The following is a 49721-nucleotide window of genomic DNA, read 5'->3' as shown; positions in this document are numbered from 1 at the left end:
CCAGGGTGCAGGCCCCGGCCCCAGGGCCCCAACACCCACAGCCCCACCAACACCCCTGACCTCCGCCAGCCAAAACCATTCCCCAACAGGCTCTATAGGCCGCTAGCCATCGAACGACCCGCCAGTGGACCCCGAAAGGAGCCACGAGCGGCCGAACAACCCGCCAGCTGGCTGACAACCCGCCAGTGGTCGAACAACCCGCCAGTGGTCGAACAACCCGCCGGCGCCAGCCCCGAATCGGCGCAACCACCACCTACCAGGGCGAAACCCAGCTCCGGAAGCCCCTGTGTACCGACCGACAGTCCGTCAGGTGGGCCCGCGCCGCCTGATTGGCGTCGGTGGTCACAATGGGGTGTGACCCACTTTGACCTGGTAGTGGTCGGGACCGGCTCCGGCAACACGATCGTGACGAAGCAGTTCGCCGACTGGAAGGTGGCGATCGTCGAGCGCGGCACGTTCGGCGGGACCTGCCTGAACGTCGGTTGCATCCCGACCAAGATGTTCGTGCACACCGCCGACCTGGCCGCCGTACCGTCCGCGAGTTCCCGGTTCGGGGTGGACGAGCAGCTGACCGGGGTGCACTGGCCGGAGATCCGCGATCGCATCTTCCACCGGATCGACCCGATCTCCGCGAGCGGAGCGGAGTACCGGCTGCACCACGCGAACAACGTGAACGTCACCCTGTACCACGGCACCGGGCGGTTCACCGCCGACGGCGAGCTGACCGTGACGTCGGCGGAGGGCGGGCAGACCGAGGTGCTGACGGCGAACAAGTTCGTGCTCGCCGCCGGGAGCCGGCCGATCGTGCCGTTCATCCCGGGGCTCGAGGAGGTCGGGTTCCACACCTCCGAGACGATCATGCGGATGGAGCAGCTGCCCCGCCGGCTCGGGATCATCGGCAGCGGGTTCGTCGCGGCCGAGCTGGCGCACGTCTTCTCCTCACTCGGCGTCGAGGTGACGGTGATCGGGCGCTCCGACCTGATGCTGCGGCACCAGGACCGGGAGATCGCGGTCCGCTACACGGAGATCGCCCAGGAGCGGTACAACGTCCGGCTCGATCACGACACCGTCCGGGTGAAGGGGCGCGACGACGGGATCGCGCTGGAGATGCTCAGCCCGCAGGGGCCCGACGAACTCGTGGTCGACGAGTTGCTGGTCGCGGTCGGGCGGACGCCGAACTCGGACGTGCTGAATCTCGGAGCCACCGGCGTCGAGCTGGAGGAGGACGGCCGGGTCATCGTCGACGAGTTCCAGGAGACGGCGGCCGAGGGGATCTACGCGCTCGGCGACCTCTGTTCGCCGTACCAGCTCAAGCACGTCGCCAACCACGAGGCACGGGTGGTCCAGCACAACCTGCTGCACCCGGAGAACCGGATCAAGTCCGACCACCGGTACGTCCCGCACGCCGTCTTCGGCTCGCCGCAGGTTGCGTCCGTCGGGCTGACCGAGGAGGAGGCGATCGAGCAGGGCGTCCGGTACGTCGTCGGCCGCGAGGCGTACGCCGACATCGCCTACGGCTGGGCGATGGAGGACACCACCGGTTTCGCGAAGATCCTCGCGGATCCCGACACCGGCCTGCTGCTCGGCTGCCATGTGATCGGCCCGCAGGCGGCGACCGTGATCCAGCCCGTCATCCAGGCGATGAGCTTCGGCCTCGACGCGCACAGGATGGCCCGCGGCCAGTACTGGATCCACCCGGCGATGCCCGAGCTGATCGAGAACGCCCTGCTGAACCTGAAGCTCAAGGGGTAGCGAGAATCCAGGGCGGCGAAGGTGAACGGCTAGCGGAACGCGGTGATGACCTCGGCCATCGTGTCGATCGGGGTGAGGTCGTCGTCGAGGTCGGGGAGGCTCAGCATCACCTCGGCCGCGCCGGCTTCGGCCAGTTCGCGGAACCGCCCGATCTGGTCGGCGATCGTGCCGGCGTTGACGGTCGCGGCGTACCGGGCCGGGTCCTGGTTGCGCGGTCGCAGCCGGTCGACCAGTGCGTTGACCCGCTGGTGGTCCTTGCCGACGAGCGTGGTCGACAGATGGGTGAGCGTCGGTGGTTGCTTGCCCGCTGCCGTGTGCGCCTTCAGGTACTCCGCTTTCTGCCGCACCTTGGCGGCATCCCCGAAGACGTTCGCGGCGTCGGCGTACCGGGCCGCCAGCCGGAGGGTGCGGTCGCCGCTGCCGCCGAGCAGGATCGGCAACGGGTCTTGCAGCGGGCGTGGATAACAGGCCGTCTCCGGTACGTCGAGAACCTTGCCGCGCCAGGGTTTGTTGCCCGGGCCCCAGAGCACCGGGAGCAGCTGGAGCGCGTCTTCGAGCAGGGCGTACCGATCGCTGACTGACGGGAAGTCCCAGCCGTACGCGTCGTGCTCGGCCTTGAACCAGGCGAGCCCGAGCCCGCAGATCGCGCGGCCGCCGCTCAGTACGTCGAGGGTCGCCGCGATCTTCCCGAGGTGGGCGACGTTGCGGTAGGTGATCCCGGTGACGAGGGTGCCGAGCTTCACGCGCTCGGTGCAGGCCGCGAGATAGGCGAGCGTGGTCCAGCTCTCCAGGAAGTCCTCCCAGGCGCGCCCGACCTGCGGGATCTGCCGGAAGTGATCCATCACGTAGATCCCATCGAAGCCCGCGGCCTCGGCCCTGGTGGCGACCTGCCGGATCCACTCGCCCGTGGTCTTGCGTCCCGCTTTGTGGGTGTAGCTGCTCAGCTGCAGCCCGAACTGGAGTCTTGCCGGCGCAGCCTGCTGCCGCTGCACCGCTTGCTCTGCTTGGACGAACGCCTCCGGTACTACGCGAACCGCCCGCGGCACGAGGATCTCGTCGTACCCCTCCTCAGGCAGTTCCTTCTTCACCCGGGCCCAGGTCTTCAGCTGCGCGGTGAGCACGTCGGCCGGGATTCGCTTGGTCCGCTCGCGATTCCTGCGCCGGCACTCGGCAGCGGGGGTGTCGAAAGCCACCGCCACACACGGAATCCCATGCTCCCTTGCCAACGACAACCAATTGAGCCGCCGCTCCCGATCCAGCCCCAACGTGTCGATCACGGTGGTCAACCGCCGCACGATCCGTTGCCTCACCACCTCTTCCAGCAACGCGAACGCATCAACACTGGCCGCCAGATCGTCCTCCCCGGCGCCCACCAACGCCCGCAGCCGATCACTCGACACCACCAGCTCAGGCGCGAACGCCTCGCCCGCCCACGTCGACTTCCCCGCCGCCCCCGGCCCCACCAACACCACCACACACGGCGAAGGCAGATTCCGCCCACCAACATCACCCATACCTCAGTCTCCCCCGATCTCCAGCACATACCAGTCCCGCGGATCCTCGAACTGCAGCCACAGGCGGTTGTCCCGGCACACCCGGTGGCGCGCCCAGCCGGGAGGAGGCGAAACGTCGGGCAACCTTGGTCGGCTCTGCGTTGACCAGCGCAACCACCCGGCCCCACGCATCCACCGTCGAGGCAACAACCTCACCGGCCGGATACCGCAGCCGATCGCCTCAAGCCTCCAACCGCGCGACCCGACCCATCCGCCGATCATCACCTGCCCCGTCGACGGCGTAAAGCAGGTTGCCGGGGGAATTAGGGTTGGTGGATGCGATTGTTTGTGGCGGTGGTGCCGCCGGTGGAGGTTGTCGAGCATCTGAGTGAGTTCGTGGAGCCGCGGCGGGCTCATCGCGATGACGACATCCGGTGGGCGGCGGACGAGAACTGGCACATCACGCTGGCGTTCCTGGGGGACGTTCCGGAGTACAAGACGGACGAGCTGGCCGAGCGGCTGGAGGTGGCGGCCAAGCGGCAGAAGCCGTTCGACCTGCAGTTGGCCGGGGCCGGCGCGTTCCCGTCGGTGGCGGACGCGCGGGTGGTGTGGTCCGGGGTGCGGGACGAGAGCGAGGCGCTGCCGCATCTGGCGATGACGACACGGTCGGCGGCGAACAAGGCCGGGGTCACCGTGGACGGGCGGAAGTTCACCCCGCACGTGACGCTGGCCAGGACGCGGCAGCCGATCGACGTGGTGAAGTGGGTCCGGGTGCTGGACGAGTACCGCGGCCCGGCATGGACTGCGGAAAGTATCGAGTTGATCTCATCGCGTCTCGGTGAAGGCCCGAGCCACGGTGCGGCCTACGACACAGTGGGCGAATGGGAGTTCTTAGGTTAACCTTCGGAAGGTTAGCCGTACCTAACGCCCAGGAGTTCCGCCATGCTCGCCAACTACCTGATCGGTCTCCGAGAAGGCCTCGAGGCATCGCTGGTGGTCAGCATCCTCGCCACCTTCCTGGTCAAGTCGGGCCACCGTGACCGGCTCAAACTGGTCTGGATCGGTGTCGGCGCGGCCGTCGGCGTCGCGGTGGCAGGCTGGGCCCTGCTGCAGTTCATCACCTCGCTCACGGCCAATTCGTTCACCACCCAGGAGACAATCGGCGGGGTGATGTCGATCATCGCGGTCGGCTTCGTCACCTGGATGATCTTCTGGATGCGCAAGGCCTCCCGCGGCATCGCGCGGGAGTTGCGCGACCGGATGGGCCTCGCGCTCGAGATCGGCTCCCGCGCGGTGGTCGTGCTGGCCTTCCTCGCGGTCTTCCGGGAAGGCATCGAGACGGCGTTCATCGTCTACGCCTCGGCGGCGACCGCGACCACCGCGACCCCGTTCATCGGCGTGCTGCTCGGCCTGGCCACCTCGGTGGTGCTCGGTTTCCTGATCTACCGCGGCGCGGTGAGGATCAACCTCGCGGTCTTCTTCAAGTGGACTGGCGCGATCCTGATCCTGGTCGCCGCCGGCATCTTCGCCTACGGCTTCCACGACCTGCAGGAGGCGAACATCCTGCCCGGCCTGGACAGCCTGGCCTTCGACATCTCGCACGTGATCCCGCCGGACAGCTGGTACGGCGTCCTGCTGAAGGGGATCTTCAACTTCAACCCGGCCCCGACCGTCGTCGAGGCGGTCGCCTGGCTGGCGTACCTCGTGCCGGTGCTCGTGCTCTACTTCCGGCCGCTCAAGCCCACCACGCCGCCGTCCGCGGTAGCCGCCGAAGCCCGAACCAATGCGGCCTGAACCACCCCCTCACCCGTCCAGGAGACACCTCGCATGATCACCATCACGGCCCGCCGGGCCACTGCCGCCGGCGCAGTACTGCTGCTGGCCGGTCTGACCGGTTGTGCTGACGACACCCCGGCCGCCGAACCGGGTGACACCACCGGCCCGGTCGCGGTCAAGGCGACCGACTCCGAGTGCTCGCTGAGCCGCACGGACGTCAAGTCCGGCACCAGCACGTTCTCCGTCTCCAACGGCGGCAGCAAGGTCACCGAGTTCTACGTGTACGCCGAAGGCGACCGGGTGATGGGCGAGGTCGAGAACATCGGGCCCGGCCTGAAGCGCGACCTGATCGTGGAACTGCCGACCGGCAAGTACCAGGCGGTCTGCAAGCCGGGCATGGTCGGCGACGGCATCCGCGGCGACCTGAACGTCACCGGTGGCGCCCCCGCGCAGGTGGACGCGGACACCGCGCTGAAGGAGGCCACCGTGAGCTACCAGCGCTACGTGAACTCCCAGGCGGTCGCGCTGGAGCAGAAGACCACCGAGTTCGTCACCGCGGTCAAGGCCGGCGACGTCGCCAAGGCCAAGGAGCTGTTCCCCGTCTCCCGCACCTACTGGGAGCGGATCGAGCCGGTCGCGGAGTCGTTCGGCGACCTCGACCCGAAGATCGACGCGCGCGTCAACGACGTCGAGCCGGGCACCGAGTGGACCGGCTACCACCGGATCGAGCAGGCGCTGTGGGAGAAGAACACCACCGCGGGCATGCAGAAGTACGCCGACCAGTTGCTGGTGGACGTGAAGACGGTGGTCGCCAAGGCCAAGGTCGTGAAGCTCAACCCGCTGCAGCTCGCCAACGGAGCGAAGGAACTGCTGGACGAGGTCGCGACCGGCAAGATCACCGGCGAGGAGGACCGATACTCGCACACCGACCTGTGGGACTTCCAGGCCAACGTCGAGGGCTCGCAGGCCGCGATCCAGGCGCTCCGCCCGGCGCTGCAGCAGCGTGACGCGGCCCTGGTCACCACGCTGGACACGAACTTCAAGGCAGTCTTCGCGGCGGTCGACAAGTACCGCGTCGGCGACGGCTTCAAGCCCTACCAGCCGACCGATGCCGAGCGCAAGGAACTCGGCACGGTGGTGGACGCGCTGGCCGAGCCGGTCAGCAAGGTCGCCGGAGTGATCGCGCAGAAATGACCGAACGCAAAGGAATCTCCCGTCGCGGCCTGCTGGGCGCCGCGGGAGCCGCCGTGGCCACCGGAGTGGCCGGGTACGCCGCGCACTCCGCGGTCGCCGGCGAGGAGTCGCAGGCGGCCGACAACACCGGACCGGTCGAGTTCCACGGCAAGCACCAGGCCGGCATCGTCACGCCTGCCCAGGACCGGCTGCACTTCGCCACCTTCGACGTCACCACGAACAAGCGGGACGCGGTCGTCTCCCTGCTGAAGGAGTGGACCGCCGCGGCCGCGCTGATGACCGCGGGCCGCGACATCGGCCAGTACGGTGCGGTGAACGGCCCGGCCGAGGCGCCTCCGGAGGACACCGGCGAGGCTGTCGGTCTGCCGCCGGCCCGGCTGACTCTCACGATCGGGTTCGGGCCGAGCTTCTTCATCGATGCCAAGGGCAACGACCGGTTCGGGATCAAGGCGAGGCGGCCGGCCGCGCTGGTCGACCTGCCGCACTTCATCGGCGACAACCTCGATCCGAACCGCAGTGGCGGTGACATCGCGATCCAGGCCTGTTCGGACGACCCGCAGGTCGCGGTGCACGCGATCCGCAACCTGGCCCGGATCGGCTTCGGCACCACCTCCGTGCGCTACTCCCAGCTCGGCTTCGGCCGGACGTCGTCCACCTCGCGGGCGCAGAGCACGCCGCGCAACCTGTTCGGCTTCAAGGACGGCACGAACAACCTCAAGCTCGAGGACACCGACAAGCTCGAGCAGCAGTTGTGGGTGCAGCCGGAGGACGGCCCGGACTGGATGGTCGGCGGCTCGTACTTGGTCTCCCGGCGGATCCGGATGACCATCGAGACCTGGGACCGTACGTCGCTCAGCGAGCAGGAGGCGATCGTCGGCCGCGGCAAGGGCACCGGCGCCCCGCTCGGCAAGGCGGACGAGTTCGACCTGATCGACTTCGAGGCGAAGAACTCCGAGGGTGAGCTCAAGGTCGCCAAGGAGGCCCACATCCGGCTGGCGCACCCGCAGTTCAACAGCGGCGCCGAACTGCTCCGCCGGGGCTACAACTTCGTCGACGGCTCGGACGGACTCGGCCGCCTCGACGCCGGGCTGTTCTTCCTCGCCTACCAGCGGGACCCGCGCAAGCAGTTCATCCCGATCCAGCAGCAACTGGCCCGCTCGGACGTGATGAACGAGTACATCCGCCACGTCGGCTCCGGCATCTTCGCCTGCCCCGGCGGCGTCCCGGCCGGCTCCTTCTGGGGCGAGAAGCTCTTCGCCTAGCCGCACCAACCCGTACTACGCGCCGCGCCCGCCCGGGAATCCCGGGCGGGCGCGAGTTGCGTAGTACGGGTGGTTACTTGACGGCTCCGGCGGTGACGCCGGCGACGAAGTGGCGCTGGGCCAGCAGGAAGCCGATGACGACGGGGACGCTGACGACCAGGGCGGCGGCCATGATCTGGTTCCAGTAGACGTTGGTCTGGGTGGAGTACTGCCTCAGGCCCACGGACAACGTCCGGTTGGCCTCCGTGGTCATCACCGAGGCGAACAGGACCTCACCCCAGGCCGTCATGAACGAGTAGATCGCCACCGCGATGACGCCCGGGCGCGCGGCCGGGAGAACGACCCGCCACAGTGCGCCCATCGGCCCGCAGCCGTCGACCAGGGCGGCCTCGTCCAGCTCGCGCGGGATGCTGTCGAAGTACCCGGCCAGCATCCAGATCGAGAACGGCAGGCTGAACGTCAGGTAGGTGATAATCAGCCCGAGCCGGGTGCCGACCAGTTGCACCCCGATGGAGTTGTTGATGTTCACGAAGATCAGGAACAGCGGCAGCAGGAACAGCACGCCCGGGAACATCTGCGTCGACAGCACCGTGGTGCTGAACACGGTCCGGCCGCGGAACCGGAACCGGGAGACCGCGAAGGCCGCCAGGATCGCGATCGCCACGGAGAAGACCGTCGCGACCACCGAGACGATCGTGCTGTTGACGAAGTAGCGGGCCAGCGGCACCGTCTGCCACATGTCCACGAACGGGTCCAGCGTGAGGTTCGACGGCCACCAGGTGAAGGCGCCCTGCACGTCGCTCAGCGGCTTCAGCGACGAGGTCGCCATCACGTAGAGCGGGACGAGCACGAACAGGCCGAGCACGGTCAGCACGACGGCCCGGTAGATCTTGAAGCCCTTGGTGTCACGCACGACGAGACCTCCGGCCGGTGATGAGCAGATAGGCGCCGGTGACGATCATCAGGAAGATCAGCAGCAGCACGGACATCGCGGCGCCGGACCCGAAGTTCCAGGTCAGGAAGGACGCGTTGTAGATGTGGAAGGTGATCAGGTCACCCGCGGGCGGTTGCGCCGTACCGAACAGCACGTACGGCGTGTTGAAGTCGCTGAAGGTCCACAGGAACAGCACCAGCACGAGCACCAGGTTGACCGGGCGCAGCGACGGTAGGGTGATGTTGCGCCACTGCCGGATCGCGCCGGCGCCGTCCACCGAGGCCGCCTCGTACACGTCGCGCGGGATGCTCTGCAGGCCGGCCATCAAGGTCAGGAAGGCGAACGGCCACAGCTTCCACAACGCGACGGTGATCAGGGAGACCAGCGCGTTGCCGCCGATCAGCCAGAACGGCCGGTCCGAGACCAGGCCGAGGTTGTCGACCAGCAGGTGGTTCACCGCGCCGGTGTCGCGCTGGAGCATGAAGTTCCAGGTCAGGATGCCGGCGTACGCGGGCAGCGCGTAGGGGACCAGGAAGAGCGTCCGGACCAGGGCGCGTCCCTTGAACGGCGGCTGCAGCGCGACGGCCGCGGCCATCCCGAGACCCCAGGCCAGCGCGAGCGTGATCAGGGAGAAGGCGACGGTGACGCCGAACGACTTCAGCAGGCCCTCGCCGACGGCGTTGTCGAAGTCGAGGGCGACCCGGTAGTTGTCGAAGCCTGCCCACGGGGCGGCGGACCAGTTCGCGATGAAGAACTTGGTCAGTTTCACGAAGCTCATCCAGATCCCGACGAGCATCGGGATGATGTGGATCAGCAGTTCCAGCAGTACCGCGGGGGCGAGCAGCAGATACGGCAGTTTCCGGCTCAGCCCGGGCCGGTGGTCCGGCCCTCGCTTCTTCTTCGTCGCCCGTGGCTCGGGCGCCGCGGCGGCGGGGGCCTTTTCTGTGGCGACGGACATCCGGTCGCCTCCTGTCTTGTGGATCGCTGGGTAGACGGCTACGAGGGTGGCCCGGGCTGGACACCCGGGCCACCGTTCGCGTGTCAGCTACTCGCCGCCACCTGATCCTCAGCGGTCTTCAGCGCCGTCTTCACGTCGTCGGCGGTGACCGTGCCGCCGGTCGCGATCTTGGCGAACAGGCCGTTCATCGCCTTGCCGACGGTGCTCTCGAACTGGTCCTCGGCCGGCACCAGCGGCAGCGGCTTGGACTTGGTGTTGTAGACGTCGGCGAAGGTCGCCGCCTCGGCCGCGTCCGTGGTGAACACCGGCTTGGCGTCCTTCAGTACCGGCAGCGAGGCGAACGGCTTGCCCAGCGTGGTCTGGGTGGTCGCGTCCGTCATGTACTTGACGAACTTCAGCGCCGCGTCCTTGTTCTTGGTGTTCTTGAAGATCGACAGGTTGATGCCGGCCACGTGGCTGGCCACCGGCTCGCCACCGGACGGAGCCGGGAACGGCACGACGCCGTACTCGCCGGCCTTCATGCCGTTGGCAACGATCGAGGAGTCGGCGTTGTTCTGGTTGATCACCATCGCGACCTTCTTGGTGGCGAAGTCGTTCACCGACTTGGTGCCGTTGTCGTACTGCGCGTTCGACGGGTTGGCGACCTTGTCCTTCTGCATCAGGTCCAGGTACCGCAGCACACCCTGCACGTTGCCGTCACCGGTGAAGGTCGGCTTGCCGTCGGCGTCGAACCAGTCGGCCTTGTTCTGCGCGGCGTTGATGAACGCGAAGTGCACGTTCTCGGTGTAGCTGCCGGCCGCCAGCGCCATGCCCCACTGCTTCTTCGCGGGGTTGGTCAGCTTCTGCGCGGCGGTGACCATCTCTTCCCAGGTCTTCGGCGGCTGCAGGCCGGCCGCGGCGAACATCGCCTTGTTGTAGTACAGGCCGTAGGCCAGACCGTAGAGCGGGACGGACGTCGGGTCGGTGCCCTCCTTGCCGCCGGTCGCCAGAGCCGTCGGCACGAACTTGTCCTTGCCCCCGATCGCGTTCATCGCGTCGCCGTCGAACGGCAGGAACGCGTCGGTCGCCTGAAGCGACGCGGCCCAGGTGTTGCCGATGTTGACCACGTCCGGCGCCTGGCCGGAGGTGATCGCGGTCTGGATGCGGGTCTGCAGGTCGTTCCAGCCGATCACTTCCAGGTTGACCTTGACGCCGGTCTCCTGGGTGAACTTCTCCAGCACCGGGGTCAGGACCTGCTTGTCGTTGTCCAGGCTGGTGCCCTGGTTGCTGGCCCAGTAGGTCAGCGTCGCGTCTCCTCCACCACCGCCGTTTGAGCTGTCGCCGGAGTCGCTGCCGCCACACGCGGCCAGGCTGACTCCCAGGGCGGACACCGCTACCGCGGCTACAAGCGAACGCAGTCTCACGTCGGACTCCCTCGTCCTGTCGAGCCTCCGGCAGGGAGCGGAGGCGGATCGGGCCCATAGTGGCCTAACCGGTTAAGTATGGGAACCCGAACCGGTTCAGTTGGGTCTGGTTCGTTACTGCTCCGTGACCTCGTATCGCGCCGAATGCAGGTTATCCGCGCATTGTGGACTGGCCCGCGCACGTTCGCGCACGGTTGCTTTGCGACTCCATGTCAGGAATTGCTGACGCAGGGTCAGCGCGTACTGCGGTGCGCGGCGGCCGAGGAGTCCCGGACCCGCAATACGCCGGGAGGTGTCTCCCAGTGCAGCGCGGCCTGGCCCGCGGCGATCCGGAACAGCAGGTCCGCCGCCATCCGGCCGCGCTCCATCGTCTGCTGGTCGACCGCCGTGATGCCCGGGTTGGCCAGCTCGCACAGGGGTGAGTCGTCCCAGGCCACGATGGTCAGCTCGGCCGGTACCGCCGTGCCCAGCTCCGTCGCCACCCGCACCGCGGCGACCGCCATCAGGTCGTTGCCGAGGACGAGCGCCGTCGGCCGGTTCTTCCCGCTGAGCACCCGGCGGGTCATCTCCGCGCCGTCCTCGTACCGGTAGCTGCCCTCGTAGTGCGTCACCCGGATCCCGCGCTGTCGGCCGCGTTCGGCGAACAGCTGGACCCGGAGTTGCTCGTGCACGAAGGTGAACGGCCCGCTGACGTGCGCGACCTCCTGGTGGCCGAGCTCGGCCAGGTGATCCAGCAGCAGCGTCACGGTCTGCTCGGGCGAACTGATCAGCCGGCCGACGCCGTCGTCCGGCGCGTTCGAGCTCACCACGACGCACGGGACGCCCAGCTCCTTGAGGGCCGGGATGCGGGGGTCGTCGTTGTGCTCGTCGAACAGGATGAACCCGTCCACCCGGCCCTGCCGGCTCCAGCGCCGCAGTACGGCCAGGTCCTCGCCGTGCTCGCCGGTCAGCCGGAGCAGCAGCGACGAGTCGACCTCGTTCAGGTACTGCTCGATGCCGACCAGGGTGCGCATGTAGAACGCCTCGGTGGAGATCAGCGCGGGGTCGCGGGCGATCACGATGCCGATCGTTCGGGTCCGGCTCGCGGACAGCGCGACGGCCGCCGAGTTCGGGTGGAAGCCGAGCTCCTCGGCAAGCTGGAGGACGCGTTGCCGGGTCTCCTCGCTGACCCCGGACCGGCCGTTCAGCGCGTACGAGACGGAGGCCTTCGAGATGTCGAGACGGCGCGCGAGATCGCTGATCGTGACTCGCTGCGTCCGGCGTGCACCAGTGCTCGCCGAACCGTCGGAGACGGTCTCGCCGCCGTCCAAGGATCCGGGTGTTGTCATCTGTCGCTCCCACCCCGCATGGGCCGAACGTTAGCAGCGCGATTCCGCGACAGGCCGCCACGTGCGCCCGGCCCCGAGTCTTGGATAGCGTTATCCAATGATCTCACCAGACCCGGACGACGCCGTACGCCGACTCGATTTCCTGCCCTGGGAGTACACCCGGCGCGGTACCGCCGCCGACCGCGAGAGGCAGGCCGAGCGGCACCGGCAACTGGCGGCGAGCGGCAAGGTCGACCTCGCCGCGGACGTGTACGTCGCGGAGACGGCGGCGGTGTTCTGCGACGGGCTCCGGATGGGGGAGCGGTCGTACATCGCCGCCCACGCCTACGTCACCGGCGAGATCAGCCTGGGGTCCGACTCGACGATCAACCCGTTCTCGGTGGTCCGCGGCCGGATCACCATCGGCGACGGGGTCCGGATCGGCGCGCACACCTCGATGCTGGCGTTCAACCACGGCACGGAGGTGACCGAGGAGCCGATGTTCCGCCAGCCGCACACCTCGCGCGGGATCACCGTCGGCGACGACGTCTGGATCGGCTCGAACGCGCTGGTGCTGGACGGCGTCACGATCGGCGCCCACAGCATCGTCGGCGCCGGCGCGGTGGTCACCAAGGACGTCGCCGAGTGGTCCGTCGTGGCCGGCAACCCGGCCCGCAAACTCCGCGACCGCCGCGCCCCTCGCCCGACCGTCGACTCCGTCCAGGGCCGCGATCTGCAGGAGCGGGCAGCCGCGTTTGCCTCCAAGGCTCGTGAGCAGGTCGATGCGCTGCTGCGGCGGAGCTGGGACGGGGAGCGGTTCGTCGACCGGCCGGGGCTCGAGCAGGAGCCCGCGATCCGCCCGTGGTGCGACGCGATCGAGATCGCCGACCTGCTGCTCCGCCGTGCCCCCGAGGGCCACACCCGCGACGACCTGGTACGCCGTCTCCGCGCGCGCCAGGATCCGCGGACCGGGTTGGTGGCCCCTGGCGACCTGTCCGACCGGGGCCTGGAGCAACCGTTCGACGCGAGCGGGCTGTCGGTCCTGGAAGGCCCGGCCAGCTACCACGTCCTCTGCGCCGGCTACGCCCTCCAGGTGCTCGGTAGTTGCTTCGAGCATCCGATTCTCCTCGACCTGCCGCCGGCCGAGCTCGAGCGCCGGCTGGACGGATTGCCGTGGGCAAGGAACGCCTGGAGCGCTGGTTCCGGAATAGATGCCCTCGGCACCGCAGTGGCGCGAAACCTCAACGATCACAGGGATACCGGCTCCGGTCCGCTCTTCACCCTGATGGGCTGGCTGACGGCCAGGGTCGATCCGGCGAGCGGCATGTGGGGTCAACCGGATCCTGACCAAGGCTGGCTCCAGGTGGTCAACGGGTTCTACCGGCTGACCCGTGGAACCTACGCGCAGTTCGGCCTCCCGCTGCCCTACCCGGAGGCGGCTGTCCGGACGCTGCTGGCCCATGCGGAGGATCGCCGGGTGTTCAGCGGTGGCGGGTTCAACGCCTGCAACGTGCTCGATGTGATTCACCCTCTCTGGCTCGCGGGGAAGCAGACGGACTTCGGCCGGCCCGAGGGCCGTCGCTGGGCCGAGGCGCAGCTCGCGGAGATCCTCGGCCGCTGGGTGGACGGTGCGGGCTTCGCGTTCGCTCCCGACGGTGATGACGACCGGGCGATCCCCGGGCTGCAGGGGACGGAGATGTGGCTGGCGATCATCTGGCTGCTGACCGACTACCTCGGCTTCTCCGACGTGCTCGCCTACCGCCCCCGCGGCGTCCACCGCCCCGAACCCCTGGTCGCCCTCCCCGGCCTCAGCTGAACCGGCCTCAGCTGAACCGGCCTGGGCTGAACCGTCCGGCCGGGGGTCCACTAGCCTGGGTCAGTGGACCCCCGGACCCGACGGCTCGTCACCTCGCTCGTACTAGCGGCTCTCGTCGCCATCGTCGTGATCGCCGCCATCGTGCGCTGATCAGCTCCCGGTCGACCTGATCGTGACGTAGGGCTGGTTCGACAGATCCGCCGCGAGCCCCGGATACAGCGCCTGGCCACCACCGCTGTGCCGCACGGAGAAGAAGTACATCAGCGGGTACGCCGAGGCCGTGTAATCCCCGTCGATGGTGCCCGAGAACACCCCGCCGACCTCCTCCAGCGGCACCGTCTGCCAGGCCTCGGACTGATCCACCTCCGGCCAGTAGCCGTTGTTCGATCCGCCGACGCCGTGCACCACCGTCACCAGGGGCAGGATCCGGCTGAGCGAGCTGAGCGAGCGTTCCACCTCGCCCGAGGCAGCGCCGTACGTCGATCGCAGTTGGCGGCGCCACGTCTCGGGCTCGGTGTCCGGGTTGTAGAGCAGGCGTCCCCAGAGCAGGTAGCTGTACCCGTACTTCGTCCACTCGCGATTGCCGGGCAGCCGGAGATCCTCGCGGATGTACGGGTCGCGATGGCCGGGTTCGCCGCTGCCCTGGCGTCCCTTGAAGAACAACGGCTCACACAGGTCGACCCCGCGGGACCCGCCGAAGGTGGACAGTCGCCCGTACCCCGCGGCGATGGCGGGATCGCCCCAGAGCAACAGCTTCTGGGTGCCCGGCCAGACCCGGAACATCAGGTCCACGTTGCGATCCTCGCGGAGGAAGTCGCCGTAGCCGTAGCGGGTGAAGCGCCGGGAGAACTCGGTGATGCCCTTCATCTCGTGCCCCGGCGGGATCGGCTTGGCGGTCTCCTTGGCCCGGATCGAGGCCTGGTGGGTAGGGCAGCCCGACGTGCTCCGCCCAGTACTTCGCGGACAGCACCGGCGACAGGTTCGGCAGGTCCACCGCATCGAGCAGCGCCTGGTCGACGCCCTTCGCGTGCATGTCGATCTCGAGCGGGCGGCCGGCCGAGTTCGCTCCCTCGAAGACCGACCGCCAGAAGATCTCATGCTTGTCGTCGGGGATCCCGCCCTCGTAGTGCACCCGGAAGGTGAGCCCGTCGATGTCCGGGCACTCCGTCAGCAGCTTGGCGATCCCGGCCCCGCAGTACGCCGCGTGGTTGTCGGGACCGACCCCGGTGATCGGGAACCGGTGAACCTATTCGAGAAGTCGAGGGCGGCACCCTCGAGCGCTAACGTTGCGCGTCATGGATACCTCGGGCACGCGGTCGCCGTACCTGCTGCGGGCCGGTCTGGTGCGCAACGTGCGCATCGGCGAGCACCTGACCACGTTCGTGGTGTCGGGCGTCTCGACGGTCCTGATCACCCGGCTGATCCTCGGGTTGAGCGGCTACCCGCAGATCGGCGGCAAGGGTCTGCACATCGCGCACGTGCTGCCCGGCGGCCTGCTGATGCTGCTGTCGATCTACCTGCTGCTCGCGTACGTCGGGCCGGTGGTGCGGCCGGCCGCGGCACTGGTGGGTGGCGTCGGGTTCGGGCTGTTCATCGACGAGGTCGGCAAGTTCGTCACCTCGGACAACAACTACTTCTACCAACCCACCGCGGCGATCGTGTACGTCGTGTTCGTGCTGATCGTGCTCGGCTCCCGGTACGTCACCAACCGGCGGCCGATCGACCAGCGGGAGATCCTGTCGAACGTGGTCGACATCGCGGTCGAGGGTGTCGCCGGCGGGTTGTCCCGGCGTCGCCTGGCGGCAGCGTCGGAGCAACTCCGGCTGGTCGGGCCGGACGTGCTGGCGCGGATGGAGACCCGGGGCCTGCTGGCCGCCTGTCCTGCGGACGAGGTGGAACTGGCCGCTCCGGTCGACACCGCCTGGCGTGCCGTCCAGCGTGGGTTCGACCGGCTCGCCACTCATCCGCTCGCGCCGCGCATCGCCGTCGGAGTACTGGTGGTGCAGGCGATCGGGGCGCCCTTGATCGCGGCCGGGATCCGGCTGGACGAGGGGCGACTGCTGAACGACATCCCTGTGCTCGGAGTGGTCGCGGGGAGCTTGTTGTCGGCAACTTTCACCTTGCGGGGTTGGCTGCGGCTGCGACGGGGCGACCGGGCTCGGGCTGTGCGGCTGTTCGAATTGGCCGTACTGGTGTCGCTGCTGGTCACGCAGGTCTTCCAGTTCGCGGGGACGCAGTTCGCGGCCGTCGGCGGGATGACGCTGGACCTGGTGCTGCTCGGGTTGCTGGGGGCCGAGCGCGAGCGCCTGCGTCGCGAGGCGACTCCGGTGACTACGAAGCCGAAGATGTGGGGACTGCCACCAGATCCTGACAGTCCGCCTTTTCCTGAGGACCCGGGAGATCCTGCTTAGGGGCTGTGCTCGCGCGGCCACCCCAATGCTCGGACCGGCCCATCAGGACGGGGGAGAGGGTGGCGACGAAGTACAGAGCGCCTGCGATCACCAGGGCAGGGGCGAGTCCGATGCCCGCGACGGTTGCGCCGGCCAGCACGCCTCCCAGCGGGATGCCGGCCCAGCCGAGTGCGCCGGCGAGCGAGTCGACCCGGCCGAGCATGTGCCGGGGGATCCGCTCGATGAAGAGCGCGCCGAGGATCGGGTTGATGAAGCCGGCGCCGACACCGCTGGTCGCGAAGGCCAGCAGGATCACCCACACCGGCAGGTCCAGGGCGAGCACGATGAACCGGGGCGCGCCGCAGACCAGGAAGCTGAGGGTGAACGCGAGCCGCCGCGGGATCCGCTCACCGATCGAGGCCGCCAGCAGGGCGAACAAGGTCGCCGTGACCGAGAACACCGTCAGCACCAACGTGGTCTGCGCCGGCCCGTGGCCATGCTCGTGCACCCAGAGCGGCAGCAGTACGGCGAAGCTGGCCGCGTCGAGCAGGTTCGTCACCGAGATCATCAGCACCAACGGCCGGAGCAGCTTGTCCCGGGACAGGAAGAGCCAGCCCGTCCGCAACTGCTGTAGGTAGGTGCCCTGATCCTCCTGGTCGGCCGGTGCCGCGGCGACCGCAGTACTGCGGCGCGGTACCCACCAGGCGATCAGCACAGCGCAGATGGCGAACGAGGCGGCATCGATCCAGAGCGCGTTCGCCGCGCCGACCAGCGAGATCAGCCCGCCGGCCAGCAGGAAGGCGATGAAGCCGGCAAAGCGTTCCGTGGTGCTCTCCAGGCCGGTCACACGTTCCAGCGGCGCGTTGGCGGCATCGGCGATGTCCGGGATCAGCGTGCCTTTGGCGGCGTCGCCCGGTCCGCGCAGAGCGCCGGCGATGGCCACCAGGATGAGCAGCGTGCTGAAGGGCAACGCGCCGAGCAGGTGCAGCAGGGGGATCAGTCCGACGACCACCGCGCTGCAGATGTCGGCTCCTACGCTGACCAGCCGTCCGCCGAGGCGGTCGATCAACGGGCCGCCGAATGCCTTGGAGATCACCAGCGGCAACGTCTCGGCCGCCGCGACCAGGCCCATCTTCACCGGCGATCCGGTGGAGACGAGCACGAACCAGGGGATCGCGATCGCGCTCACCCGGGTCCCGCAGATCGACACCACGTTCGCCACCAGGAACGCGACCAGCGGCACCCGGTACGGCGTACCGGTGGTTGCTGTGATCTGTGCCGCTGAGCTGTTCGGGCTCATCGGGTCTCCCGGGGGTAGGCCTGGATCTGGACGGAGACCTGCTCGGCGCCATCGGGCAGCGGCGCGGTCAGGTCGGTGCTGTACTTCTCCAGCACGGCCTTGATCTCGGTCGTCATCGCCGTCAGCTCGTCGGGCCTGAGCTGGAACAGGTAGTCCGAGATGAGGCTCGCCTCGCGCCACTCCGGCGTCATGGTCTGCAGGTTGTCGATGGCGCGGAACATGTTCTCCGCGTATATCTGCCCGATCCCGTGCAGGAACCCGAGCGCGAGCTCGGGCTCCTCCGCCAGCAACTCGCTCGTGTCGAAGTCCGTGCCCTGGTGGGCCGACTTCCACCAGCGGTCACGAGCGTTGCCGCGGCTGTCGTCCTCGACGACCAGCCCGGCCTCGGCGAGCTGCCGTAGGTGGTAGCTGGTCGCACCCGTGTTCACTGCCAACCGGTCGGCCAAGGTGGTCGCCGTCGCGGGGCCGTAGAGCCGGAGCAGGCCGAGGATCCGGTTCCGCATCGGATGAGCCAACGCGCGCAACAGCTGTGCGTCCAGGCGAACGGACTTGTTCGGCCCTTCCGACGTGCTCGACGCGGGACTCGGGTCTGCCGGCTTCGGCTGGTGCTCCTGGTCGCTCATGACAGCGAGACTACAACTGCAAAATCCGTTTGCAAAGACTCTTTGCAAACGGATCTTGCAATCTGCGGGCGAGTCGCCGGGTTATCCACAGCGAGTCAGATCAGTCCGAGTTGCGGCGGCGAACTCGGCATCTTGTGTGGTGAGAAGGGATCAGGACGCGGTCGGAGTGGCCGTGGCGGCCCGTCAACGAAGTGGAGACAGACATGGTCCGGGTGATGCTCGAGGACGCCGACTACTGCGACGTCCCGGCCGATCTGATGACGTTCGACGAAGGCGTCGTCGTCTTCTGGCGCGAGGGTGAGGAGGTGGGTCGCCACCGCCAGACCCGCATTCGCTCGCTGGAGCTGCTGTCCAACCGCTCCTTCGGCCGCCGCATCGAGGAAGCTCGCAAGACGCACCCCAACGCGTACCGCGCCTGGACCAACGATCAGGAGGAGCTACTCACGCGCCTGTTCAACGAGAGCGCCACCAAGGACGAGCTGGTAGCCGCCCTGGGCCGCCAGCCTGGTGGCATCGAGACGCGCCTCAGGGCCCTCAACCTCCTGGCCGACGACGAGAAACTCCAGTGAGCCGGCGCCGACCAAGTCCTCCGTCGCCGGCCGGTGCGGGTGGTGACTGTGCGTGGGAGAGCGAGACAGTTTTGTGATGCGGTGGAGCGGTCGGCGACAATGGCGCGATGCAGGCAGAGCAGGACCTTGAGGAGCAGACAAGCCCAGTGGACGACGAGTCCGGGGCGTGGTCTGCGATTCGCGCCGCTCTGCTCGAGCCGGGCTCGCTGGTCCGGGCGATCGGATCTGGGCGCCGCCGAGGCGCGGAAGCCCCGCAGTACCAGCGAGTTGAGCTCCGCTACGTCGACCTCAAGGGCACCCGCCACCTCCAACTGACCGAGTACGACGACCGCCAGGCGCACATCCGCAACGTCGCTGTCGGGGACGCGGCCGAGCAGGTGGTGGATGAGTTGCTGCGGGTGCCGTACGGGAACTGGCATGTGGAGACGACTCAGGAGACTTTGCGGCTGCGGTTCACGAAGAAGGGGAAGGTGCTGCTGAGCCGCGAGGGGGCTCAGCGGGAGCAGCGGACCGGGCATGACAGGGTCAAGCAGCGCGCGCTGGATCCGGCGGCTCCGTTCCTGATCGAGCTGGGGATCAGCGATCACAACGGGCGGGTGAAGCCGTCCCGGCAGTCGAAGTACAAGCAGATCGACGAGTTCTGCAAGTTGCTGGCGCCGGCGTTGGAGGAGGCACTGGCGGCTGGCCGGATTCCGGCCGGGCGGCCGTTGCAGGTGGTCGATCTCGGCTGCGGGAACGCCTACCTGACGCTGGCGGCGTACCACCTGCTGACGGCGGCGGGGCACGACATCCGGATGACGGGAATCGATCGCACCCCGGCAGCGCGCGAGCGGAACAGCAAGCGGGTGGCGGCGCTCGGTTGGCAGGACCACCTGCGTTTCGTCGACGCGACCATCGAGGATGCCCAGCTCGACACCCCGCCGGACGTGGTTCTGGCGCTGCACGCGTGCGACACGGCGACCGACGACGCACTGGCCCGGGCGGTCGGCTGGGAGGCGCCGCTGATCCTCGCGGCCCCCTGCTGCCACCATGACATCCAGAAACAGCTCAAGAGCGTCGAACCACCGCCGCCTTACGCGCTTCTCACCAGGTATGGCATCGTTCGGGAGCGATTCGCCGACGTGCTCACGGATTCGTTGAGGGCCGCGGTGCTCCGTCAAGTCGGTTACCGGGTAGAGGTGGTGCAGTTCGTGGACAGTGAGCACACGCCGCGCAACCTCCTGCTCCGAGCCGCCCGGACCGGCGCGAAGGCCGGGCCTGAGGTCCGCGCGGAGTACGAGGCGCTCGTCGGCGAGTGGCAGGTCAAGCCACGGTTGGCGGCGCTGGTCCTCGACCCTGACCGCGAGGCGGTGTTCTGACCTTGCTCCGCAAAGTCCTGGCCGTGACCGCGGTCACCCTCCTCAGCCTGGCCGGGGTCACCCTCCCCATCGCCGCGGCCTCCGCTGACTCCGCAGTGACCCAGACGTGGCCGCAGGCGGACCCGACGCCGGCGCCGAAGAAGTTGTTCACGATCGATGACGAGCGGGTCGACGAGTCCTCGGGGCTGGCGAAGAGCGCGAAGTACGACGGCATCTGGTGGACGGTGAACGACTCCGGTGACAGCGCCCGGGTGTTCGGCATCGACCGGACCGGCGAGGTCAAGGCGGAGTTACGGCTGAACGCGGACGTCACGGACGTCGAGGCGATCGCGGTCGACACCGACGGCACGATCTACATCGCCGACATCGGCGACAACAAGGCCACCCGCGACATGATCGAGGTCTACACGATCCCGGAACCGGCGTCGTTGGAGGACCAGGCCAGCGTCAAGTTCCACCGGTACGACTTCGAGTACCCCGACGGCGCGCACGACGCCGAGACGCTGCTGATCCAGCCGTCCACCAAGCGGCTGTACTTCGTGACGAAGTCCTCGAGCAAGGCCGCCTTCTACGCCGCGCCGGAGAGCGCGTCACGCGAGGGGACGAACGAACTGACCAAGGTGGCAGCCGCGCCGGCCGGAGTCACCGACGGAACGTTCATGCCGGACGGCAAGAGCGTCGTCCTACGCACCTACCTGGAAGTCCTGAACGTGGCGTGGGCCAAAACTCCCACCGTCGTCGCCAAGGCCACGGTGCTAGCCAAACAGAGCGAGTCGATCGCAGTAGGCCCAGCCGGCAACGACATCATCGTCGGCAGCGAGGGCCCGAGCTCAGCCGTCTACCAGCTCCAGGTCCCGGTGAAGAAGACCGCGGCATCCTCCCCGGCCACCCCAACCCCCAAAGCCGCCGGCAACAGCACGGAGCCGAAGAAGAACCACAACCTTCGCTGGATAGTCGTCGGCGCCGCTCTCCTAGCCATCATCATCACCTTTGTGACCTTCCCCGCCGGCCGCCGCGAACGCCTCGACCGAATGGCCGAAAACGCCCGCCTGACCGGCCAAACCCCACCCAACCCCCACGGCCGCCGCCGCTCCAACGCCTAACCCCCGCCGCTCCGACGCCTAACCCTCCGCCGCTCCAACCCCTACGGCAGGTGGCTAAGTCTGTCCGCGGGCTGCCGGGCTGGCCCGGGCGCGCAACAGCCGCCGGCCTTCCGGGGCGGCGGCTGTTGGGTTGGGGGGTGGGTCAGCGGAGGGCGTCGACGGTGAAGTCGATGGCTTGGGTGAGCTTCTCCACGTCGTCCGGGTCGACCGCGGGGAACATGGCGACGCGGAGTTGGTTGCGGCCGAGTTTGCGGTAGGGCTCGGTGTCGACGATGCCGTTGGCGCGGAGCACCTTGGCGACCGCGGCCGCGTCGATGGAGTCGTCCAGGTCGATGGTGCCGATGACGAGGGACCGGGCGTCGGCGTCTTCGACGTACGGGGTCGCGTAGTCGGACTTCTCGGCCCAGGTGTAGAGCCGGTTGCTGGAGTCGGTGGTGCGCGCGACGCTCCACTCCAGGCCGCCCTGGCTGTTGATCCAGTCGGTCTGCTCCGCCATCAGGAACAGCGTGGCCAGCGACGGCGTGTTGTACGTCTGGTGCTTGCTGGAGTTGTCGATCGCGGTCGCCAGATCCAGGAACGCCGGGATCCAGCGGCCGGAGGCGGTGATCTCCTCGACCCGGGCCAACGCGGCCGGCGACATCAGGGCGATCCACAGGCCGCCGTCGGAGGCGAAGCACTTCTGCGGCGCGAAGTAGTAGACGTCGACCTCGTTGATGTCGACCGGCAGACCGCCCGCACCCGAGGTGGCGTCGATCGCGACCAGGGCGCCCTCGTCAGCACCCTCAACCCGCTTGACCGGTGCCATCACGCCGGTGGAGGTCTCGTTGTGCGGCCACGCGTACAGGTCCACGCCTGCCTCGGCGACCGCGACCGGGCGAGTGCCCGGGTCGGACTTGATCACGCTCGGCTCACCGAGGTGCGGGGCGAGCTGGGAGGCCTTGGCGAACTTCGAGGAGAACTCGCCGAAGCTCAGGTGCTGGCTCTTCTCCCGGATCAGCCCAAAGGTCGCGATGTCCCAGAACGCGGTCGAGCCGCCGTTGCCGAGCACGACCTGGTACCCGTCGGGCAGCTGGAACAGGTCGGAGACACCCTGCTGGACCCGGGCCACCAGGTTCTTCACCGGGGCCTGGCGGTGCGAGGTGCCGAGCAGCTTCGCGCCCTCGGTCGCCAGGGCCGCCACGGCCTCGGGGCGCACCTTGGAGGGACCGGCACCGAAACGTCCGTCGGCAGGCTTGAACTCTGCGGGGATCTGAATGTCGCTGGTCACCAGCGGTTCCCTTCGTCGTCTGGCGGAAATCCTTGCCGACGACGCTGTCAGCACCACCCAGTGTTCCATATCCCCGCAGACCCCGGCCGACGGGTCTCAACCGGGCTACTCGTGCTTGCGGGTGATCGTCTCCTGGCCGGTCATCACCGCGACCGGGCCGTCCTCGGTGGTCACCCACTCGCCGCACGCGCCGCCGCCCTCGGCCACGCCGAGTTCCAGCACGCTGCCGTCCATCCGGATGACCGGGTGGTAGTACTCCGCGACCTGCTCGGCCTCACCTTCGATGTAGTGGCCGATCAGCGCCCGCCGGAACCGGTCGGCCGTCACGTTCGGCGCACTGCCGTGCACGAGCGCTCCGTGGAAGAACAGGACGTCTCCCGGCTCCATCTCCACCGGTATTGCGGCGTCGGGTTCCGGCAGCGGCACCGTCACGTCGGTGAAGCTGACCTTGGTGTCGGCCTTCTCCGTGCACAGGATCGGCCAGCGGTGGCTGCCGGGCACGACCTCGAGGCAGCCGTTCGCCCGGTCCACCTTGTCGAGCGCCATCCAGGCCGCCACGCACGTCCCCGGCTCCGCCTTCAGGTAGAAGTTGTCCTGGTGCAGCGCCTGACCCCGCGAGCCAGGAGGCTTGAAGTAGATCATCGTCTGGACCGCGTACGGCGACCTGCCGAGCAAGGCGGTCATCACCTCGTCCAGGCGGTCGTCGATCATCCACCACAGGGACAGCTCATCCCAGCGGTGCATCTGCGCCATCCGCGGGTACCGGCGCAGCGGATCCCGGCTGTCGGCCTGCACGCCGACCACGTCGCCCGGGTAGGAACTCCGCCGGCGCAGCACCATGTAGTGCTCCCGGAGCCGCTCGACCTCGTCCGCCGCGAACAGTCCACGGACCAGCGTGTACCCCGAGGTGTCGAACTCCTGCTTGAACGAAACGCTCACCGATGTCTCCCCTGGTCGGCCCGGCACGATCCGGCGACAACGCATACTGAGAACCCTGACAAGGAGATTCTCCGATCCGTAGCCATCCCGGAGCCACGGATGATCGACGCAAGGACTTGAGCTTTTGACGCATCGACCAGTGCTCGCTGATCCGCTGGACCTGCACCTGCTCTCGCCGCCCACCTTCTGGCGGTGCGAGCCGAGCTGGTCCTGGGTGTCGCGGCCGCTCCCGGATCACCTGTTGTGGTGCGTCCTCGACGGCATCGGCCGCCTGGAGCTCAACGGCGCCACCCGGGAGCTGGGCCCGGGCACCTGCGCCGTCTTCGCTCCCGGCGACGCCCCTACCGCCGGCCACGATCCACGTCGCCGCCTGCTGGTCTTCGGCATGCACTTCATCGTCACCCCGGCGGGCGTAGTACCGGAGCAGCGGTGGGCCGACCTGCCGGACCGAGTACTGCTCGGCGCACTCGCCCAGCGCTCCGATACGGCGTACAGGCGCGGTGATGCGTTGGGGATGCGGCAGGCCGCGCTCTGCCTCGAACAGCTGCTCTGCTTGATCTGGGAGGCGGCGCACAGTTCACCGCAGAGCGCGACGGACACGGCCGTGCTGGAGGTCGCACAGGTGATCCGGCAGGACCCCGGCCGTGACTGGAGTGTCGCGGAGATGGCTGCGCGGGCCGCACTGTCCCGAGCCCAGTTCACCCGCCGGTTCGTCGCCCAGAACGGCATGGCGCCCGCGCAGTACCTGATCCAGGCCAGGATCGACAGAGCCCACCAGCTCCTGACCGAGACCGGCATGTCCGTCACCCAGGTCGCCGCCGCCCTCGGCTACACCGACGCCCCGTACTTCAGCCGCCAGTACAAACAACGCACCGGCCGCCCACCCAGCGAGAGCCGCCGTTGACGTCTCCTACCCACGCCAGCCGTCGAGTACTTCGTCGACCTCGGAGCGGATCTGATTGCGTGCTTCGGCTCGCGGGATGCCCGCCATCAGCAGGTTGTCGTACCGCGTGTCCTGATGCCGGACGGAGGCGACGACAGCGAGCGTGACTGCGTTCTCCTCCAACGCCCGGCCGGCAGCTGACCGGCCGACGCGCCCGCTGCTGCGCGTCCCGGCATGCTTGGCGATCGCCTCGGCGCGGTCGGCAGGGCAGCGGGGGAACAGCCGAGCAATCTCCACAGCCATTCGCTGCTGGAAGTCGACATCCTCGAGCGCTCGCTTCTCGCGTGCCCGCTCCCGCTGCCGCGCGCGGACGTCCTCGTCGGCAAGACACTGCACTTCGGCGAGTTCGAGGGCGGGTTGCTCAACCAGCACCCCTTGCCGCTCGTACCGTTTGCGAGCCCGGCTCCAGCGGATCACCACAGCCGACAGCGTGCTCGCCTTGCGCGCCCGCCGGGTCAGGGCGGTGTTGCCGGACGGCAGAAAGACCAGGTGGTCCAGGTCAACGCACTCGAGGCAGTGCGGAGCATCATCCTCGAGCCGCATCAGGTCGGCCTCGGTACTGCCGCAGTCCGCACAGGTGAACGCCTTCACCGGCGAGATCACCAGCAGATCCTCGGACTTCTGCTTCGCGTCAGGACTCACTCAGAAACCTTACGTCCGAATGCCATGGGTCAGGACCCTCACTTCTTCGGACGTAGGGCAGACCTCAGGCCCATGAGGGGTTCCAGCCTTCGACGGAGTCGGCGGGGCGGGTGGTCGGGCCGGAGTAGATCGCTGACGGGCGGATCAGGCGGCCGGTGCGCTTCTGCTCGAGCACGTGGGCGCTCCAGCCCGCAGTACGGGCGCAGGTGAACATCGAGGTGAACATCGGCGGCGGGACCTCGGCGAAGTCGAGCACGATCGCGGCCCAGAACTCGACGTTCGTCTCCAGCACCCGGTCCGGCCGGCGTTCGCGCAGCTCGGCCAGCGCGGCCTTCTCCAGCGCCTCGGCGACCTCGTACCGCGGGGCGTCCAGCTCGCGGGCCGTACGGCGAAGGACGCGGGCGCGCGGGTCCTCCGCGCGGTACACGCGATGCCCGAATCCCATCAGGCGTTCGCCGCCGTCCAGCAGTCCCTTCACGAAGGCCCGGGCGTCACCGCTCTTCTCGACGCCCTCGATCATCGTCAGGACGCGGGCCGGCGCGCCACCGTGCAGCGGTCCGGACATCGCGCCGACCGCGCCGGACAGCGCGGCGGCCACGTCTGCGCCGGTGGAGGCGATCACCCGGGCGGTGAAGGTGGAGGCGTTCATGCCGTGCTCGGCCGCGGACGTCCAGTACGCGTCGACCGCCTTGACGTGCTTGGGGTCCGGCTCGCCGCGCCAGCGGATCATGAACCGCTCGGTGATCGTGGTCGCCTTGTCCACCTCACGCTGCGGCACCATTGGTTGCCCGATGCCACGAGCCGCCTGGGCGACGTACGACAGCGCCATCACCGCGGCGCGGGACAGGTCGTCACGGGCCTGGACGTCGTCGATGTCGTAGAGCGGCCGCAGCCCCCAGGCCGGGGCGAGCATCGCCAGCGCGGACTGCACGTCGACCCGGACATCACCAGTGTGAACGGGCAGCGGGAACGGCTCGGCCGGTGGCAGACCGGGCGTGAAGGCTCCGTCGACGAGCAGACCCCAGACGTTCTCGAACGGCACCCGGCCGACCAGATCCTCGATGTCGACGCCGCGGTAGCGCAGCGCCGAACCTTCCCTGTCCGGCTCAGCGATCTGGGTGTCGAACGCGACCACACCCTCGAGACCGTGCTGAACCTCGGTTTTCGGATCTGACATACGTCTGCGACTCCCTTGTCCGGACCTTAGGCGCTCAGGCAGCATAGTTCTCCGCCTTGCCGCGCGGACAGATCTGTGACCGGTTCGGCGTCCTCGGCGTACGCCGCTGGTCCGCCGATCCAGCTGCTGCGCCGACGATTCCGAAGGGGGCAGCAGTACGGCGGCGCAGGAAGTGGCGCTCCGGCAGTTCCTCTGGCGAGCGGTCTTCGAGGCACCTCACCGAGGTCAATCAGCACATCAGCGTACCCGCCCCTGCACCCGTCACGCGGACCGCGACCGTGCCGCCGGCCCGCGTGAACCCGTTCAGGCAACGCCTGCGGCGGCAGGCCGTAGTACGGAAGCTGGCGCGGGGACAGGTCTGGCGCCTCTTCCGGGCCAGCCGATTCGGTCGCTCGTGGGGTGGTGGGCGCCGCTGAAAGCGGGCGGACCTCGTAGGCTCGCTGTCGTGGATCTAGGAGAGATGCGGCAGACCTACGGCCTCGGCGAACTGCTCGAGAGTCAGGTGGACGCCGACCCGATCGCGCAGTTCGGCCTGTGGCTCGCGCAGGCGACCGAGGCCGGGTTGCCCGAGCCGAACGCGATGGTGCTTGCCACCGCGGACCCGGACGGGAAGCCCTCGGCCCGGACCGTCCTGCTGAAGGGACTCGACGAGCGCGGCCTCGTCTTCTTCACCAACCAGCAGTCCCGCAAGGCCGACGACCTCGCCGCGAACCCGTACTGCGCACTCGTCTTCCCGTGGCACGCGATGGAGCGGCAGGTCCGCATCGAGGGCACCGTGAGCATGGTCGCTGCCGACGAGGTCGAGGCGTACTTCGCATCCCGTCCGCGCGGTTCGCAGCTCGGCGCCTGGGCGTCCCAGCAGAGCCAGCCGGTGGAGTCCCGGGAGGAGCTGGACCTGCAGTACGCGTCGTACGAGCGGCAGTGGCCGGAGGGTACCGAGATCTCGGCGCCGTACTTCTGGGGTGGCTACCGGGTCCGGCCCGAGGCGTTCGAGTTCTGGCAGGGCCGCACCGGCCGGCTCCACGACCGCCTCGCCTACTACCGCGCGGACGACGCGTGGCGCCTGGTGCGACTCCAGCCCTAAACCTGGGTGAGCTCGTGCTCCGGTTGCTGCTCCTGGACCGGCCCGGACTCCCGGAACCCGTGGCGCTGCCACCACCGCGCGAGCGGAGCGGGCGCCCACCAGTTGGCGCGACCGAGCAACCGCATCGTTGCCGGGACCAGTAACGCGCGGACCACGGTGGCGTCGATGGCGATCGCGATCACCAGGCCGATGCCGATCATCTTCACGAACACGATGCCCGAGGTGGCGAACGCGCCCACCACGATGATCAGCAGCAGCGCCGCGCTGGTGATGATGCCGCCGGTGCGTTGCAGGCCGAGCGCGACGGCCCGGGTGTTGTCGCCGGTCCGGTCGTACTCCTCGCGGATCCGGCTGAGCAGGAAGACCTCGTAGTCCATCGACAACCCGAACAGGACGGCGAACAGCAGCACCGGGTTGGTCGCGTCGAGGAAGCCGGCCGGAGTGAAGTCGAGCAGGCCGGACAGGTTGCCGTCCTGGAAGATCCACACCATCGCGCCGAACGACGCCGACAGCGACAGCACGTTCATCAGCAGCGCCTTGGCCGGCAGCACGATGGAGCCGAAGGCAACGAACAGCAGGGCGAACGTCACCAGCACGATGAACCCGGCCATCCACGGCACCCGCTGACCGAGCACGTGCAGCAGATCCACCAGCGCCGCCGTGTCGCCACCCGCCTCGACCGATGTGCCGGCCGGAGGAGTCACGGCCCGAACGCCCTTGACCACCTCGCGAGCCGGCAACTCCTGCGAGGTGTAGTGCGTGTGCACGACCACCGAGGCCACGCCGTCCTCGTAGCCGCCCAGCCGCACACTCTCGACGCCGGGCACCCGCTCCAGCTCAGCGATGTACGGCGCGAGCGTGGCCGCGGGATCCGCCGCGGACAACCGAGCAGCCACCAGTACGTCGGAACCGCCCGCACCGGCGAAGGCGCTCTGCAAGGTCTCGGTGACCGTACGGCTGTCGGCCCCGGCTGGTAGCGCCCGGTGGTCCACTCCACCCAGTTGCGCCTGCAGGAAGGGGATTCCGAGCACGAGCAGCAGCGGGACCAGGACCACGACGTACCGGATCGGGCGCTTCATCACGCTCTGCGCGAGCTTGTACCAAGCCCCGTGCTCGGTGGAACCGAGGCCGCCGCCACGTTTGAGGAAGGGCAGCCTGAGGTTGTTCACCCGATGTCCCAGCACCGCCAGCAACGCGGGCAACGCCGTCAGCGCCGCGATCATGGCGACCAGCACCGCCGCGGCCCCGCCGTACGCCATCGAGCGCAGGAACATCACCGGGAACAGCACCAGGCTGGCGATCGCGACGCCCACGGTGACGCCGGAGAAGGCGACCGTGCGGCCGGCCGTGCCCATCGTCACCGTCAGGGCCGTCTCGACATCATTGCCGAGGGCAAGTTGTTCGCGGAACCGGGTGACGATGAACAACGCGTAGTCGATCGCCAGCCCGAGTCCGATCATCGTCACGATGTTGATCGAGAACACCGACACGTCGGTGAACGTGGTCAGCACCCGCAGGACGACGAAGGCGCCGAGGATCGCCAGACCGCCGACGAACAAGGGCAGACTCGCCGCGACCAGACCACCGAAGACCACCACGAGCAGCACCAGTACGATCGGCAGCGAGATGGTCTCCGCCTGCACGATGTCGTGCTCGGTCTGCGTGTTCACCTCGTCGAACACCGCCACCTCGCCGCCCACCTTGACGTCGAGCCCGGCCGGCGCCTGGCGGACCTGGTCGGCGATCTTGTGGAAGGTGGCCAGTCGCTCCTCGGGATCAGCCCCGGCCAGCGTCAGTACGGCGTACGTCGAGTGCTGGTCCTTCGACACGAAGGCGGGGGAGCGGGTACTCCAGAAGGTCGTGGTGCGCAGTACCTCGTCGGTCGGCAGGCCGGACAGGTGGCTCTCGACGGTCTGCCGGACGGCAGGGTCAGCCACGGTTCGGGAGTCGCTGCGGTAGAGCACGATCACGTCGGTGCCGGTCCGCCCGACGGTCTGCTCGATCGTGCGGACGGCGCGGTACGCCTCGGTGTCGGGCGCCTCGAAGCCGCCGTTGGCGAGCGAGCCGAAGACGCCGGTGCCCCAGGCGATCGCGGCGACCACGAAAACGCCCGTCAGCGCGAGGACCAGGCGGCGGCGCCGGTAGTTGAACCGGCCGAGTGTCTCGAACACGAAGTCTCCCCAGGGGCGTACATTGAACAGTGGTCGCTTTGGTGAACACCGTTAACAGTTAACGGTGTAAACTCTAAACGGCCCTAGGCTCTGCCTGTCAAGTGGCTTTGGTGCGGATCACGGACGACCGGTCCGAGGGAAGGTGCGAGTGGACCTCAGTACGACGGGGACCCGGCGGGACCGGCAGCGGGCCGCGACGGTCGCCGAGATCAAGGCGGCGGCGCGCAAGCTCCTGGTAGAGGGCGGCGCGTCCGCGGTCGGCCTGCGCGCGGTCGCCCGCGAGCTCGGCCTCAGCGCCCCCGCGCTGTACCGGTACTTCGCCAGCCATGAGGACCTGATCTCCGCCGTCATCGCCGACCTGTACGACGAGCTCACCGCAGTACTGGTGGCTCTGCGGGACGAGGATGCGGAGGCGGATCTGGGCACTCGGCTGTTCCTGGTGGCCGGGGGACTGCGGGACTGGGCGCTGGCGCATCCGGCCGAGTTCGGGTTGCTGTTCGGCGCTCCGGTGCCGAATCCGCTGGCCGACGGGCACGAGCTGACCCCGAACCACCAGGCGGCGATGCGGTTCGGCGCGGTCTTCAAGGACCTCGTCGCGCAGGTGTGGCACCAGCAGCCGTTCCCGAGCCCGTCCGACGAGTCGCTCGGGCCGGAACTGGTCGCGCAGTTGCAGCAGAAGTCGGAGTACTTCGACGGGATGCCGGCCGGCGCGGTCTACCTGGCGCTGAACTGCTGGACCCGGCTCTACGGCCTGATCTGCATGGAGGTCTTCGGCCAGCTGCACTGGGCGCTCGAGGATGCCGGCGCCTACTTCCAGGCGCAGCTCTACGAGATCGGCGAGGCGCTGGGCCTGGACTGCCCACCGCCGGGTTGAGACAAAAAAGAGACCCGCGGGCGCTTCCGGAGACACGGCCGGGTGGCCGAACTCTGGGTCAGGCGGACTTTCCTGACTACCCGCGGGCCCGGTGGCTGGCGTCGGAATGACTAGCCACTTGCCCACTGAATAAGTGGTTGGCGGTTAGCCCGCCGCCACCTCACGAGTCCGATAGCACATCATGCCTTGGACCACCTCCCTTCACGTGTACTCAGAACCTACGTCGGGGCCTGGCCACGTTCAACCGGTTTTCGCCGACAGATGAACGCCGTCCCGTGGTCCCATGGAGCCATGGTGCTCAGGCTCGGACTTCCCGTCATCGTGCTGCTGGTAGGAACCGCCTGGTTCTCATGGTCGTGGTACCGCCGGGCCGTCCTCGCCGAGCAGGCCGTGGCCGACCTGAACAGTGAGACGAAGGCGCTGCTGCGGGAGGTCCGGTCGCTCGAGAAGGCGGTCGCGGCTGCCGAGCAGGGGCTCCGTACGCTCAGCTCGCATCCGTCGGTACCGCGTGACGTCGCGGTCACCGCCGATCTGACCCTCGCCGACATCCGGCGACTCACCGAAGGCAAGGAGCTCGACCACTGATGGCAAAGCCGGGGATCTCGCAGAATGGGAACGTGAGCATCCCGGTCCCGACCCCGACCCAGACGCCCCGCTGATCCCGTGTCCGCGCTGCCGTCACACCTGGAGCTGGTGCAGGGCGTCGTGCTGCCCAAGCCGGTCGGCGCGGACCCGGTCCTGGACTTCCTGAACACCCGCTCCGACTTCGCCGGACGAGGACCCGCACGGAGCGAGTGGCTCACGTCGTACGAGGCGTTCGTGATCTGGAACGGGTACGTCGGTCTGCTCTCCGACGCCAGCGTCTTCCGGTTGATCGAGCAGGCCGCGGTCAAGCCGAAGGACGCCGCGCACCGGTTCGACGCGACGCTGGAGTTCCGCGCCGACCTGTACGACGTACTGACGGACGCCGGCGCGGGTGGTTCGTTCGACGCCGTCGCGCGCGCGGTGGAACGAGCCACCGCGCGCCGCCGCCTCACCGCAGTACCGGCTGTCGGCCTAGGTCTTGGGGCTGGTTGGGATCTCCCGGAGGACCTGGGGTTGCCCTTGGACCAGCTGGCTCTTTTGGCCGCGGGCCTGCTCACCGGCGCCTCCCGCGACCACGTCCGCCTCTGCCCGGGCGACGCCTGTGGCTGGCTCTTCCTGGACCCCCGAGGCCGCCGCCGCTGGTGCTCCATGTCCACCTGCGGCAACCGCTCCAAAGTCCGAGCCCACGCCGCCCGCACCCGCTGACACCTGGTACTCCGACCCACTCACACCCCAGGTCAGGAAGCCGGTTCGTTCACTGTGGACGTCGCGCGGCGGCGCGGCAGGCAGAGCTGGGCGGCCAGCAGCCCGGCCGCGGCGACCAGGGTCCACAGTGCCCATGGGCCGATCGCGTACATGGCGCCGCCGATGAGCGGTCCGGCGCCCGTACCGACTGTGTACGCGGCGCCGTACAACCCCTGGTAGCGCCCGGCCATCCGTGGCGGAGTCAGACTTCCCAGATAGGCCATGGCGACAGAGCTGGACATCATCTCGCCGAGCGTCCAGATCAGCACCGTCGCCGACAGCAGGACCATGCCGTTCATCAACCCGGTCAGCGCGAGACCTGCCCCGATGAGCAGGTTGCCGACGGCCAGTACGTACTCCGGCCGGTACCGCGAGACCGCGCCGGTGGTGGGCAGCTCCAGCACCAACACCACCAGACCGTTGAGCCCGATGAGGAGACCGAAGTCGCGCGCGCTCAGCCCCACGTCGCTGACGTGCAGGGGCAGGCCGACGGTGCACTGGATGTAGACGAACTCGCCGACCAGAGTCATCAGCAGGAATCGCACCAGGGTGCGGTCAGCGAGCGCCTGCCGGTACCCCACCGCCCGGTCCGCCTGTGTGTCTGCGTCGTGCTGGTCGGACCGCGGCTGGGGCGCATCCCGCAGCAGCACCGCCACGACCACGCCGAACAGCAGGCACGCGGCGGCATTGCCCAGGAAGAGCCCCACATAGGAAGTGCTGGCCAGCACACCGCCGATGACGCCGCCCAGGGCAGCGCCGATGTTCAACGCGAACCTGAACACCGCGAAGGCGGCGAGCCGTTGCTGGTTGGTCGTCACGGAGTCGAGCAGCACCGCGGCCGCGGCCGGCCGGTAGATCTGCGACGTCACGCCGATGAGACCGACCACCGTGACGATGATCGGGAACGATCCGAGGGACGGCACGATCGCCGTCAGCCCGGCGGTGGGCACGGCGGACACCACGATGGTCCATCGCCGGCCGATCTTGTCGGCGAGGTAGCCACCGACGGTGTTGCCGAGCACGTTGCCCAGACCGGACACGCCCAGCACCAACCCCGCGGCACCGGCGGAATAGCCGCGTCCGATCAGATAGAGCACGATGAACACGGGCAGGAAGTTGCCGACCCGGTTGACCAGGATGCCGAGACTGACGATCCACACCCGGCCGGGCAGGCTGCGCAGCGCGTCGCGGAATCGCGGCTCGTCGACGCCCGACCGGCCCGGCGTCGCGGTGCTCACGCGACGGGCTCGGTGCGCACGTGGATCGCCGCGGCGAGCCGCCTGCCGTGGGCGATCGCTTCGGTGGCGGTGGCGCCGCGGGCGATCACGTGACCGACCTTGTCCTCGTTCCAGGTCAGCGGTGGTACCTCGTCGCCCGGCTCCACCTCCAACTGGAGGTCGACGAAGGCCGGGTCCGCGCGCACGGCGTCGATGCCGGTCACCTCCACGACCCGTCCGGGCTCCGGCGTGAGGAACCGGACGGCCGCTCCGCCCCGAGGCTCGGGCGACGTGGTCAGCGGCTCCACGACGCCGAAACCGGCGCCCAGCGCGTAGCGCTCCATGTCGACGCCGTAGGCGATCTCGGCCAGTTCGTTGATCCGGTCACCGCCGATGCGGTTGTGCGACTCGACGATCCGCGGACCGCGCGAGGTCAGCTTGACCTCGGTGTGCCCCGGCCCGTTGCGCAGCCCCACCGCGTCGAGGAAGTCCGTCACCAACCGTGTCACCTCGCGCAGCGTCTCGGCCGAGCAGCCGCTGGGCTGCGAGTGTCCGATCTCGACGAAACCGGAGCCGCCCGTCTCCTTGTCGGTCACCGCGACGACCACATGCCGGCCGTCGAAGGTCAGGGTCTCCACGCTGATCTCCGGGCCGTCCAGGAACTCCTCCATGAGGAACTCGTCGAAGGATCCGGCATCGGACAGGTCCCCGACGGCCCAATGCCCGTCGTCGAGGGATCGGTACCGCTCGGCGACGGCGTCCACGTCGGCTCGGTCGCGGATGCGGAACACCCCCAGGCTGCCCGATTCGCGGATCGGCTTGACGATGATCGGGAGCCCGTGCGCCTGCACGAACTCCCGAACGTCCTGCGCGGAACGGCCGACCGCGGCGGCCACCGGACTCATGCCCTCCGCGGCCAGGTGCCGGCGCATCCGCCACTTGTCCAGCAGCAGTTCCACGGTGGCGACGGACTCGCCCGGGAGGCCGAGCATCTCGTTGATCCGCGCCGTCGGCAGCAGCCCGAGCTCGGACAGCGACACGGCCGCCTGGAACGGGTACGCCTCGTGCAACGCCCGGACCAGCGGCAGGAGCCGGTCGATGTCGCCGTAGTCGAGAAGCAGCGCCTGATCGACGTACGGCCAGTGGCCGCGGTCATACGCGTCCGGGAACTGGGCGTGAACCACGTCCAGGCCGAGCTCCCGGGCCTTGCGTACATGCTTGAGCCTGCCGCCGATGACCAGAACGCGAGGCCGCCCGGTGGCGACCGCCGGGACCTCTGCCTTGACCGAGTCGGTCGTGAACATCTGCTGCTCCTCGTGTCAGCCGGCTCCCTGCCGAGACCCCGAATCTGCTCGTCTGAGGTGCACCCGCACATCGGAATTCCTCCCTATCCCCGGCCCTGAGGGGGTCCTAGGGAGTCAGCGGATCGTTGCTATCAGCCCCAGTCACCGTCACAGACAGCCGACCAGCCGAGAGACTGCCTTGGCGATCGAGCAGTGTGGGCCGACCGGCACGCTGCTGCTCGGCATCGACAAGGACACCAAGGCGGGCTACCTGTACGCCGTCGGTCACGCCAAGGGAACTGCCACCGTGATCCAGGGCCTCGGCAAAGTCCCGACCACCTTCGACGCCCCGATCTACTTCCGGCGAGGCGGCGAGCCCGATGACGGCCCGGTCTATCTGTTCGGCGAATAGCTGGATGCCTGGCCCGGCACCATCGGTCGTGCGGTGCCGGGCGGTTCAGCTGAAGAGCGCGGGGTCGACCAGGATCCAGGTGTGCTGGGCTCGGGCCAGGACTCGGCCGTCGGAGTCGTAGAGCGTGCTGGCGGTGCGGGTTTTGCGGCCGTCTTCGCTGAGGATTCGGCCCATCACCACGCAGGCCTCGCCCGCGGGTGGTCTGGCGTCGATGCAGGCGCTCATCTGGCCCAGCACCGACGGGCGTCCCTCGAGGTCGATCGCCCAGCCACCGGGGCAGTCCAGTGCCGCCCAGAGGAACACCGGATCGACCAGTCCGTCCTCGGCGGCCAGGTCGGTCGACGGGTGCCACGTGCACGCCGTGCGCCCGTCACCGAGCGGGCCGGGCCGCAGTCGAAGCCCCTCCGCGTTCGCGGGACCGCAGACGAAGCATCCCGGGAAGGGGTGCTTCACGAGCCCCTTGTACTGCGCTTCCGCCGTGCGCGCCTCGTCCGGTCCGACCGGGTCGACCGTGGCGTGGTCCAAGGTGGCCGCGGCGACGGCGATCGCTTTGGCAACCACCCCTGAGGCCGCCGGCGACTCGGCGCCGGCCAGCTGGGCGGAGTCCGAGGAGACCAGCAGGTCGAGGTCGACCTCCATCGGCGGCGGCACCATCAGCCGCACCCGGGGGACCGTTCCGTCGTCGGCGACCGCCGCCAGCGCAGTACCGACGTGGCCCGCGACGTAGCCCCCGTTGCCTGAATGTGCGGGCCCCCTGAAGCGCGGTGCGATCCGCAGTACCTCTCGCGTGGTCATGGCCAACGACCCTAACCCCCGCCGCCGTTGCGGCCGGTTCCGGGCCGGAAAGACCCGATGACCTGCGGAAACGCCGGGATTCCCGTGTTTTCTCAGCTTCTTTGCAGATTTGCGGCCGCCAGCACTCTCATTCAAACGTCCGTTTGAACTATGCTGACTGCAGGCTACGGCGCGTGAGCAGGTGGGGTGCCTGAGCGAGCGGTGGCTGGGGGGAGGAGAACTCTGTGGAAACACCCGTGGAATCAACCCGGGAAAGGCTGCTCAACATCGCCGAGCAGAGATTCGGCGAGGGTGGTTACGAAGGAACGTCGCTGCGGGCGATCACGGTCGCGGCCGCGGCGAACATCGCGGCGGTGAACTACCACTTCGGTTCGAAGGAGGCTCTGCTCCGGGCGGCGGTGGCGCGCGCGATGGCGCCGGTCAACACCGAGCGCCGACGGCGACTGGACCAACTGGAGGCGAAGGGGCAGCCGACCGCCGAGCAACTGATCCGGGCGTTCATCGAGCCGGGTCTCGATCTCGTACTGCGCCGCGGCGAGCGCGGGCCGGTGGTCGCGAGGTTCATCGGCCGGGTCGCGTTCGACCCGAGCCAGCGGATCCGGGAGTTGTACGCGGCGGAGTCGGATCCGGTCGAGGCGCGGTACCTCGCGGCGCTGCAGGCGGCATTGCCGAGAGCGGCGGCGGAGTCGGTGGCTTTCGGGTACGTGAACATGCTGGGGCTGCTCGCTCTGCACCAGTCGCAGGCGCTGACGCGGGCGCCCGGCACCGAGGACGTGGAGGATCCGGGCAAACTGGCGGAGAACCTGATCGCCTTCCTGGTGGCCGCTTTCGACCGGGGGTTGCGCGCCTGAACATCGCCTTGCACGCAGTGGTCCAGGGGGCACACTGGTCTTGTGGGAGCTGTCCGGAAAATGCTCACGGATGTTCGAACTGCCGGGTAACGCTGCATAATGGCGCTCCGTGGACCCCTGTGAAGTCGTGGTTGCCGTCGATCTCGGTGGAACCCGGATGAAGTGCGGCCTGGTCGCCGCCGACGGTGCCGTGCTGCACCGGGAGACCAGGCCGACACCCCGGGAGGCCGGGGGCCGCGCCGTGCTCGACGCGCTGCTCGAAACCGTCGTCGAACTGGGCCAGAAGGCCGCCGCCGACGGACACCGCGTGCGCGCGGTCGGCGTCGTCGTACCGGGCATCATCGACGCGGCGACCGGGACCGTCGGCGCGGAGAATCTGGCCTGGGTCGGTACGCCGGTCCTCGCCGAACTGAAGGAGTCCCTCGGCGAGGATCAGCAGGTCGTCCTCGCCCACGACGTGCGCGCGGGTGGTTACGCGGAGCTGCGCCAGGGAGCCTTGAACGGCACCACGAACTCCCTCTTCCTCCCGCTCGGCACCGGCATCGCCGCGGCCATGGTGGTCGACGGCTCGCTGGTCAGCGGCGACGGGTACGCGGGGGAGCTCGGGCACACCCGCTTCGTCCACGGGGACACCGCCGAGCTCTGCGCCTGTGGCCAATGGGGCTGCCTCGAGACCGTGGCCTCCGCCGCCGCCCTGGCCCGACGGTACGGCGCACGCACGGGCCGCACGGTGGACGGCGCCCGCGAGGTGCTCGAACTGCTGGCGCAAGGCGACCCGGACGCGGCCGCCGTGTGGAGCGACGCGCTGGAGGCCCTGGTCGACGCGCTGGTCCTCTACACCACGCTGGTCGCGCCCACCCGCATCGCGATCGGCGGTGGGCTGGTCGGGGCCGGTGAGACCCTGCTGGCGCCCCTGCGCGAAGGTGTTGCCGCGCGGCTGACGTTCCAGCGCAGGCCGGAGATCGTGGCCGCCGTACTGGGCGAGGAGGCCGGGTGCCTCGGCGCGGCGCTGATGGCCTGGGATCGCGTGACTGCTGACGAGAGCGGAGAACAGACGGTATGACGACGTATCGGATGGCGCGGCTGGTCACGCCGGACGACGTGCTCGAGAACGCGTGGCTCCAGGTCTCGGACGGCGACATCCTCGCGTACGGCCGGCGGTCCGAGGGGATGCCGGCCGACGGACTGCGGCCGGAGGACCTCGGCGAGGTCACCGTGGTGCCCGGGTTCGTCGACATCCACACCCACGGCGGCGGCGGTGCGACGTACTCGACGACCGATCCGGAGGAGGCGCGCAAGGTCGCGGCGTTCCACGCCAAGCACGGCACCACCACGACGATGGCGAGCCTGGTCACCAGCCCGCTCGACGACCTCGTCTCGCAGACCGCCTGTCTGGCCGACCTGATCACCGACGGCGTGATCGCCGGGGTGCACCTGGAAGGGCCGTTCCTGTCCGAGGCGCGCTGCGGTGCGCACGAGCCGACGCTGCTGCGCGACCCGGTCGAGGGTGACGTGGCGAAGGTGCTCAGCGACGCGGTGAAGATGGTGACGATCGCACCCGAACTGCCGAGCGGCCTGGACGCGATCCGCCAGGTGGTCGACGCAGGCGTGGTCGCGGCGCTCGGGCACACGGACGCGACGTACGACCAGATGATCGCCGGGGCGGACGCCGGCGCGACGGTGGCGACGCACCTGTTCAACGGGATGCGGCCGTTCCACCACCGCGACCCGGGCCCGGTCGGTGCCGCGCTGAACGACCCGCGGCTGCTGCTCGAGGTGATCAACGACGGCATGCATCTGGACCCGCAGGTGGTCCGCGTCGCCCTGGCTGCCGCCGGCGTCAACCGGATCGCGCTGATCACCGACGCGATGGTTGCCACCGGCATGCCCAATGGGCGGTACATGCTCGGCAGTCTGGAAGTGGACGTCACCGACGGGCTCGCGACGCTGGCCCACGGCAGCCACTCGATCGCCGGCAGCACCTTGACGATGGACGTCGCCTACGCCAACGCGGTCAAGGCCGGTGTCTCCCTGGTGGACGCGTCGCGGATGGCGTCGACCACGCCGGCCGAGACCTTCGGCTGGTACAACGTCGGCGGGATCGAGACCGGCAAGCGGGCCGACCTGGTCGTGCTGGACGAGGAGTACGGCGTCCGCAAGGTGATGCGGGCCGGCTCGTGGCTGGACTGATCGCGACCGTCACGCTGAACCTGGCGCTGGACGTCACGTACGGCGTCGACGAACTGGTGGTCGGTGGGAGTCACCGGGTCACCGACATCCGGCAGCGCGCGGGCGGCAAAGGCGTGAACGTCGCGCGGGTCGCGACCACCCTCGGGCACCAGGTGCTGGCACTCGGATTCGTCGGCGGGGTGACCGGCGAGATCGTCGCGGAGGAGTTGTTCGACGCCGGTCTGACCGCTCTGCTGACGCCGATCGCGGCGGAGACCCGGCGAACCGTTGCCATCGTCAACGGCGCGGACGGCGACGCCACCATCTTCAACGAGGCTGGCCCAGTCGTTTCCGCCGACGAGTGGCGGGCCTTCCACGATCGAATGCCTTGGGCAAGGATCGGCGTGCTTGCCTGCTCGGGAAGTCTGCCTCCTGGCCTGCCGGCCGATGCCTATGCGGAACTGGCCGTGCGAGCCCGTCATCACGACGTGTTGTCCGTGATCGACGCCGGCGGCGATGCGCTCGTGGCAGCCGCCAAGGCCGGTGCAGTGGTCCGCTCCAACGCCGCGGAGCTCCGCGATGCCCTCGGCGACGTGGACGTCGAGGAGGGCGCACGGCAACTGGTCGAGCTGGGAGCCACCGCGGCCGTCATCACCGACGGCGCTCGCGGGATGGTTGCCGCCAGCAAGCATGGTGCCTGGCGCGCGTTGCCGGTCGAGCAGGTCGCCGGCAATCCGACCGGCGCCGGAGATGCCTGTACTGCGGTAGTCGCCGCGGCTGTCGCGGAGTCGCCCGAGCCCGATTGGGCCGTAGTACTGAAGTCGGCTGTGGCGGCGTCGGCCGCGGCCGTGCTGACACCGGTTGCCGGGGACATCGATCTCGCGGCGTACCGGCGCTGGCAGCCGCAGGTCGAAGTACAGAGCCTCTAGATCCTTGTGAATTAAGGGAGTTCGTCATGCCGTTGGTATCCGGAGCCGAGGTCGTGCTTGGTGCGGCCAAGGACGGTCGTGGGGTCGGCGCGTTCAACGTGATCCAGCTGGAGCACGCGACCGCGCTGATCGCCGGTGCCGAGCAGGCCGGCGCGCCCGTCATCCTGCAGATCAGCGAGAACGCGGTGAAGTACCACGGCGCGCTCAAGCCGATCGGTGTGGCCACCCTGGCCGCCGCCTCGGCCGCGACCGTCCCGGTCGTCGTGCACCTGGACCACGCGATGGACCGCGACCTGGTGACGGAGGCGGTGTCGCTCGGCTTCACCTCGGTGATGTTCGACGCGTCGAAGCTCGACTACGAGGACAACGTCCGGGCGACCACCGAGGTGACGGCGTTCTGCCACGAGCACGGGGTGTTCGTCGAGGCGGAGATCGGCGAGGTGGGTGGCAAGGACGGCGTCCACGCGCCCGGTGCCCGCACCCGACCGGACGAGGCCCTGGCCTTCGTCGAGGCGACTGGTGTGGACGCACTCGCCGTCGCGGTCGGCTCCTCGCACGCCATGACCGAGCGGACGGCCGAGCTCGACTTCGAGCTGATCACCGCGCTGCGCTCCGCAGTACCGGTTCCCCTGGTCCTGCACGGTTCTTCGGGTGTCGCGGACGCGGATCTGACCCGCGCGGTCGAGGCCGGGATGACGAAGGTCAACATCGCCACCCACCTCAACAACGTCTTCACCGCCACCGTCCGCGAGGTGCTGGCCGACCAGCCCAGCCTGGTGGACACCCGCAAGTACCTCGGCCCCGCCCGTACTGCGGTCGCGGCCGAGGTAGCTCGCCTGCTGACGGTGTTGAAGGCCGTCTAGCCGGGTTCGACACTAGGTCAGGTCGCGGCGGATCCGCCAGAAGCAGAAGCCGCTCAGCGCGAGGGCCAGTACGAAGAACAGCCCGGCCTCGCGCCACTGCAGGCCCCAGAACCGGTCGGCCGGCTGGTAGGTGATCTGCTGCCGGTAGCCCTCGTCCGCCAGTCGCTGGAAGCAGGTGGACAGCGGGGGTCGTGACTGCGCCTCGCCAACCGTCGCGTTGGGCGGAGGCGGGCCGCACTCGGCCATCCAGGACGGCAGGGTCTTCTGCACCTGGCCGGCCGCGTTGACCGTGTTCTCGGACAGTTTCCAGTTGCCGCCGCCCGGCAGTTCCGCCTCGATCCGCATGACTTGCGAATTCTCGCCGGGGCCGGACAGTTCGATCCCGCGCATGTTGTCCATCGTCACGATCACGTTGGTCTTCACCGGCGTCATCAGGTGCGGCCGGAGCAGCACCGGCGAGAGGATCTGGATCGCGATCACGGCCGCCAGCGTGACGGCGATCGCGACGACGCTGCGCCGGATCACCAGCCCGAGCGCGACGCCCAGGGCGAACGCGAACGCGGCATAGCCGATCGGCACCACGCCACGGGCGCCGAAGACGGGCGGGAGCAGTCGTGGCACGTTGAACACGCCGGCCGCCTGCCCGGCGCCGATCGCGTCGTCGATCGGGTCGGACCACCAGGTCACCGCGAGGCTGAGCAACCCGGTCAGGGCGATCGCCGACAGCCCTGTGAAGGCGAGCTTGATGCCGAGCCAGCGGGTCCGGCTGATGCTCTGGTTCCAGACCAGCCGGTGGGTGCCCGCCTCCAGTTCGCGCGCGATCAACGGCGCGCCCCAGAAGGCGCCGATCACCGGCGGAGCGGCGTACACGAGGGCCTGGCCGACGATGTACAGGTACTGGTTGATCCGGTCGAACTGGATCTGCCTCAGAAAGTCGTTCGGGTAGGTCTTGTAGTCGTCGAGCAGGCCGGGGCCGGTGACCGCCAGGACGATGGCGAGCGCGGCGACCGCGCCGGCGACCACCAGCGCCTGCAGGCGGAACTGCCGCCAGGTGAGCCAGATCATCGCTGTACCTCCAGCACGGGGCGGTCGTTCTGCTTGGTCTGGCTGGAGCGGCCCATATAGGCCAGCACCAGGTCTTCGAGGGTGAGCTGGGTGACCGTCCAGGCCGGGTCGAGGATCGGCTCGTCGGTGCGGATCAGCAAGGTGGACTGGCGATCGGTGTGGCTGGCGGAGATCACGCGCTGGTTGTGCGGCAGCGACTTCTCGTCGCGGCGCGGACCGACCAGCCGGTAGTGCGTGGCCAGCAGGGTGTCGATGTCACCGCTGACCTGGACGCGCGAGTCGACCAGCACGACCAGGTAGTCGCAGGACCGCTCGACGTCGGAGACGAGATGCGATGACAGGACGACGCTGAGCTCCTGCTCGGCGACCGCCTCCATCAGGTCCTGCAGGAACTCCCTGCGGGCCAGCGGATCCAGGGCGGCGACCGGCTCGTCGAGGATCAGCAACTCGGGGCGTTTGGCGATGCCCAGAGTGAGGGCGAGCTGGGCGCGCTGGCCGCCGGAGAGCCGGCCGGCGCGTTGCTTGGGGTCGAGCCCGAGGCGCTGGATCCGGCCGTTGGCGAGCGTCTCGTCCCAGCCGGGGTTGAGGTGGGCGCCGAGCTTGAGGTGGTCCGCGATGCTCAGCCGCGCGTAGGTGGGAGTGTCCTGGGCGACGAAGCCGATCCGGGCGAGCTGGCTGGTGCCTGCGGCGGAGCCCAGTACGTCGATCGAGCCCGCGGTCGGCGTGAGCATGCCGACGGCCAGGTTGAGCAGGGTGCTCTTACCGGCGCCGTTCGGACCGACCAGCCCGACCACGCGGCCGGCCGGGAGGTCCAGCGTGCAGTCCGTCAGCGCCCAGCGGCGGCCGTATCTCTTGCCCAGTCCCTGGGCCTGCAAGGCGGCGGTCATGCTATGTCCTCCTGAGCGGCGGTCCGAAAGGTTGTCATGAACAACGCCTCGATGCTCTCGTCGTCGAGGCCGGCCTTGCGCGCCTTCGTCAGCCAGCGCTGCAGGTCCTGCCGTAGCGGTCCGTGCGCGGCCAGGCTGTGGTCGGTCAGCGTCCGCGTCACGAATGTCCCGACCCCGGGCCGTGCCGACACCAGCCCCTCGTGCTCCAGCTCGCGGTACGCCTTCAGCACCGTGTTCGGGTTGATCGCCAGCTGCCCGACCACGTCCTTCACCGTCGGCAGCTGGTCCCCCTGTCGCAACAACCCCAGCCGTAACGCGTTCCGCACCTGCTGAACGATCTGCTGGTAAGGCGAAACCCCCGACCGCCCATCCAGATGGAACTCGATCATCTTCAACCCCATTCATCTAGTTAACTAGCACAATACGCCTAGGGGGGAGCGTCCGGTCAAGAGCCTGATCGGTTGGATGGCTGTGTAGCGGCGGAGGGTTTGCGCCCGGGCGACGACCGAGGCGCACCTGGACAGGGATTGGGTGAGGCTTGCCTACATAGGTGAGAATGGTTGTCGTGAGCGAGCTGATCGATACCACCGAGATGTACCTGCGGACCGTCTACGAGCTGGAAGAAGAAGGCATCCTGCCGCTGCGCGCGCGGATCGCCGAACGGCTCCACCAATCCGGCCCGACGGTCAGCCAGACGGTGGCCCGGATGGAGCGCGACGGGCTCGTCACCGTCGAGGGCGATCGGCATCTGGAGCTCACCCAGGTCGGCCGGATGCAGGCGGTCCGGGTGATGCGCAAGCACCGGCTGGCCGAGCGGCTGCTGGTCGACGTGATCGGGCTGGAGTGGGAGGACGTGCACACAGAGGCCTGCCGCTGGGAGCACGTGATGAGCGACGCGGTCGAGCTGCGGCTGCTGAAGATCCTCGACAACCCCACCGAGTCGCCGTACGGCAACCCGATCCCGGGCCTGGAAGAGTTGCAGAAGGACAGCCAGGCGACCGCGATCGGCGAGTTCCGGCTGGGCGTCGAGCCGCTCGACAAGGTGCTCGACAGCGCGACCGGGGAGAGCGTGCGGGTGCTGGTCCGGCGGATCGCCGAGCCGGTGCAGACCGACGACGACGCGATGTCCGTACTGCGGCGCGCGGGCGCGCTGCCGGGCCGCGAGGTGGATTCGACGCTGGACGCCGAGGGCGTGCTGATGGGCAGCCGCGAGGCGGGTGGCGTGATCAGCGACGAGACGGCCGGCCACATCTTCGTGAGTCTGGTCTGAGGATCTCGGTCTGCAGCAGGTCCTGGTTGAAGAGTCCATTAAGAACGGCCACCAAGAGCGCTCGATGCGGTACTGACAGTGGTCAGGCAGTAACGTCTGTCCGCGATGACTGAGAACGAGATCGACTGGCCGGGATATCTGCGGGAGTTCCACTCCGCAGCCCCTGGCAGCACCGAAGCCCTGCTGTCACGAGCTGTGGCCGGGGACCACACGCCCTACCGCTGGCTCGTCCGAGCCGTGTCCGGAGAGGCCCGGCGGGTCCTCGACCTGGCCTGCGGCAACGGGCCGGTGGCCCGCGAGCTGTACGGCCGGTGCGTGGTCGGCGTGGACAACAACGCCGCCCAGCTGGCCGGCGCGCCCGGCCCCAAGGTGCAGGCCGACGCGTTGCACCTGCCGTTCGCGAACGAGGCGTTCGACGTCGTCACCTGCTCGATGGGCCTGGCGGTGCTGCAGCCGCTGCCCGACATCCTCGCCGAGGCAGCCCGGGTACTGCGCCGCGGAGGTGTGCTGGCGGCGACCGTGCCGGCGCTCAGGCCGTTGCGTCGTGGCGACATCCGGACCCTCACCAGCCTGACCACCCGCTTGCGGTCCACCCCGCAGTTCCCGGCGAGTGGCGAGATCAAGGACCTCAAGGATCAGCTTCGCGCGGCCGGTTTCCACGTGATGGAGAGTCAGCGCGAGCGCTACGCCTACTCGGTGCGCTCGATCGAGGACGCCCGCCGGCTGGTCGGCGCGCTCTACCTCCCCGGCACCTCCGACGCTCGCCGCGAGGCCGCTGCCGCCTGGCTGGCCGAACGCGCCGAGGCTCGCGACGGCCTCGACGTGGCTGTCCCGATCCGCCGGATCACCGCCATGCGGACCAAGGTCGCGCTCGCCTGATGAGTCTGTACCGTTCGTGCTGTGCCTGCTCTGACCTGGTCCGTCCGTTCGGTCGACCACGCGCTGGACGGCGAGGGGATCTACCGCTTCCTGCTCGCTGACGAGCCCGCTGCGTTCTGGCTGGACGGCAGCCTCACCGACCGTGGTGTCCGCCGCGTCTCCGTCCTCGGTACGACGACCGGCGCCGACGCAGAGGTCGTCGTACGGGATGTGGCTGACGGTGATGTCTTCGCCGAGCTGCAGGAACTCCTCGGCGCCCGGCGGGACCAGCTGGGCGCAGTACCGGCTGAGCTGCGGGAGGTCTTCAGCGGCGGCTATGTCGGGTATTTCGGGTATGAGCTGAAGGCGTTGACCGGGGGAGCCGCGGCGTACGAGGCGACGACTCCGGATGCCCTGTGGATCTGGGCGAACCGCTTCGTCGTCATCGATCACGACGAGGACCGATCGCTGCTCGTCGCGATCCACCCGCCGGGTGATGCCGCCGCGCCGCGGTGGCTGGATCGGGCGGAGGCCTCCACCAGCAGCTGGGTGATGAGCGGGCCGGCCGAGCCTGAGATCGCGATGCTGGACCTGGAGGCGTATCTCGAGCAGGATCGCGCCACCTACCTGGCCGGGATCGACGCCTGCATGGCAGCGTTGGAGGCCGGCGAGACGTACGAGGCGTGCCTGACGAATCGGGTCCGGTTGCCGACCGTCGCCGACCCTTTCGAGTTCTACCTCTGGCAGCGGGCGCACAACCCCGCGCCGTACTCGGCCTTCCTCCGGTACGGCGACCTCGCCGTGGCCAGTTCGTCGCCGGAGCGGTTCCTGACGGTGGATGCCGACGGCTGGGCGGAGTGCCGCCCGATCAAGGGGACCGCGCCGCGCTCGGCGGACCCGGCGCAGGACCAACTGGTCGCCAAGGCGCTGGCCGAGGACGAGAAGACGCGCGCCGAGAACCTGATGATCGTGGACCTGATCCGCAACGACCTCGGCCGGGTCAGCGAACCCGGCACGGTCCAGGTGCCGCACCTGATGGCCGTCGAGAGCTACCAGACCATGCACCAGCTGGTCACGACGGTCCGCGGGAAGCTCCGGGCGGAAGCCGACGCGGTGGACGCGGTCCGGGCGTGCTTCCCGCCGGGGTCGATGACAGGGGCGCCGAAGATCCGCACGATGGAACTGCTCGACGAGCTCGAGTGGAGCGCCCGCGGCGTCTACTCGGGCGCTCTCGGCTACCTGACCGTGGACGGCCGGGCGGACCTGAGCGTGGTGATCCGGACCGCGGTGATGACCCCGGACGGGACCGTGGTCGGGGCCGGGGGAGCGATCGTGCTCGACTCGGAACCGGTCGCGGAGTACGACGAAATGGTGCTTAAGGCAACGGCTACGATCAAGGGTGGGACGACGTGAACGCGTTACAGGTGGCGGATTCCTTCCTGGTGGCCGACGGCAAGGTTCGGGGGATCGAACTGCACCGGCAACGCTTCACGGACTCCTGTACCGCGCTCGGCGTCGAGGCGGGCGCGTTCTTCGACGAGCAGGTCGGGCGGTTGCCGGCCTTCGGGCGGTGGTTCCCGCGGTTCGAGCTGAAGGCGACCGGTGAGCTCGCCGTCCAGCTGCGGCCGGCGCCGCCGCAGGGCGATCGCATCCGGGTGTCGGTCCGCCGTGATCCGCGCACCAATCCCCGGGTGAAAGGCCCCGATCTGGAGGTGCTGGCGGAACTCAGGGCGGAGGCGGCCGCGCAGGACCGCGCGGACGAGATCGTCCTGGTCGATCGCGATGGCATCGCCCTGGAAGGTGGCAACTCGGCCCTGGTCTGGTGGGAGGACGGCGTCTTCTGCATCCCGCCGTCCACCTTGCCGATCCTCCCGTCGGTAACCGCGCAACTCCTCCGGCGGCTCGCGATCGACCGCGGTGTCGAGGTCGCCGAGCGTGCCCGCATGGCGGCCGAGCTGGCCGATGCCGACGAGGTCTGGCTGGTGAACGCCCTGCACGGCATCCGCCCCGTCCACGCCTGGCACACCGACCCCATCGACCCCCTCCCGCTGTCCGTCGCGCCGGAGTGGCAGGAGTCCCTGGTCGCTCTGGCACGCCAGGTCTGAAGGGGAAAACTGATATCACTATGCTACCTTCGAGATAGTCAGTGAGAACCAGTGGAAGAGGGGCTCGGGATGAGCGCGGATGGTGAAGTGATGGTGGAGATGCCGAAGCCGAAGGTGGTCGAGCGGCCGGCGGGGGAGTTGAACGGCTGGCCGATGGTCGCCCTGTCGTTCGTCCTGGTGGTCGGCGGGATCGCCTTGTTCGTGTGGGGCCTCGACGGTGAGCGGGTGGCGATCATCCTGCTCGGCGTGCTGGCCTTCGGGCTCGGCTCGATCGTGGCCGCGGGGCTGACGCCGGTGTCACCCGGGCAGGCCCGGGTGCTGCAGATCCTGGGCCGCTACGCCGGCACGATCCGGACCGACGGGCTGCGCTGGGTGAACCCGCTCGCCGCCCGCCGGGAGATCTCCACCCGGATCCGCAACCACGAGACGACGGTTGCCAAGGTCAACGATTCCGACGGCAACCCGATCGAGATCGCCGCGGTGGTGGTCTGGCAGGTCGAGGACACCGCGCAGGCGAGGTTCGAGGTGGACGACTTCGTCGCGTTCGTCGCGATCCAGACCGAGACCGCGGTCCGGCACATCGCGAACAGCTACCCGTACGACGTGCACGACGAGTCGGGTGGGATGTCCTTGCGGGACAGCACGGACGAGATCACCGAGAAGCTGTCGACCGAGATCGGCGCCCGGGTGCAGGCCGCCGGAGTACGGGTGATCGAGTCGCGCATCACGCACCTGGCCTACGCGCCGGAGATCGCCCAGGCGATGCTGCGCCGGCAGCAGGCGGGTGCGGTCGTCGCGGCCCGGCAGCGGATCGTCGAAGGTGCGGTCGGCATGGTCGAGCTCGCCCTGGCCCGGCTGTCCGAGCGCGACGTGGTGGAACTGGACGAGGAGCGCAAGGCGACCATGGTCAGCAACCTGCTGGTGGTGCTGTGCGGTGACCGCGACGCCCAGCCGGTGGTCAACGCCGGGACGCTCTACCAGTAGGCCGCGGCCGTGGCGACTGAACGCAAGAAGATCCTGCTCCGGCTGGATCCCGTGGTGCACGACGCGCTCGCGCGCTGGGCGAACGACGACCTGCGCAGCACGAACGCCCAGATCGAGTTCCTGCTCCGCCGGGCCCTGGCCGACGCCGGCCGGCTGCCGAGCGACGTCGGCCGGATGCGCCGCCAGGGCCGCCCGTCCAAAGAGGGCTGAGGCTCTACTCGCCCAGTTCGGTGAAGAGTGTCAACTGGAGGCCCGCGGGGGCCTCCAGTCTGGCGTTGAGGGAGTTCCACGGCGTCACGGTGGGCTCGGCGATCACGGTCGCGCCGGCCGCCGCGAGTCGTGCCGTGGTCGCCGCCGAGTCGTCCACCTCGAACGCGACCCGGTACTTGCCGGCCACCCGGCTGCCCACCTCGATCCGGTCGATGAACGCGGCCTGGTTCGGATCGGCGATCTCGAGCGTCGCCCGGCCGGCCTCGAGGATCGTCACCCGCCCGCCCTCCGTGTCGTACGCCTCGCGCTCGTGCAGGCCGAGCACATCGCGATAGAAGGCGACCGCCTCCTCGTAGTCCGGCGCCGTCACCACCAGCCGCAACTCACGCACTGACTCAGCCACGGTCCGCTCCCTTGCTCGGTATGGGGTTGTCACACCCACAGCACGTTAGTGCCCTGCGTCGGAAATCGGGGTTGACGCCAGGGGATCTCTCGGTGCTACGGTTCATTAGTCAAGTAATGAACCTACGAACCAACCAACCTCCGCACAGAACCGCATCACCGCCCAGCAGGAATCGAGCCACGAGGGACCACGGTGTTCGACGATCGCAGCCCGATCTACCTCCAGATCGCGGAGCAGATCAAGAACGACATCGTCACGGGTGCCCTCGCCGAGGACGAACAGGTCAGGTCGACGAACCAGTACGCGGCGTTCTACCGGATCAACCCCGCCACCGCGGCCAAGGGCTTCGCCCAGCTGGTCGACGAGGGTGTGCTCTACAAGAAGCGCGGCATCGGCATGTTCGTCAGCCCGAACGCCCGGGAGCTGCTCCGGACCGGACGGCGCGACTCGTTCTTCGCCGAGGTGGTGGACCCGATGATCCGCGAGGCCCGGGCGATCGGTGTCCCGCTGCGAGAGGTCGTGCGCCACATCGAGAAGTCGGCCGCCGAAGAACCGGCCGGAACCAGGGAAGCGATCGCCGGACAGGCAGAAGGAGGTGCGTCATGACCGGGCTGGGAGTGCGAGCCGAGAACCTGACGTTCCGGTTCAGCGGCCGTACTGCTCGACGGCGGCGACCTGGGTGACGCGAGGGAACCGTACGACGACGCGATCGTCACGAGCCGGGTCTGCCTGATCCGGGAGTCTGGTGACCTGGTCGGCAGCGCCCAGGTCAAGCAGGGGCTGCTGGACAAGTTCGAAGTACCGACCGGCAAGCGGGTGCAGAACCTGTCCCGCGGTAAGAAGTCCGCGCTCGGGGCCGTGGTGGGACTGGCCAGCCGGGCACCGCTGACGATCTTCGACGAGACCACAGCATGTGGGACTACGGCACCCAGTCACCGAAGTACCTCTCGGCGGCGATCGGCATCACCGTCACGCCGGCGCTGTTCGCACTGATGGTCTCGCACGGGATCACCCGGCGGATGTTCGCCGTTGCCGCCGGCATCTTCCTGGTCGGCGCGGCGGTCTGCACCGCGCTGATCTGGGTGCTCGCCTACCAGGTGGAGCACGTGATCTACGACTGGGCCGGACTGACCCAGACGCTCGCCAACCCACATCTCGGTTCGGTTTCTGGAAGGGTCTCGCGCTGCTGCCGCTCGGCGTGCTGCCGGCTGCCGCCGCGGAGTTCCGGCTGGTCGCCCAGTGGATCTCTCACCCCTCCTCACGCCTCTGCGTCTCCCGACTCCCACGTGAACTGCCTATAGTCCCGTTCCGCCCAGCCTTCTCGCTGGGTCCACAGGTGCGGTGGGTTGTGGACAACTCGTCCGGATCCGGAGTGTTGGCACAATTTCGGTCAACCTTCGGAATCCCTTACAAATAAGGGCCTTCCGGACCGGAAACTGTCGGCGGTGGTGTCTAGGGTCTGGGGTATGGAGATCTTGGGCGAGCGGCCGGTGTGGTCGATGAGCGACAGCGAACAGCTGGCGACTCTCGACGCGCTCAACGCCGAGATCTCCCGGTTGCAGACCTACCGCCTGCAGGTCCTGGCCAGCTACGACGCCTCCGGTCACGCCGCCACCCTCGGTGCCGGTGACACCGCCCGGCTGCTGGCGTTTCGGCACCGCCTCGACCCGGGCGTGATCAAGCGTGACCTGGCCCTGGCCAAGGCCCTCCGCAAGTACCCCGCCGTGACCGACGCCCTGCCACCGGTCCACCCCGA

General features: G+C 69.0%; 49 protein-coding genes and 1 pseudogene. 30 read left to right on the top strand and 20 right to left on the bottom strand.

The window, feature by feature from the left end; translation table 11 throughout:
* The first annotated feature begins 354 nt into the window (after window positions 1-354).
* A complete protein-coding gene (locus EV644_RS41575; protein WP_132196730.1) occupies window positions 355-1752 on the top strand; it encodes a mycothione reductase in 1398 nt (465 codons plus the stop codon).
* A 29-nt stretch (window positions 1753-1781) separates the two neighbouring features.
* Here the strand turns inward: EV644_RS41575 and EV644_RS41570 are convergent, their stop codons facing one another.
* On the bottom strand, window positions 1782-3266 hold the full coding sequence (locus tag EV644_RS41570) for an LLM class flavin-dependent oxidoreductase (RefSeq protein WP_241999396.1): 1485 nt from the start codon (window positions 3264-3266) through the stop codon (window positions 1782-1784).
* 315 nt (window positions 3267-3581) lie between these two features.
* Between EV644_RS41570 and thpR the strand changes: the two genes are divergently transcribed.
* From thpR to efeB, 4 genes are read left to right on the top strand one after another with little or no spacing between them, the layout of a single operon-like run.
* Window positions 3582-4145 (top strand): RNA 2',3'-cyclic phosphodiesterase, encoded by a 564-nt coding sequence (gene thpR, locus EV644_RS41565; RefSeq protein WP_132196732.1) that lies wholly within the window; start codon window positions 3582-3584, stop codon window positions 4143-4145.
* A 42-nt stretch (window positions 4146-4187) separates the two neighbouring features.
* The gene (efeU, locus tag EV644_RS41560; protein ID WP_132196734.1) at window positions 4188-5039 is read left to right on the top strand and encodes an iron uptake transporter permease EfeU; all 852 of its coding nucleotides are present in this window, start codon (window positions 4188-4190) and stop codon (window positions 5037-5039) included.
* 33 nt (window positions 5040-5072) lie between these two features.
* Window positions 5073-6215 carry an iron uptake system protein EfeO gene (gene efeO / locus EV644_RS41555; RefSeq protein WP_132196736.1) on the top strand — a complete coding sequence of 381 codons (1143 nt, stop codon included), beginning with the start codon at window positions 5073-5075 and terminating at the stop codon, window positions 6213-6215.
* Window positions 6212-7477 (top strand): iron uptake transporter deferrochelatase/peroxidase subunit, encoded by a 1266-nt coding sequence (gene efeB / locus EV644_RS41550; protein ID WP_132196738.1) that lies wholly within the window; start codon window positions 6212-6214, stop codon window positions 7475-7477. The genes efeO and efeB overlap by 4 nt, the downstream gene beginning before the upstream one ends.
* Window positions 7478-7550: 73 nt before the next feature.
* On the opposite strand, the gene EV644_RS41545 is transcribed toward efeB, so the two are convergent.
* The 4 genes from EV644_RS41545 to EV644_RS41530 form a co-directional block, all read right to left on the bottom strand.
* Window positions 7551-8390, bottom strand: a complete 840-nt coding sequence (locus EV644_RS41545; protein ID WP_132196740.1) for a carbohydrate ABC transporter permease — start codon at window positions 8388-8390, stop codon at window positions 7551-7553.
* Complete coding sequence (locus EV644_RS41540) at window positions 8383-9369, bottom strand: carbohydrate ABC transporter permease (protein WP_132196742.1); 987 nt, start codon at window positions 9367-9369, stop codon at window positions 8383-8385. Before EV644_RS41540 ends, EV644_RS41545 begins: the two co-directional genes overlap by 8 nt.
* Window positions 9370-9452: 83 nt before the next feature.
* On the bottom strand, window positions 9453-10772 hold the full coding sequence (locus EV644_RS41535) for an ABC transporter substrate-binding protein (protein ID WP_132196744.1): 1320 nt from the start codon (window positions 10770-10772) through the stop codon (window positions 9453-9455).
* Window positions 10773-11005: 233 nt separating this feature from the next.
* On the bottom strand, window positions 11006-12100 hold the full coding sequence (locus EV644_RS41530) for a LacI family DNA-binding transcriptional regulator (protein WP_132196746.1): 1095 nt from the start codon (window positions 12098-12100) through the stop codon (window positions 11006-11008).
* 97 nt (window positions 12101-12197) lie between these two features.
* Here EV644_RS41530 and EV644_RS41525 point away from each other — a divergent pair, with 97 nt between their 5' ends.
* A complete protein-coding gene (locus tag EV644_RS41525; protein ID WP_132196748.1) occupies window positions 12198-13895 on the top strand; it encodes an acyltransferase in 1698 nt (565 codons plus the stop codon).
* A 150-nt stretch (window positions 13896-14045) separates the two neighbouring features.
* On the opposite strand, the gene EV644_RS41520 is transcribed toward EV644_RS41525, so the two are convergent.
* Window positions 14046-14762 carry a hypothetical protein gene (locus EV644_RS41520; RefSeq protein ID WP_132196750.1) on the bottom strand — a complete coding sequence of 239 codons (717 nt, stop codon included), beginning with the start codon at window positions 14760-14762 and terminating at the stop codon, window positions 14046-14048.
* A 428-nt stretch (window positions 14763-15190) separates the two neighbouring features.
* Here EV644_RS41520 and EV644_RS41515 point away from each other — a divergent pair, with 428 nt between their 5' ends.
* The gene (locus EV644_RS41515; protein ID WP_241999397.1) at window positions 15191-16306 is read left to right on the top strand and encodes a hypothetical protein; all 1116 of its coding nucleotides are present in this window, start codon (window positions 15191-15193) and stop codon (window positions 16304-16306) included.
* On the opposite strand, the gene EV644_RS41510 is transcribed toward EV644_RS41515, so the two are convergent.
* Together EV644_RS41510 and EV644_RS41505 are read right to left on the bottom strand one after the other, a co-directional pair.
* Window positions 16227-17585: an MFS transporter gene (locus tag EV644_RS41510; protein WP_132196752.1), complete on the bottom strand. Its 1359-nt coding sequence runs from the start codon at window positions 17583-17585 to the stop codon at window positions 16227-16229. The two genes, EV644_RS41515 and EV644_RS41510, sit on opposite strands and share 80 nt — an antisense overlap.
* On the bottom strand, window positions 17582-18208 hold the full coding sequence (locus EV644_RS41505; protein WP_132196754.1) for an ArsR/SmtB family transcription factor: 627 nt from the start codon (window positions 18206-18208) through the stop codon (window positions 17582-17584). The genes EV644_RS41510 and EV644_RS41505 overlap by 4 nt, the downstream gene beginning before the upstream one ends.
* 215 nt (window positions 18209-18423) lie before the next feature.
* Between EV644_RS41505 and EV644_RS41500 the strand changes: the two genes are divergently transcribed.
* The 3 genes from EV644_RS41500 to EV644_RS41490 all read left to right on the top strand — a co-directional run bounded on the left by EV644_RS41500 (window position 18424) and on the right by EV644_RS41490 (window position 21238).
* A complete protein-coding gene (locus tag EV644_RS41500) occupies window positions 18424-18777 on the top strand; it encodes a hypothetical protein (RefSeq protein ID WP_241999398.1) in 354 nt (117 codons plus the stop codon).
* A gap of 107 nt (window positions 18778-18884) precedes the next feature.
* Window positions 18885-20135, top strand: coding sequence for a class I SAM-dependent methyltransferase (locus tag EV644_RS41495; protein WP_132196758.1), 1251 nt, complete (start codon window positions 18885-18887; stop codon window positions 20133-20135).
* Window positions 20136-20158: 23 nt separating this feature from the next.
* Window positions 20159-21238, top strand: a complete 1080-nt coding sequence (locus EV644_RS41490) for an esterase-like activity of phytase family protein (protein WP_241999399.1) — start codon at window positions 20159-20161, stop codon at window positions 21236-21238.
* A 142-nt stretch (window positions 21239-21380) separates the two neighbouring features.
* Here EV644_RS41490 and serC read toward each other — a convergent pair whose 3' ends face one another.
* Window positions 21381-22505: a phosphoserine transaminase gene (serC, locus tag EV644_RS41485; RefSeq protein WP_132196762.1), complete on the bottom strand. Its 1125-nt coding sequence runs from the start codon at window positions 22503-22505 to the stop codon at window positions 21381-21383.
* A 105-nt stretch (window positions 22506-22610) separates the two neighbouring features.
* Window positions 22611-23444, bottom strand: a complete 834-nt coding sequence (locus EV644_RS41480; protein WP_132196764.1) for a phytanoyl-CoA dioxygenase family protein — start codon at window positions 23442-23444, stop codon at window positions 22611-22613.
* A 124-nt stretch (window positions 23445-23568) separates the two neighbouring features.
* Between EV644_RS41480 and EV644_RS41475 the strand changes: the two genes are divergently transcribed.
* Window positions 23569-24348 (top strand): AraC family transcriptional regulator, encoded by a 780-nt coding sequence (locus EV644_RS41475; protein ID WP_132196766.1) that lies wholly within the window; start codon window positions 23569-23571, stop codon window positions 24346-24348.
* 6 nt (window positions 24349-24354) lie between these two features.
* Here EV644_RS41475 and EV644_RS41470 read toward each other — a convergent pair whose 3' ends face one another.
* Together EV644_RS41470 and EV644_RS41465 are read right to left on the bottom strand one after the other, a co-directional pair.
* Window positions 24355-25029, bottom strand: a complete 675-nt coding sequence (locus EV644_RS41470; RefSeq protein ID WP_132196768.1) for a DUF2293 domain-containing protein — start codon at window positions 25027-25029, stop codon at window positions 24355-24357.
* A gap of 64 nt (window positions 25030-25093) precedes the next feature.
* Window positions 25094-26206 carry a citrate synthase 2 gene (locus EV644_RS41465; RefSeq protein WP_132196770.1) on the bottom strand — a complete coding sequence of 371 codons (1113 nt, stop codon included), beginning with the start codon at window positions 26204-26206 and terminating at the stop codon, window positions 25094-25096.
* A gap of 460 nt (window positions 26207-26666) precedes the next feature.
* Here EV644_RS41465 and pdxH point away from each other — a divergent pair, with 460 nt between their 5' ends.
* A complete protein-coding gene (pdxH, locus tag EV644_RS41460; RefSeq protein ID WP_132196816.1) occupies window positions 26667-27290 on the top strand; it encodes a pyridoxamine 5'-phosphate oxidase in 624 nt (207 codons plus the stop codon).
* Here the strand turns inward: pdxH and EV644_RS41455 are convergent.
* Window positions 27287-29461 (bottom strand): MMPL family transporter, encoded by a 2175-nt coding sequence (locus EV644_RS41455; protein ID WP_132196772.1) that lies wholly within the window; start codon window positions 29459-29461, stop codon window positions 27287-27289. The two genes, pdxH and EV644_RS41455, sit on opposite strands and share 4 nt — an antisense overlap.
* A gap of 148 nt (window positions 29462-29609) precedes the next feature.
* Here EV644_RS41455 and EV644_RS41450 point away from each other — a divergent pair, with 148 nt between their 5' ends.
* The 3 genes from EV644_RS41450 to EV644_RS41440 all read left to right on the top strand — a co-directional run bounded on the left by EV644_RS41450 (window position 29610) and on the right by EV644_RS41440 (window position 31625).
* Window positions 29610-30335 carry a TetR/AcrR family transcriptional regulator gene (locus EV644_RS41450; RefSeq protein ID WP_241999400.1) on the top strand — a complete coding sequence of 242 codons (726 nt, stop codon included), beginning with the start codon at window positions 29610-29612 and terminating at the stop codon, window positions 30333-30335.
* Between the two features lie 291 nt (window positions 30336-30626).
* Window positions 30627-30920: a hypothetical protein gene (locus tag EV644_RS41445; protein WP_241999401.1), complete on the top strand. Its 294-nt coding sequence runs from the start codon at window positions 30627-30629 to the stop codon at window positions 30918-30920.
* Between the two features lie 78 nt (window positions 30921-30998).
* Window positions 30999-31625 carry a CGNR zinc finger domain-containing protein gene (locus EV644_RS41440; protein WP_132196778.1) on the top strand — a complete coding sequence of 209 codons (627 nt, stop codon included), beginning with the start codon at window positions 30999-31001 and terminating at the stop codon, window positions 31623-31625.
* Between the two features lie 32 nt (window positions 31626-31657).
* Here the strand turns inward: EV644_RS41440 and EV644_RS41435 are convergent, their stop codons facing one another.
* A complete protein-coding gene (locus tag EV644_RS41435) occupies window positions 31658-32902 on the bottom strand; it encodes an MDR family MFS transporter (protein ID WP_132196780.1) in 1245 nt (414 codons plus the stop codon).
* Window positions 32899-34185, bottom strand: a complete 1287-nt coding sequence (locus EV644_RS41430) for an ATP-grasp domain-containing protein (RefSeq protein ID WP_132196782.1) — start codon at window positions 34183-34185, stop codon at window positions 32899-32901. The genes EV644_RS41435 and EV644_RS41430 overlap by 4 nt, the downstream gene beginning before the upstream one ends.
* Window positions 34186-34363: 178 nt before the next feature.
* On the opposite strand from EV644_RS41430, the gene EV644_RS41425 reads away from it, so the two are divergent.
* On the top strand, window positions 34364-34576 hold the full coding sequence (locus EV644_RS41425) for a hypothetical protein (protein WP_199240328.1): 213 nt from the start codon (window positions 34364-34366) through the stop codon (window positions 34574-34576).
* A 45-nt stretch (window positions 34577-34621) separates the two neighbouring features.
* On the opposite strand, the gene EV644_RS41420 is transcribed toward EV644_RS41425, so the two are convergent.
* Window positions 34622-35371, bottom strand: coding sequence for a thioesterase family protein (locus EV644_RS41420; protein ID WP_132196784.1), 750 nt, complete (start codon window positions 35369-35371; stop codon window positions 34622-34624).
* A gap of 224 nt (window positions 35372-35595) precedes the next feature.
* Here EV644_RS41420 and EV644_RS41415 point away from each other — a divergent pair, with 224 nt between their 5' ends.
* The 5 genes from EV644_RS41415 to EV644_RS41395 all read left to right on the top strand — a co-directional run bounded on the left by EV644_RS41415 (window position 35596) and on the right by EV644_RS41395 (window position 40183).
* Window positions 35596-36222, top strand: coding sequence for a TetR family transcriptional regulator (locus EV644_RS41415; RefSeq protein ID WP_132196786.1), 627 nt, complete (start codon window positions 35596-35598; stop codon window positions 36220-36222).
* Between the two features lie 109 nt (window positions 36223-36331).
* Window positions 36332-37285, top strand: a complete 954-nt coding sequence (locus EV644_RS41410) for an ROK family protein (protein ID WP_241995699.1) — start codon at window positions 36332-36334, stop codon at window positions 37283-37285.
* Window positions 37282-38412, top strand: a complete 1131-nt coding sequence (gene nagA / locus EV644_RS41405; protein ID WP_132196788.1) for an N-acetylglucosamine-6-phosphate deacetylase — start codon at window positions 37282-37284, stop codon at window positions 38410-38412. The genes EV644_RS41410 and nagA overlap by 4 nt, the downstream gene beginning before the upstream one ends.
* Window positions 38400-39320, top strand: coding sequence for a 1-phosphofructokinase family hexose kinase (locus EV644_RS41400; protein WP_132196790.1), 921 nt, complete (start codon window positions 38400-38402; stop codon window positions 39318-39320). Before nagA ends, EV644_RS41400 begins: the two co-directional genes overlap by 13 nt.
* A gap of 26 nt (window positions 39321-39346) precedes the next feature.
* A complete protein-coding gene (locus EV644_RS41395) occupies window positions 39347-40183 on the top strand; it encodes a class II fructose-bisphosphate aldolase (RefSeq protein WP_132196792.1) in 837 nt (278 codons plus the stop codon).
* Window positions 40184-40195: 12 nt separating this feature from the next.
* Here EV644_RS41395 and EV644_RS41390 read toward each other — a convergent pair whose 3' ends face one another.
* Genes EV644_RS41390 through EV644_RS41380 form a run of 3 tightly spaced genes read right to left on the bottom strand, consistent with a single transcriptional unit; the run spans window position 40196 to window position 42524 of the window.
* Window positions 40196-41248, bottom strand: a complete 1053-nt coding sequence (locus EV644_RS41390; RefSeq protein WP_132196794.1) for an ABC-2 membrane transporter-related protein — start codon at window positions 41246-41248, stop codon at window positions 40196-40198.
* Window positions 41245-42135 carry an ABC transporter ATP-binding protein gene (locus EV644_RS41385; RefSeq protein ID WP_132196796.1) on the bottom strand — a complete coding sequence of 297 codons (891 nt, stop codon included), beginning with the start codon at window positions 42133-42135 and terminating at the stop codon, window positions 41245-41247. The genes EV644_RS41390 and EV644_RS41385 overlap by 4 nt, the downstream gene beginning before the upstream one ends.
* Complete coding sequence (locus EV644_RS41380; RefSeq protein WP_199234890.1) at window positions 42132-42524, bottom strand: GntR family transcriptional regulator; 393 nt, start codon at window positions 42522-42524, stop codon at window positions 42132-42134. Before EV644_RS41380 ends, EV644_RS41385 begins: the two co-directional genes overlap by 4 nt.
* 167 nt (window positions 42525-42691) lie before the next feature.
* Between EV644_RS41380 and EV644_RS41375 the strand changes: the two genes are divergently transcribed.
* The 6 genes from EV644_RS41375 to EV644_RS41350 all read left to right on the top strand — a co-directional run bounded on the left by EV644_RS41375 (window position 42692) and on the right by EV644_RS41350 (window position 47562).
* Window positions 42692-43405, top strand: coding sequence for an iron-dependent transcriptional repressor DtxR (locus tag EV644_RS41375; protein ID WP_132196800.1), 714 nt, complete (start codon window positions 42692-42694; stop codon window positions 43403-43405).
* A 105-nt stretch (window positions 43406-43510) separates the two neighbouring features.
* Entirely contained in the window at window positions 43511-44284 is a 774-nt protein-coding gene (locus EV644_RS41370; RefSeq protein WP_132196802.1) for a class I SAM-dependent methyltransferase, read from the top strand.
* A gap of 21 nt (window positions 44285-44305) precedes the next feature.
* Window positions 44306-45676, top strand: a complete 1371-nt coding sequence (gene pabB / locus EV644_RS41365) for an aminodeoxychorismate synthase component I (protein WP_132196804.1) — start codon at window positions 44306-44308, stop codon at window positions 45674-45676.
* The gene (locus EV644_RS41360; protein WP_132196806.1) at window positions 45673-46368 is read left to right on the top strand and encodes an aminotransferase class IV; all 696 of its coding nucleotides are present in this window, start codon (window positions 45673-45675) and stop codon (window positions 46366-46368) included. The genes pabB and EV644_RS41360 overlap by 4 nt, the downstream gene beginning before the upstream one ends.
* Window positions 46369-46437: 69 nt before the next feature.
* Window positions 46438-47352 carry an SPFH domain-containing protein gene (locus EV644_RS41355; RefSeq protein ID WP_132196808.1) on the top strand — a complete coding sequence of 305 codons (915 nt, stop codon included), beginning with the start codon at window positions 46438-46440 and terminating at the stop codon, window positions 47350-47352.
* Window positions 47353-47361: 9 nt separating this feature from the next.
* Complete coding sequence (locus EV644_RS41350; protein ID WP_132196810.1) at window positions 47362-47562, top strand: type II toxin-antitoxin system antitoxin; 201 nt, start codon at window positions 47362-47364, stop codon at window positions 47560-47562.
* Window positions 47563-47566: 4 nt separating this feature from the next.
* Here the strand turns inward: EV644_RS41350 and EV644_RS41345 are convergent, their stop codons facing one another.
* Entirely contained in the window at window positions 47567-47965 is a 399-nt protein-coding gene (locus EV644_RS41345; protein ID WP_199240327.1) for a VOC family protein, read from the bottom strand.
* A gap of 192 nt (window positions 47966-48157) precedes the next feature.
* Here EV644_RS41345 and EV644_RS41340 point away from each other — a divergent pair, with 192 nt between their 5' ends.
* The 3 genes and pseudogenes from EV644_RS41340 to EV644_RS41325 form a co-directional block, all read left to right on the top strand.
* Window positions 48158-48571, top strand: coding sequence for a GntR family transcriptional regulator (locus tag EV644_RS41340; RefSeq protein ID WP_132196812.1), 414 nt, complete (start codon window positions 48158-48160; stop codon window positions 48569-48571).
* Between the two features lie 305 nt (window positions 48572-48876).
* Window positions 48877-49266, top strand: a complete 390-nt coding sequence (locus EV644_RS41330; protein WP_241999402.1) for a hypothetical protein — start codon at window positions 48877-48879, stop codon at window positions 49264-49266.
* A 165-nt stretch (window positions 49267-49431) separates the two neighbouring features.
* Window positions 49432-49721 (top strand): annotated as a pseudogene (locus EV644_RS41325) (hypothetical protein); the annotation flags it as partial.

The organism is Kribbella orskensis (genome assembly GCF_004342085.1).
Taxonomy (GTDB): domain Bacteria; phylum Actinomycetota; class Actinomycetes; order Propionibacteriales; family Kribbellaceae; genus Kribbella; species Kribbella orskensis.
This window is presented reverse-complemented; position numbering and strand designations above follow the sequence as displayed.

Bases quoted from the DNA above. Each gene is read 5' to 3' on its own strand.
- nagA (WP_132196788.1), top strand. From the start codon at position 37,282: ATGACGACGTATCGGATGGCGCGGCTGGTCACGCCGGACGACGTGCTC.
- efeO (WP_132196736.1), top strand. From the start codon at position 5,073: ATGATCACCATCACGGCCCGCCGGGCCACTGCCGCCGGCGCAGTACTG.
- EV644_RS41395 (WP_132196792.1), top strand. From the start codon at position 39,347: ATGCCGTTGGTATCCGGAGCCGAGGTCGTGCTTGGTGCGGCCAAGGAC.
- EV644_RS41420 (WP_132196784.1), bottom strand. From the start codon at position 35,371: ATGACCACGCGAGAGGTACTGCGGATCGCACCGCGCTTCAGGGGGCCC.
- EV644_RS41355 (WP_132196808.1), top strand. From the start codon at position 46,438: ATGAGCGCGGATGGTGAAGTGATGGTGGAGATGCCGAAGCCGAAGGTG.
- EV644_RS41495 (WP_132196758.1), top strand. From the start codon at position 18,885: ATGCAGGCAGAGCAGGACCTTGAGGAGCAGACAAGCCCAGTGGACGAC.
- EV644_RS41570 (WP_241999396.1), bottom strand. From the start codon at position 3,266: ATGGGTGATGTTGGTGGGCGGAATCTGCCTTCGCCGTGTGTGGTGGTG.
- EV644_RS41445 (WP_241999401.1), top strand. From the start codon at position 30,627: ATGGTGCTCAGGCTCGGACTTCCCGTCATCGTGCTGCTGGTAGGAACC.
- EV644_RS41520 (WP_132196750.1), bottom strand. From the start codon at position 14,762: ATGAAGGGCATCACCGAGTTCTCCCGGCGCTTCACCCGCTACGGCTAC.
- EV644_RS41530 (WP_132196746.1), bottom strand. From the start codon at position 12,100: ATGACAACACCCGGATCCTTGGACGGCGGCGAGACCGTCTCCGACGGT.
- EV644_RS41380 (WP_199234890.1), bottom strand. From the start codon at position 42,524: ATGATCGAGTTCCATCTGGATGGGCGGTCGGGGGTTTCGCCTTACCAG.
- EV644_RS41390 (WP_132196794.1), bottom strand. From the start codon at position 41,248: ATGATCTGGCTCACCTGGCGGCAGTTCCGCCTGCAGGCGCTGGTGGTC.
- EV644_RS41375 (WP_132196800.1), top strand. From the start codon at position 42,692: ATGGTTGTCGTGAGCGAGCTGATCGATACCACCGAGATGTACCTGCGG.
- thpR (WP_132196732.1), top strand. From the start codon at position 3,582: ATGCGATTGTTTGTGGCGGTGGTGCCGCCGGTGGAGGTTGTCGAGCAT.
- EV644_RS41525 (WP_132196748.1), top strand. From the start codon at position 12,198: ATGATCTCACCAGACCCGGACGACGCCGTACGCCGACTCGATTTCCTG.
- efeB (WP_132196738.1), top strand. From the start codon at position 6,212: ATGACCGAACGCAAAGGAATCTCCCGTCGCGGCCTGCTGGGCGCCGCG.
- efeU (WP_132196734.1), top strand. From the start codon at position 4,188: ATGCTCGCCAACTACCTGATCGGTCTCCGAGAAGGCCTCGAGGCATCG.
- EV644_RS41540 (WP_132196742.1), bottom strand. From the start codon at position 9,369: ATGTCCGTCGCCACAGAAAAGGCCCCCGCCGCCGCGGCGCCCGAGCCA.
- EV644_RS41465 (WP_132196770.1), bottom strand. From the start codon at position 26,206: ATGTCAGATCCGAAAACCGAGGTTCAGCACGGTCTCGAGGGTGTGGTC.
- EV644_RS41505 (WP_132196754.1), bottom strand. From the start codon at position 18,208: ATGAGCGACCAGGAGCACCAGCCGAAGCCGGCAGACCCGAGTCCCGCG.
- pdxH (WP_132196816.1), top strand. From the start codon at position 26,667: ATGCGGCAGACCTACGGCCTCGGCGAACTGCTCGAGAGTCAGGTGGAC.
- EV644_RS41515 (WP_241999397.1), top strand. From the start codon at position 15,191: ATGGATACCTCGGGCACGCGGTCGCCGTACCTGCTGCGGGCCGGTCTG.
- EV644_RS41430 (WP_132196782.1), bottom strand. From the start codon at position 34,185: ATGTTCACGACCGACTCGGTCAAGGCAGAGGTCCCGGCGGTCGCCACC.
- EV644_RS41510 (WP_132196752.1), bottom strand. From the start codon at position 17,585: ATGAGCCCGAACAGCTCAGCGGCACAGATCACAGCAACCACCGGTACG.
- EV644_RS41385 (WP_132196796.1), bottom strand. From the start codon at position 42,135: ATGACCGCCGCCTTGCAGGCCCAGGGACTGGGCAAGAGATACGGCCGC.
- EV644_RS41370 (WP_132196802.1), top strand. From the start codon at position 43,511: ATGACTGAGAACGAGATCGACTGGCCGGGATATCTGCGGGAGTTCCAC.
- EV644_RS41330 (WP_241999402.1), top strand. From the start codon at position 48,877: ATGTGGGACTACGGCACCCAGTCACCGAAGTACCTCTCGGCGGCGATC.
- EV644_RS41500 (WP_241999398.1), top strand. From the start codon at position 18,424: ATGCTCGAGGACGCCGACTACTGCGACGTCCCGGCCGATCTGATGACG.